The sequence below is a fragment of the Sorangium sp. So ce185 genome (assembly GCF_051526825.1).
Taxonomy (GTDB): Bacteria; Myxococcota_A; Polyangia; order Polyangiales; family Polyangiaceae; genus Sorangium; species Sorangium cellulosum_D.
The window spans coordinates 4438358-4495587 of the sequence record NZ_CP150316.1 but is presented as its reverse complement, the minus strand read 5'-3'; the positions used below and the strand labels follow the sequence as shown (position 1 = coordinate 4495587).

The 57230-nt window shown below is 72.7% G+C and carries 46 protein-coding genes (2 of these 46 running past the window's edge); 13 read left to right on the top strand and 33 right to left on the bottom strand.

Going from position 1 to position 57230, the window contains the following annotated elements:
* The 4 genes from WMF26_RS16645 to WMF26_RS16630 form a co-directional block, all read right to left on the bottom strand.
* On the bottom strand, positions 1-622 hold the 5' portion of the coding sequence (locus WMF26_RS16645; RefSeq protein WP_438001131.1) for a DTW domain-containing protein. The gene continues 551 nt to the left of window position 1, outside the view; the window shows 622 of its 1173 coding nt (coding positions 1-622); its start codon is at positions 620-622; its stop codon lies off the left edge, out of view.
* A gap of 209 nt (positions 623-831) precedes the next feature.
* The gene (locus WMF26_RS16640) at positions 832-1014 is read right to left on the bottom strand and encodes a hypothetical protein (RefSeq protein WP_061628774.1); all 183 of its coding nucleotides are present in this window, start codon (positions 1012-1014) and stop codon (positions 832-834) included.
* A gap of 304 nt (positions 1015-1318) precedes the next feature.
* Entirely contained in the window at positions 1319-1624 is a 306-nt protein-coding gene (locus WMF26_RS16635) for an RNA recognition motif domain-containing protein (RefSeq protein WP_438001130.1), read from the bottom strand.
* Positions 1625-2367: 743 nt separating this feature from the next.
* On the bottom strand, positions 2368-3303 hold the full coding sequence (locus WMF26_RS16630) for a hypothetical protein (RefSeq protein ID WP_438001129.1): 936 nt from the start codon (positions 3301-3303) through the stop codon (positions 2368-2370).
* Between the two features lie 839 nt (positions 3304-4142).
* On the opposite strand from WMF26_RS16630, the gene WMF26_RS16625 reads away from it, so the two are divergent.
* Entirely contained in the window at positions 4143-5027 is an 885-nt protein-coding gene (locus tag WMF26_RS16625; RefSeq protein WP_438001128.1) for an SDR family NAD(P)-dependent oxidoreductase, read from the top strand.
* A 317-nt stretch (positions 5028-5344) separates the two neighbouring features.
* Here WMF26_RS16625 and WMF26_RS16620 read toward each other — a convergent pair whose 3' ends face one another.
* Positions 5345-5965, bottom strand: a complete 621-nt coding sequence (locus tag WMF26_RS16620) for a glycoside hydrolase family 11 protein (protein WP_438001127.1) — start codon at positions 5963-5965, stop codon at positions 5345-5347.
* A 67-nt stretch (positions 5966-6032) separates the two neighbouring features.
* On the opposite strand from WMF26_RS16620, the gene WMF26_RS16615 reads away from it, so the two are divergent.
* Positions 6033-6407, top strand: a complete 375-nt coding sequence (locus WMF26_RS16615) for a hypothetical protein (RefSeq protein WP_438001126.1) — start codon at positions 6033-6035, stop codon at positions 6405-6407.
* An 889-nt stretch (positions 6408-7296) separates the two neighbouring features.
* Here WMF26_RS16615 and meaB read toward each other — a convergent pair.
* The 4 genes from meaB to WMF26_RS16595 all read right to left on the bottom strand — a co-directional run bounded on the left by meaB (position 7297) and on the right by WMF26_RS16595 (position 12937).
* A complete protein-coding gene (gene meaB / locus WMF26_RS16610) occupies positions 7297-8301 on the bottom strand; it encodes a methylmalonyl Co-A mutase-associated GTPase MeaB (RefSeq protein ID WP_438001125.1) in 1005 nt (334 codons plus the stop codon).
* 1 nt (position 8302) lies between these two features.
* On the bottom strand, positions 8303-10951 hold the full coding sequence (gene scpA, locus WMF26_RS16605) for a methylmalonyl-CoA mutase (protein WP_438001124.1): 2649 nt from the start codon (positions 10949-10951) through the stop codon (positions 8303-8305).
* Entirely contained in the window at positions 10944-11396 is a 453-nt protein-coding gene (locus WMF26_RS16600) for a VOC family protein (protein WP_438001123.1), read from the bottom strand. Before WMF26_RS16600 ends, scpA begins: the two co-directional genes overlap by 8 nt.
* Before the next feature lie 101 nt (positions 11397-11497).
* Positions 11498-12937 (bottom strand): M14 family metallopeptidase, encoded by a 1440-nt coding sequence (locus WMF26_RS16595; protein ID WP_438001122.1) that lies wholly within the window; start codon positions 12935-12937, stop codon positions 11498-11500.
* A 246-nt stretch (positions 12938-13183) separates the two neighbouring features.
* On the opposite strand from WMF26_RS16595, the gene WMF26_RS16590 reads away from it, so the two are divergent.
* The 4 genes from WMF26_RS16590 to WMF26_RS16575 all read left to right on the top strand — a co-directional run bounded on the left by WMF26_RS16590 (position 13184) and on the right by WMF26_RS16575 (position 16226).
* Positions 13184-13807 carry a rhomboid family intramembrane serine protease gene (locus WMF26_RS16590; protein WP_437337990.1) on the top strand — a complete coding sequence of 208 codons (624 nt, stop codon included), beginning with the start codon at positions 13184-13186 and terminating at the stop codon, positions 13805-13807.
* Positions 13804-14490, top strand: a complete 687-nt coding sequence (locus WMF26_RS16585; protein WP_437947112.1) for a uracil-DNA glycosylase family protein — start codon at positions 13804-13806, stop codon at positions 14488-14490. Before WMF26_RS16590 ends, WMF26_RS16585 begins: the two co-directional genes overlap by 4 nt.
* 435 nt (positions 14491-14925) lie before the next feature.
* Positions 14926-15249 (top strand): hypothetical protein, encoded by a 324-nt coding sequence (locus WMF26_RS16580; RefSeq protein ID WP_437947111.1) that lies wholly within the window; start codon positions 14926-14928, stop codon positions 15247-15249.
* A gap of 167 nt (positions 15250-15416) precedes the next feature.
* Complete coding sequence (locus tag WMF26_RS16575; RefSeq protein ID WP_438001121.1) at positions 15417-16226, top strand: class I SAM-dependent methyltransferase; 810 nt, start codon at positions 15417-15419, stop codon at positions 16224-16226.
* Positions 16227-16309: 83 nt separating this feature from the next.
* On the opposite strand, the gene WMF26_RS16570 is transcribed toward WMF26_RS16575, so the two are convergent.
* Together WMF26_RS16570 and WMF26_RS16565 are read right to left on the bottom strand one after the other, a co-directional pair.
* A complete protein-coding gene (locus WMF26_RS16570) occupies positions 16310-16687 on the bottom strand; it encodes a response regulator (protein WP_438001120.1) in 378 nt (125 codons plus the stop codon).
* A complete protein-coding gene (locus WMF26_RS16565) occupies positions 16671-18464 on the bottom strand; it encodes a PAS domain-containing sensor histidine kinase (protein WP_438001119.1) in 1794 nt (597 codons plus the stop codon). The genes WMF26_RS16570 and WMF26_RS16565 overlap by 17 nt, the downstream gene beginning before the upstream one ends.
* 737 nt (positions 18465-19201) lie before the next feature.
* Here WMF26_RS16565 and WMF26_RS16560 point away from each other — a divergent pair.
* Complete coding sequence (locus WMF26_RS16560; RefSeq protein WP_438001118.1) at positions 19202-23863, top strand: AAA family ATPase; 4662 nt, start codon at positions 19202-19204, stop codon at positions 23861-23863.
* 191 nt (positions 23864-24054) lie between these two features.
* Here the strand turns inward: WMF26_RS16560 and WMF26_RS16555 are convergent, their stop codons facing one another.
* From WMF26_RS16555 to WMF26_RS16545, 3 genes are all read right to left on the bottom strand, one after another.
* The gene (locus tag WMF26_RS16555) at positions 24055-25365 is read right to left on the bottom strand and encodes a cytochrome P450 (RefSeq protein ID WP_438001117.1); all 1311 of its coding nucleotides are present in this window, start codon (positions 25363-25365) and stop codon (positions 24055-24057) included.
* Positions 25366-25751: 386 nt separating this feature from the next.
* Positions 25752-26324 carry an RNA polymerase sigma factor gene (locus WMF26_RS16550; RefSeq protein WP_438001116.1) on the bottom strand — a complete coding sequence of 191 codons (573 nt, stop codon included), beginning with the start codon at positions 26322-26324 and terminating at the stop codon, positions 25752-25754.
* Between the two features lie 548 nt (positions 26325-26872).
* Positions 26873-28393, bottom strand: a complete 1521-nt coding sequence (locus tag WMF26_RS16545; RefSeq protein WP_438001115.1) for an RNA polymerase sigma factor — start codon at positions 28391-28393, stop codon at positions 26873-26875.
* Between the two features lie 468 nt (positions 28394-28861).
* On the opposite strand from WMF26_RS16545, the gene WMF26_RS16540 reads away from it, so the two are divergent.
* Entirely contained in the window at positions 28862-30142 is a 1281-nt protein-coding gene (locus WMF26_RS16540; RefSeq protein ID WP_438001114.1) for a hypothetical protein, read from the top strand.
* 114 nt (positions 30143-30256) lie between these two features.
* On the opposite strand, the gene WMF26_RS16535 is transcribed toward WMF26_RS16540, so the two are convergent.
* Positions 30257-31291: a hypothetical protein gene (locus tag WMF26_RS16535; protein ID WP_438001113.1), complete on the bottom strand. Its 1035-nt coding sequence runs from the start codon at positions 31289-31291 to the stop codon at positions 30257-30259.
* Positions 31292-32074: 783 nt separating this feature from the next.
* Here WMF26_RS16535 and WMF26_RS16530 point away from each other — a divergent pair.
* Both WMF26_RS16530 and WMF26_RS16525 read left to right on the top strand, forming a co-directional pair.
* Positions 32075-32917, top strand: coding sequence for a hypothetical protein (locus WMF26_RS16530; protein WP_438001112.1), 843 nt, complete (start codon positions 32075-32077; stop codon positions 32915-32917).
* Positions 32918-33260: 343 nt separating this feature from the next.
* The gene (locus WMF26_RS16525; protein WP_438001111.1) at positions 33261-33824 is read left to right on the top strand and encodes a hypothetical protein; all 564 of its coding nucleotides are present in this window, start codon (positions 33261-33263) and stop codon (positions 33822-33824) included.
* Positions 33825-33944: 120 nt separating this feature from the next.
* Here the strand turns inward: WMF26_RS16525 and WMF26_RS16520 are convergent, their stop codons facing one another.
* Both WMF26_RS16520 and WMF26_RS16515 read right to left on the bottom strand, forming a co-directional pair.
* The gene (locus WMF26_RS16520; protein WP_438001110.1) at positions 33945-34190 is read right to left on the bottom strand and encodes a hypothetical protein; all 246 of its coding nucleotides are present in this window, start codon (positions 34188-34190) and stop codon (positions 33945-33947) included.
* On the bottom strand, positions 34178-35374 hold the full coding sequence (locus tag WMF26_RS16515) for a serine hydrolase domain-containing protein (protein ID WP_438001109.1): 1197 nt from the start codon (positions 35372-35374) through the stop codon (positions 34178-34180). Before WMF26_RS16515 ends, WMF26_RS16520 begins: the two co-directional genes overlap by 13 nt.
* A gap of 272 nt (positions 35375-35646) precedes the next feature.
* Here WMF26_RS16515 and WMF26_RS16510 point away from each other — a divergent pair, with 272 nt between their 5' ends.
* Positions 35647-37320 (top strand): alpha/beta hydrolase, encoded by a 1674-nt coding sequence (locus WMF26_RS16510; protein ID WP_438001108.1) that lies wholly within the window; start codon positions 35647-35649, stop codon positions 37318-37320.
* Positions 37321-37488: 168 nt separating this feature from the next.
* Here WMF26_RS16510 and WMF26_RS16505 read toward each other — a convergent pair whose 3' ends face one another.
* The 4 genes from WMF26_RS16505 to WMF26_RS16490 all read right to left on the bottom strand — a co-directional run bounded on the left by WMF26_RS16505 (position 37489) and on the right by WMF26_RS16490 (position 40477).
* Positions 37489-38046, bottom strand: coding sequence for a dihydrofolate reductase family protein (locus WMF26_RS16505; protein ID WP_438001107.1), 558 nt, complete (start codon positions 38044-38046; stop codon positions 37489-37491).
* A gap of 93 nt (positions 38047-38139) precedes the next feature.
* Entirely contained in the window at positions 38140-38805 is a 666-nt protein-coding gene (locus WMF26_RS16500; RefSeq protein WP_438001106.1) for a glycine-rich domain-containing protein, read from the bottom strand.
* A 2-nt stretch (positions 38806-38807) separates the two neighbouring features.
* Positions 38808-39824, bottom strand: a complete 1017-nt coding sequence (locus WMF26_RS16495; protein ID WP_438001105.1) for a hypothetical protein — start codon at positions 39822-39824, stop codon at positions 38808-38810.
* Positions 39821-40477 (bottom strand): hypothetical protein, encoded by a 657-nt coding sequence (locus WMF26_RS16490; protein ID WP_437337964.1) that lies wholly within the window; start codon positions 40475-40477, stop codon positions 39821-39823. The genes WMF26_RS16495 and WMF26_RS16490 overlap by 4 nt, the downstream gene beginning before the upstream one ends.
* A 276-nt stretch (positions 40478-40753) precedes the next feature.
* On the opposite strand from WMF26_RS16490, the gene WMF26_RS16485 reads away from it, so the two are divergent.
* Positions 40754-40906 carry a hypothetical protein gene (locus tag WMF26_RS16485; RefSeq protein WP_165374012.1) on the top strand — a complete coding sequence of 51 codons (153 nt, stop codon included), beginning with the start codon at positions 40754-40756 and terminating at the stop codon, positions 40904-40906.
* A gap of 184 nt (positions 40907-41090) precedes the next feature.
* Here the strand turns inward: WMF26_RS16485 and WMF26_RS16480 are convergent, their stop codons facing one another.
* From WMF26_RS16480 to WMF26_RS16430, 11 genes are all read right to left on the bottom strand, one after another.
* Positions 41091-43223 carry an ATP-binding cassette domain-containing protein gene (locus WMF26_RS16480; RefSeq protein WP_438001104.1) on the bottom strand — a complete coding sequence of 711 codons (2133 nt, stop codon included), beginning with the start codon at positions 43221-43223 and terminating at the stop codon, positions 41091-41093.
* Positions 43220-45958, bottom strand: coding sequence for an ATP-binding cassette domain-containing protein (locus tag WMF26_RS16475; RefSeq protein ID WP_438001103.1), 2739 nt, complete (start codon positions 45956-45958; stop codon positions 43220-43222). Before WMF26_RS16475 ends, WMF26_RS16480 begins: the two co-directional genes overlap by 4 nt.
* Entirely contained in the window at positions 45955-47106 is a 1152-nt protein-coding gene (locus WMF26_RS16470) for an HlyD family secretion protein (protein ID WP_061627079.1), read from the bottom strand. Before WMF26_RS16470 ends, WMF26_RS16475 begins: the two co-directional genes overlap by 4 nt.
* A gap of 1 nt (position 47107) precedes the next feature.
* Complete coding sequence (locus tag WMF26_RS16465) at positions 47108-48070, bottom strand: sigma-54 interaction domain-containing protein (protein ID WP_437337959.1); 963 nt, start codon at positions 48068-48070, stop codon at positions 47108-47110.
* 684 nt (positions 48071-48754) lie between these two features.
* Entirely contained in the window at positions 48755-49192 is a 438-nt protein-coding gene (locus tag WMF26_RS16460) for a hypothetical protein (RefSeq protein ID WP_061627076.1), read from the bottom strand.
* A 95-nt stretch (positions 49193-49287) separates the two neighbouring features.
* The gene (locus tag WMF26_RS16455) at positions 49288-49725 is read right to left on the bottom strand and encodes a hypothetical protein (protein WP_438001102.1); all 438 of its coding nucleotides are present in this window, start codon (positions 49723-49725) and stop codon (positions 49288-49290) included.
* A gap of 214 nt (positions 49726-49939) precedes the next feature.
* Positions 49940-52819, bottom strand: coding sequence for a CHAT domain-containing protein (locus WMF26_RS16450; RefSeq protein WP_438001101.1), 2880 nt, complete (start codon positions 52817-52819; stop codon positions 49940-49942).
* A complete protein-coding gene (locus tag WMF26_RS16445) occupies positions 52816-53925 on the bottom strand; it encodes a hypothetical protein (RefSeq protein WP_438001100.1) in 1110 nt (369 codons plus the stop codon). Before WMF26_RS16445 ends, WMF26_RS16450 begins: the two co-directional genes overlap by 4 nt.
* Complete coding sequence (locus WMF26_RS16440; RefSeq protein ID WP_438001099.1) at positions 53922-54662, bottom strand: RNA polymerase sigma factor; 741 nt, start codon at positions 54660-54662, stop codon at positions 53922-53924. The genes WMF26_RS16445 and WMF26_RS16440 overlap by 4 nt, the downstream gene beginning before the upstream one ends.
* A gap of 312 nt (positions 54663-54974) precedes the next feature.
* On the bottom strand, positions 54975-55190 hold the full coding sequence (locus tag WMF26_RS16435) for a hypothetical protein (RefSeq protein ID WP_061623509.1): 216 nt from the start codon (positions 55188-55190) through the stop codon (positions 54975-54977).
* Positions 55191-55273: 83 nt separating this feature from the next.
* A complete protein-coding gene (locus WMF26_RS16430; RefSeq protein WP_437947085.1) occupies positions 55274-55807 on the bottom strand; it encodes a hypothetical protein in 534 nt (177 codons plus the stop codon).
* A 203-nt stretch (positions 55808-56010) separates the two neighbouring features.
* On the opposite strand from WMF26_RS16430, the gene WMF26_RS16425 reads away from it, so the two are divergent.
* On the top strand, positions 56011-57039 hold the full coding sequence (locus WMF26_RS16425; protein WP_438001098.1) for a phosphotransferase family protein: 1029 nt from the start codon (positions 56011-56013) through the stop codon (positions 57037-57039).
* A 102-nt stretch (positions 57040-57141) separates the two neighbouring features.
* On the opposite strand, the gene WMF26_RS16420 is transcribed toward WMF26_RS16425, so the two are convergent.
* Positions 57142-57230: the final stretch of a hypothetical protein gene (locus WMF26_RS16420; RefSeq protein ID WP_438001097.1), read on the bottom strand. 808 nt of this gene lie beyond the right edge of the window; the window shows 89 of its 897 coding nt (coding positions 809-897); its start codon lies off the right edge, out of view — the gene reads right to left on this strand; its stop codon occupies positions 57142-57144.

Genomic DNA, 57230 nt, shown 5'->3' with positions numbered 1-57230 from the left:
CGAGGTAGGGGCGCAGCGGCGCGAGCGGCGGGGGCGCCTCGGCGCGCCGCTTCCGCGGGGCCGTGCTCCGCGCCTGGTGCTCGATCTGCCGGTCGACCATGAACGCGAAGGCCCGCAGCATCGCGTCGAACCGCGCGGGCTCGCCCTCGAGGGCGCCGAGCGCGCTGGCCACCGCCTCGACCGTGGCGAGGCACTCGGGCCGCGGCTCCCTGCGGATGCGGTAGTTGCCCGGCGCCCGGGGCGTGACGCCGATGCGGCGCACCGCGGCCAGGCGGGGGTTCAGCGCGAGCATCTTCCTCGCCTGCCACCACGTGCCGTCGACGACGATGAGCGAGCGCACCGGCGCATCGTCCGCCGGGCGCGCGTCGCCCCCGGGATAGAGCACGGCCGTCGTCGGATCGGCGGCGAGGGCGGCGATCCTGGGGTCGTCCTCGAAGACGACGCCTTCGTGCAGCTCGGAGTTGGGCAGCGAGAGGTGGGTCATGCGCGCCGTGCCGATGCCCACGCGCCGCTCGCGCGGGTGCTGGAGGAGCACGACCCGGGTCCTCGTCGGCAAGGAGGGCAGGAGCGAGCAGTAGCAGACCGGACGGGGGCGCCGGCAGCGCCAGCAGACGTCGCGCATGGAGGCACCCTAGAACACCGGCCGGGTCGATCGACCGAGAAGTGAACCGCCAAGGGCGCCACGACGAGAACGAGATGTCGGCGTCTGCGCGCCTTGGCGAGGCCGAGCCCCCTCGAGGAGCCGGGCGTGAGCGGTCAGGAAGGTCTATCCCGGCAGGGCATCGGCTCGCGACCTGCGCCGCGCGGAGCGGCGCGGCGCGGTGACCGGGCTCAATCGACGGCGGGCGGCTGCGGCCCTGGGACGATGCCGGCGATATCCGGATCTTCACCCGGCGCCAGACCGCCGCTCGATCCCTTGTCATTGCGGCGCTCGAGGCGGTTCGCCGTCTTCTCGCGCTGCTTCTCGATACGGGCGCGCTCTTTCTGGCGCTTCAACGCGGTCTGTCGTTGCATGATGACTCCAGCCTCAGGACGCCTCATCGGGCGTCCCGAAATAGGCTTCTCGGTGAGATCTATCGGCGCACGCCCGGACACACCGACATGTGGTTGCGGTCGTGCCGGAGCGTGTGTCCACACGTTACACGAGCAGCCTGGTTCTCTGGCAAGTTCGACGAGACGAGCACGCGGAGAGGCCCTCTCCCGCGCGCTCGGTAGCCCGCTCGAGCTCGGCTGGCTCGTGCGCAGGCTCACGGGCGGCAAAAAAGGCGGCGGACCTTCGAGGGTCCGCCGCCCTGTTTCGACGGTACGAGCAGCGCGATCAGTAACGACCGCGCCCGCCGCCACCGCCGAAGCCGCCGCGCCCGCCGCCGCCGGCCGGGCGCTCCTGCGCCTCGTTGACCTTGAGCGCGCGCCCGTCGAGCATCAAGCCGTTGAGCTGCGAGATCGCGCTGTTCGCATCCTGGGCCGAGCCCATCGTGACGAACGCGAACCCGCGCAGCTGGCCGGTCTCGCGATCGGTCGGCATCGAGATCTCGCGGACCTCGCCGCTGCCGGAGAAGGCGCTCTCGAGGGACTCGCGCGTGGTGTTGTACGAGAGATTGCCGACGTAAAGACGATTACCCATGACACGTTGCTTTCACGGCCTGCAGCTGCGCTCGTGAGCGCTCATTCGCCTGCCATTCGATGAAGCCGTTGCGGATCGAACGGTGACGTGCCGCGCGGCGAATCCCGCGCAGGCACACGGTGCGTCGTCCAGTCATCCGCGCGAGCAACGCCTCCCTCGTGCAGAGGGAGAAAAAGCATCGTGTCGAGGGCCAGTGACGTCGTGAGGAAGGCAGGGTACTCCGGCACGGCGTGGTGCGCAAGGGGTACCGTGCAGGATTCTTCTGTGCGCGGCGCGTCCCGGATGATCTGCGAGAAATGAGGGCAAAGGCGCGGACGGCCCTCGCAGAAGGCGGCGCCGATCCGCCGGTGATGAGCCCGCCGCCGTGGCCGGGCTCCAGAAGTATTCCCTCGTACCCGACGTCACGGTGACGCCGCTGGCGAACGGGAGCAGCGGCGAGAGCGGTGGCCCATGCCGACCGCGCGGGCACGACCGCCCAGCTCCTCGGGCTCTCCGATGGAGAGGTGTCGTTGTTACAGTCGATGCCATTGGTCGCGGTCCGATAAAACCACTGATCGCCCGCGCCGTATGCCACGGTTGCGTCCCGACGAACTGGCATCGTTGACGCTCGTCCGCGCACTTCCTCCACGCCGCGAATACATAGGGCGTCAATTTCATGCTCTCGCTATGACGCTGAGCCCGTCTGCTCTGGCTGTCGGAGGTCGCCGCGGCCCGTGGCTCTCGTGGCCTGCGCCACGGCCGACTCAGAATTTGCCGCCCAGCGCGACGCGGACCGTCGCGAGCTTGCCTTGCTCCAGGCCGAACCCGAGCGGCTCGTCCAGCGCCACGAGCAGCCCGGCCCGGAAGTACAGGCCCGACGTGGGCGGCTCCACCCCGACGAAGGGCTCGGCCGCGAGCACCACCTTGTCGGTCCGCGTGAGCGGGAACGCGGCCTGGAGCCGCGCGCCGACCCCGAACCCGCCCACGCTGCGCAGCTCCGCCTCGGTGGCGTGCTCGATGAAGACCTCCGTCTCCCCGTCATCGGTGGGGATGGCGAACATCGCCACGAGATCGCTCCGCACGTAGAACGCCTCGATCGGGCGCAGCTCGACGCCGCCGCGGGCGCGCAGCGGGACGTGCTCCAGGAGCGTCCGCTGCGCGTCGAAGTACCCGCGCACGGCCAGCGCCGCCGCCGCGGCCGCCGCCGTGTCGTCGGACGGGTCCTGCGTGACCGGGATGGAGGCCGAGAGCCCGCCGATGACCATCAGCGTGGGGAAGACGCTCGCGACGTAGTGGAGCCCTATCGACGGGTTGCCGAAGAAGAACCCCTCGAGCTCCGGCGCGACGGTCGCCGCGTCGCCCACCGCCGCGTCGGGCGGCCTCGCCTGGCTGCTCCCGTACGCGAAGGGCAGCTCGGCGTCGAGGTGGAGCCCCGCGAAGAGCGGGATCTGGGCGACCGCCGCGAAGGACGCCGCGAAGGAGCTCGCCTCCCCGCCGGCGCTCGTCCCGCCGCCGCTCGCCGCTTCCCGGCGCGGGAGGTTCGCCTCGATGGTGCTGACGAGCACGTCCGCCTCCACGCCGAGGCGGAAGCCACGGGACTTCGCCCAATCCTCTTCCTTGACGGTCTCCTCGGCGAGCGCCGGCGCGGCGGCCGGGAGCAGGAGAGCGAGGGCGGCGAGGGACAAGACAAGCGGACGCATGCCGATATCTTAGCGAGTTCTCCGGCCCGGGGCCCTCCGCGGGACCATGGACCAGGAGGAGCGCCCGTCGTCCCGCGCTGGTCGAGGCCGGCCGGCGGAGGGGATTTTTCTCGCGGGAGCGCGCGCCTCCGGCCGCGGGGGCGTCCCCGCGAGGACCAGCGCGTCGAGCGGCTCCAGCCCCACCTGGAGGCCGAGGTGGGCGCCGCGTCGCGCCAGAGCGCGCGGTCGAAGCCGGGAGGTTCACGCCACAGCCTGCGGGGCTCGCAGGCATACTCCGCGACCTGGCGGACGCGCGGATCCACGGAGGCATCGTGAACGCTCGGGTCATCCGGATCAGGGCACTTGCTCCGCGCCCGGCCGAGGTATCCCCTCGACGCAGGTTCCACCTCGTTCGCCCGCAGGGGACGCCGCAAGAGGAGATCGACCATGTCACGTGCGCGAGCAGCCCTGGTCCGGCGAGCGACCGGGGGACGGGACTGTCGGCCACGTCCGCAATGACCACGCCCGCCCCCGGTACGAACATGCGGCCGCGCCGCGGCACCGCTCTCACCGCTCACCGGCGTCGCTTCCCAACCGCGAAAGCGCCCCCGAGGAGACCAGAACGGCCAGACCGCGCGCAACCGCATGATATCGCTCATGTTGTGGCACTCGCTTCTCCGGAGGATCAGCGCCCGACGCAGTGGGATAGGAACCGTGTAATTCCGAATACTTGCGCGCTGTCTGGCTGGTTTGCACGCCTTCGCGGTCGCTGGGCCAAGTCGTCGCGGCGCTGCTGTCAACACATCGATCTCGAAGGGCATATCGTGCGCGGCGCGTGAACGTGATAGCGTCCGCGCCCGATGAGCACCAACCAGAAAACGCTTGAAAACAAGGTCGCAATCGTCACCGGAGGCGCCTCCGGCATCGGCCGCGCGCTCGGTGAAGAGCTCGCCCATCGAGGGTGCGAGGTCGTGCTGGCGGATCGCCAGCACAGCGTCGCCGCGGAGGTCGCCAAAGGCATCACCGACCGCGGAGGTCGCGCGACCGCCGCCGAGCTCGACGTGCGCAGCCTGCCGGCCTTCAAGGCCATCGCAAAAGAAACGCTGCAGCGCTCAGGCCGCATCGACTACCTGTTCAACAACGCCGGCATCGTCGTCGGGGGCGAGATGGCCAGTCACGTGCAAGAGGACTGGGACGACGTCATCGACGTCAACCTGCGCGGCGTCGTTTACGGCATCCAGGCAGTCTACCCGATCATGGTGAAGCAGGGTTCAGGACACATTCTGAATACAGCCTCCGTCGCAGGCCTCGTCGCGGGCTTCAACGAGGGCGCCTACACCGCCACCAAGCACGCCGTCGTCGCCGTCACCAAGGCCCTCCGCGTGGAGGCAGAGCGCTACGGCGTCCGCGCCTCCGTCCTGTGCCCCGGCACCATCCGCACACCCATCCTCACCGGCGGTGTGTACGGCCGTATCAACGTGGAGAACGTCTCCAAGGAGGCCATCATGCGCATGTCGGAGCGCCTGCGCCCAATCTCCCCCGAAGAGCTCGCGCGCCGCACGCTCGACGCCGTCGCCCGCAACGAGGCGATCATCGTCCTGCCCAAATGGTGGAAGGCGTTCTGGTACCTCGATCGCCTGTCTCCGGCGCTCAGCCTCAAGCTAGCCAGCTACAGGCACAAGCGCATGCGCGAGGAGATGCTGGCCGCCGGCGCCAAGCCCAAGAGCATTGACGCCGACGCGTGAGCGGGATCCGTGAGCACATTGAATAGACTCCGGCCGGGCCCCAGGCGGCAGCCTCCCGAGCCGGGCCTGCACCATCGCCAGCACCTCGTGCGCCTGCGGGCGACCTTCACGCGGGCGGCGACGTCGGCGTCGACCGCGCCCTTCTCCCGGCTGCTGTTGCGCCCAGCCACCCGTCGTCGCAGGCCGCTCTTGCTCTTGCATCGTGTCGCGAATCTACGGCGACGGCGCGCACCTCGCGAGGATCCGGTCTACAGAACGGATATCGGTGTTCGCGCCGTACACCTACGAAACGCTCAGGAGCGCCACATTTCTTTCGATTAGGGCGTCTCGTCCCAAACGCGACCAGATGCAGTTCCATTGCTGCCGGGGTTGAACACCTCGACGGCGATGACCTGATAGGTGGGATCGTCGCTCGCATCCAGATTGTTCATGTTCGGAACAATCCAGCCGGTGTCGGCCCATGCCTTCAAGTGATCGGCGAATATGATTTTGTGGTCCTGTCCGAGGGCCTGCGGCCGAGCAGGCTTACTCCAGTATTGGTAGAAAGTGGAGCGACCATTGATAGAGGGCTGCTGCTGCCGCGTTGAGCGGTACGTGGAATACTCAACCCCATCGCTCACGAAGGTCTTGCCAGCGGTAGCACCTTGGCTGGGGTCATAACTCCATCGTTGCAGAATGTAATACTCCACCAGGTGTGCCGGGTTCGAAGTAGGCATGGTCTTGTCGTACCCCCAGCCGTACAAAGCGATATAGCTCGCGCCGCTGTCGTTATTCAAGCGGTAGCCGATCACCCTGTTCTCATCTCCGTAATGCCATCCCGGACCACCGACATAGTTATAGCCGCCGCCCTGCCAGGTCACGCTGAATTCGCCATTCGGGTCCACAGTCAAAGATGTCGAGCCGCCATCTTTCCAGTGGGTGAAGAAGAAATCACCCACATGGCCCGTTGCGTGATTTGACGTGATCACAGTTTTTTCAGTGTATTGCTCAGTGTAGGCTGAATACTTGGAGAAATCAGGGAGAGGCGTACCCGTTGGATCCCCGCCTCCAGCAGAACCAGAAGAACTAGAGCTGCTCGAAGACGAGCTAGAGCTGCTCGCAGACGAGCTGGAGCTGCTCGCAGACGAGCTAGAGCTGCTCGAAGATGAGCTAGAGCTGCTCGAAGATGAGCTAGAGCTGGAGCTGGAGCTGGAGCTGGAGGATGAAGAGCTGCTAGAAGACGATGAGCCGCCCGAGGGCTCCATGGTATCGGCACCACCGTCACAGCCTGCTAGCGCGACTGACGCGAACGCCAGTATGAACCAACGAGAGGACCGATTCTGCTGCAAATTTTTCATGGACGCTTTCCAGAATTGCTTGCTGACGATTGTTGTCATGTGATGTTTCACGGCTTATATCTTCGCCCATTCTCGGGCAATTGTGCCCTGGGCCACGCTCTCTCTGGAAGATTGATCGGCCCACGCTGCGCGCGCCGCTCCCCGCTCTCGCCGGAGGCGGCGAGCAGCCGGTACATCGTGCGGATTGTGGCCGAGCTTACGCTCCGCGAGAGCCTCGCTGCCGTGGAGGGCGAGCAGCTTGCGCCACGCCGCCAGGAGGGGGCTGTCGATGCCCTCGCGGCGCAGCAACGCGTCGATCTCCCCCTCCCCGCGCTGGGTGCACGCAGCCGCCTCGCGAACGATGCGCAGCTTCTCCGCCGCCGAGAACTTCCGCCTCTGGCCCGGCTTCGCCACGCTCTCGACGGCGGCGCCACTCGGGCGGGGCGCAGCGCCCTGCGCCGCTGGGGCGGGGGTAGGATCGACGGATCGGAGATGGGAAAGCTTCGGCACGGGTCAGGTCCATTCTCCGCCCTTTCACCACAGATTTCCAGAGGCAGTTTGTCTCACCCGACGTTGGCACAGAGGGGAGCGCACTGGAACGTCGGTGGGCTCGCCAAGCGCGGTGAGGAAGCGGGCGATGCTCCTTGGCTCGGTGAGCATGGCGACGAGCTTCATCCTGCCTTTGCAAGCTGGACACGCGAGGACATCGATCGCAAGCGTGCGGCGCAGAAGCTCGGCCCACGGCCGGTAGGCGCCCCGCTTGCGTTTGGGAGCGGGCTCGTCGTCCGCCCTCCGGGTTGAATTTCAATTCTACCGGGAGGCTCTCGGCAGCCTTTGCGTTGAATTTCAATTCTACCGGGAGCCTCTCGACACCCTCCGGGCGGCGCGCGCCTCCTCTGGCCACGACGCGCGCCGACCTCCCCCTCCCGGCGCCCGGCCCGGTGGCCCCGCCGTCACCCCTTCCCCGCCGCCTCCCAGGCCTCCAGCAGCTGCCGCGCGGCCCGCAGCGGGCTCAGCGCCCCGGCCTCCACCAGCCCCTCCAGGCCCGGCATCCGCTCGCGCACGGCGTCGCTCCGCAGGAACGCCTCCCGCAGGTGCCCCTCGATCAGCTCGACGAGCCACCGGCGCGCCTGCGCGGCCCGGCGGCGCTGCAGCCACCCGCTCTCCTGCATGTGCGCGCGGTGGCGCAGCACCAGCCCCCACGCCTCGCGGACGCCGCGGTTCTCCTGGGCCGAGCAGACGCCCACCACGGGCGCCCAGCCGTGGGGCGGCGGCGGGAACAGGTGCAGCGCGGCCTCGTACTCGCTCCGAGCGCGCGCGGCCCGGCCCTCGCTCCCGCCGTCGGCCTTGTTGATGATCACGAGGTCGACGAGCTCCATGATCCCCCGCTTCATCCCCTGAAGCTCGTCCCCGGCCCCGGGCAGCATGAGCAGCAGAAAGCAATCCGTCATGTCGGCGACCGCGACCTCGGACTGCCCGACACCGACGGTCTCCACCAGGATGTTGCGGTATCCGGCCGCCTCGCAGAGCACGATCGCCTGGCGCGTCGCCCGCGTCACGCCGCCGAGCGAGCCGCCCGACGGCGACGGGCGGATGAACGCCCGCGGATCGCTCGCCAGCCGCGGCATCCGGGTCTTGTCGCCGAGGATGCTCCCGCCGTGAACGGGGCTCGTCGGGTCGACCGCGAGCACGGCGACCGTCTCCTCCCGCTCGCGCACGAGGTGCACGCCGAGCGCGTCGACGAACGTGCTCTTGCCGACGCCCGGCACACCGCTGACGCCGAGGCGCACGGCGCCGCCCGCGCGCGGCGGCGCGTGCGACAGACACAGCTCCAGGACCTCCTCGGCGAGCTCCTGATGGCGGGGGAGCGCGCTCTCGGCCAGCGTGATGGCGCGCGCGAGCGCCGCGCGGTCGCCCGCCACGAGGCCGTCGACGAGCTGCCTCGGATCCGGCTTCAACCTAGCGAGCCTCCTGCGCCGAGAGCCTGTCGATCAGCGTGCGCACGATCCGCGCCGCGGCGTCGGGGATCACCGTCCCCGGCCCGAAGACGCCCGCCACGCCGCGCTCCTCGAGATAGCGGTAGTCCTGCGGCGGGATCACCCCGCCGGCCACGACGAGGATGTCCCCGCGGCCCGCCGCCCCGAGCGCGTCCATCAGCTGGGGCACCAGCGTCTTGTGGCCCCCCGCGAGCGACGAGACGCCGACCACGTGGACGTCGTTCTCGACGGCGTGCCGGGCCACCTCGTCCGGGGTCTGGAAGAGCGGGCCGATGTCGACGTCGAACCCGAGATCCGCGAAGGCGGTCGCGATCACCTTCATGCCCCGGTCGTGCCCGTCCTGCCCCATCTTGGCGACCAGGATGCGCGGGCGGCGCCCCTCGAGGGCGGCGAACTCGCGCACGAGCGCCTCCACCTCGCGGCCCGCGCCCGCGTCGCGGATCTCCGCGCCGTACACGCCGCTGACCGCGCGCACCGGGGCCTCGTAGCGGCCGAAGACGCGCTCCAGCGCCTCGGAGATCTCGCCGAGCGTCGCGCGGCGGCGCGCGGCGTCCACGGCCAGCGCGAGCAGGTTCCCCTCGCCCGTCGCGGCGGCGCGCGTGAGCGCGGCGAGCGCCTCGCCCACCGCGGCCTCCGCGCGGGCCGCCTTCACGGCGCCGAGCCGCGCGACCTGGCGCTCGCGCACCGCCGTGTTGTCGACCTCGCGCAGCTCCAGCGGCGCCTCCCGCTCCAGCCGGTACGCGTTGACGCCGACGATGATGTCGCGCCCCGCGTCGATGCGCGCCTGCTTGCGGGCCGCCGCCTCCTCGATGCGCATCTTGGGCAGGCCGTTCTCGATCGCCTTGACCATGCCGCCCAGCGACTCCACCTCCTGGATGAACTGCCACGCGCGCCGCGCCAGCCGGTCCGTGAGGCGCTCGACGTGGTGGGAGCCGCCCCACGGGTCGATGACGCGGCAGACGTCGGTCTCCTTCTGCAAGAAGAGCTGGGTGTCGCGCGCCACCTTGGCCGAGAAGTCCGAGGGGAGCGCCAGCGCCTCGTCCAGCGCGTTCGTGTGCAGCGACTGGGTGCCGCCGAGCACGGCCGCGAGCGCCTCGATGGCCGTGCGGGTGATGTTGTTGAACGGGTCCTGCTCGGTCAGGCTCCATCCCGACGTCTGGCAGTGCGTCCTGAGCGCCATCGACTTCGGGCTCTTCGGCTGGAAGCCCTTCACGATCTTCGCCCAGAGCAGCCGCGCCGCGCGCAGCTTGGCGATCTCGGTGAAATGGTCCATGCCGATCCCGAAGAAGAAGGAGAATCGACCGGCGAAATCGTCGATATCCATGCCCGACGCGATGCCGGTGCGCAGGTACTCGAGGCCGTCCGCGAGCGTGTACGCGAGCTCCAGCTCCGCGGTCGCCCCCGCCTCCTGCATGTGATAGCCGCTGATGCTGATCGAGTTGAACTTCGGCATCTTCTCGGCGGCGAACCGGAAGATGTCGGCGACGATCCGCATCGACGGCGCCGGCGGGTAGATATACGTGTTCCGGACCATGAACTCCTTGAGGATGTCGTTCTGGATGGTCCCGGAGAGGAGCTCTGCCCGCACGCCCTGCTCCTCGGCGGCGACGATGTAAAACGCCATGACGGGGAGCACGGCGCCGTTCATGGTCATCGACACGCTCATCTTGTCGAGCGGTATCTGGTCGAAGAGGACCTTCATGTCCTCCACGGTGTCGATGGCCACGCCGGCCTTGCCCACGTCGCCGACCACGCGCGGGTGGTCCGAGTCGTAGCCGCGGTGGGTCGCGAGGTCGAAGGCGACCGAGAGCCCGGTCTGCCCGCCGGCCAGGTTGCGCCGGTAAAACGCGTTCGACTCCTCGGCCGTCGAATACCCGGCGTACTGGCGGATGGTCCACGGGCGGACCACGTACATGCTCGTATACGGCCCGCGCAGGAACGGCGGAATCCCGGCGGTGAAGCCGAGGTGCTCGAGCGGCGCGCCGCCCTCCGGGGCCGCGGCCGGCGCGGGGAGCTCCGCGGCGCCGTCGATCTGCCGCAGCGCCGCCCGGGCGAGGCTCCGGGTGAGCTGCTCGACGTACCAGCAGCCCGCGGCCGGGCTCCCCCCGGCCTCGAAGCGGGCCTCCTCGCGGAGGATGACCCGGGCGTTGCCGAGCAGGCGCTCGGGCGGCGTGATCACCACGTCGTCCGCGCCGCCGGCCACGGCCGCCATCATCGCCACGATGCCGCGGAGGAGGTTCTTGTGCGGCTCGTCGCCGGGCACGGCGGCCGACGGGATCACGGCGGTGACGGTGGCGCCCGGCCGCAGGCGCTCGGCGAGGAGGCGCGCGGCGCGGAGGCGGGCGATCTCGAGGAAATAGCTGCTGCCGAGCGTGAAGCGCAGCTCCGACGCGCCGCCCCGGAGCTCGGCGACGAGCGACTCGACGAGCGGCCCGCCCTCCGCCGCGGGGAGCGGGGGGCTGTCCGGCGCGAAGATCGGCGGCACGAGCAGCCCCTCGGCGCTCGCCCAGGAGAGATCGTCCGCGGTCTTGCCCTTGAGGTCCCGCGCGAGCGCCTGTCGCCACGTCTCCAGCGCGGCCGGCGCGAACTCGGAGAAGAGCCTGTCATCCATGGGACTCCACGACCTCGATGAGGTGGCCGAACGGCGCGTCGTCGCGCGACTTCGGGTGCATGAAGAAGATCGTGGTGCCCCGGGAGCCGGGCCGGGGCGCCGCGTCGATGATGCGGAAGCCCCGCGCCTTGAGCGCGTCGAAGGCCGCCTGGACGTCGCTGACGCGGTAGGCGACGTGCGCGAAGCCGCCGCGGCCGCCGTTCTTGTCGATGAGCTTCTGGACGGGCGACTCGGCGGAGAGCGGCTCGAGGAGCTGGATGTGATTGTCGCTGTCGCCGACGCGGAGCATCACCTCGCGGACCTGATCCGTGCCCCGCACCTCCTCCCGGTGCACCTCGCGGAAGCCGAGCAGCTCGTAGGCCGCCACCTGCGCGTCGAGCTGCCCGGCGGGCACCGCCATGGCGACGTGGTCGATGAACAGAAAGCCGGGAATCTGGTCCTTCATGCGCCCTCCTCCAGGTCAGCGAGCGGCATCGAGCGGCGAGGATGTGGAGCGATCGCCCCCCGTGAAAAGCAGAACGCGGGAGAAATGTGAAGCCTCCGGGCTCACCGGACCCGCCACGCCGGGTGCTCGTCCCCGACGGCGGGCGCCGCGATCAGGCCGTTCTCGGCCGCCCCGTCGTCGCTCTCGGGCTCGCACAGGTACACGGCGATCGCGCCGAGCGGCTGCTCGGTGTCGACCCGGGACCACCCCTCCGGGGCGCGCCGCGCCTCCGCGCGCCACTCGACGGCCGCCTCGCCGACCTGGGCCGCCTCGAGGATCGCGCGGCCGTGCTCGGCGCCGAGCGACGCCACCCGGGCGACCTCGACGTCGTGCCCCCCCTCGGCCGGCGCGACGCGGAGCCCGTGCCGCCGCAGCGCCTCGGCGATCGCCGGCGGCACCAGGTAGGCCCGCGGCCGATCCACCACGGTCGTCCCGACGAACCGCGCGAGGTGCGGGATCCGCACGGTGACCGGCTCGCCGTCGAACGCCCGCGGGCTGCGCGTGAGGACGTCGATCGGGGTCGCGGTCGGCTCGAGGCGGTAGCGGACCGCGACGCGATCCGGCGGCCGGGCGCTCGAGGCCACGACCTCGCGGATGGCGTCGGCGTGGGCGGCGGCCCAGGAGAGGGTCTCGATCTGCCACGCCGACGCGGTCTGGACCCGCTCCTCGAACGAGAGGTAGCTGTAGCACTCGAGCAGCAGGTCGAGCCGGCCCGTGAGCCCGCGGTAGTTCGAGCCGAACCGCGGGTGGTGCGGGTACGTCATCCAGCCGAGCCCGACGGTCGCCGTCGGATCCGCGTCGCCGCCCGCGTCGAGCGCGCGCTCGTCCTCGACGAAGTTGCCGTACCAGCCGCTCTCGAAGCCGCGCTTGCGCACCGCGGCCATCACCTCGGGGACCAGGCGGTCGCGCACCATCGCGATCGGCTCGGCGCGCCCCGACTCGGCGGTGTGCGGCACGTCGACCGTCATGTGGAACCGGTGCACCGAGCCGTTGGTCGCGTGGTTGTCGATGGTGAGATCGGGCGCCCACGGGATGCACACGCGCTCCTGGAGCAGGCGCATCTCGGGCGCGGCCTGGCGGAGGTAGTCGCGGTTCAGGTTGATGCCCTGGCTCTGCGTCCGGGTACCGACGACGGGGCCTGGCTGGCCGGTGAGCTTCTTCAGGTCGAGGCGGCGGTTCTGCGGGTCGAGCGCGTCGTTGCCGTCGGGGTTGAACAGCGGCACGACGAGGAGCACGAGCGTGTCGAGCCAGTCGGGGTGCCGGCCGTCGAGCAGGTCGCGGACGAGCGCGAGGCTGGCCTCCTTGCCCTCCACCTCGCCCGGATGGATCCCGTCGAGCATCAGCACCACCGGGCGCCCGGCGCGGCGCGCCTCGGCCGGGGAGCGCACGCCGTCCTTCGACAGCACGAGCAGCGGCAGCGCCCGTCCGCCCGGGCTGGTCCCGAAGGTCGTCACGGCGAGGCGCGGGTCGTCGCGGGCGTCCAGCGCGCGGACGAACCGCATTACGTCGGCGTGGAGGGATGTCTCGCGAAATCCGGTGGCTTCAGCGCGGGTGAGGAGCATGAGCCCGATCTCTACCGCGCCGCGCGCCGGACGGGACAGCTATCGGCACCGGGGGCGCCTTGTGGGAAGCCTCGCGGAAAGAGACGCGAGGAGCCGGGAAGAGCGCGCGCGCGTGGCTGTTGCACGCGCTAGGCTCGAAGCGTGGGTCCCCTCTCGGCGGGCCGGCGAGGACAGCGCGAGGACAGGATGAGCACCAGCGAAACCAGGGCGATCACCCGTGAGCTCAAGCTGCATGCGGCGCTGCTCGGAGGCGTCGTCGCGCTCCTCTGGGCGATCGAGATCCTCGACATGGCGGTGTTCCACGGATCGCTCGATGCCCTGGGAATCCGTCCTCGGACGATCCCGGGCCTCGTCGGGATCGCGCTCGCGCCGTGGCTGCACGGCGGGTTCGCGCACCTCATCGCGAACACGGTGCCGTTCGTCGCGCTCGGCTGGCTGATCCTGCTCCGCAAGAAGAGCGACCTCGCCCTCGTGACGCTCCTCTCGGCGCTCGTGGGCGGCCTCGGGGTCTGGCTCATCGGGTCGAGCAGCTCGGTGCACATCGGCGCGAGCGGCGTCATCTTCGGGTATTTCGGCTTCTTGCTGCTCCGCGGCTGGTTCGAGCGGAGCCTCCTCTCGATCGCGCTCTCGCTGGTGGTCGGCTTCGTCTACGGCGGGATGATCTGGGGCGTGCTCCCGACGCGGGTGGGCATCTCCTGGGAGGGCCATCTCTTCGGCTTCCTCGGCGGCGTCCTCGCCGCGCGCCTCCTCGGCGGCCGCCTGCGCGCGCAGGCCGCCGGCGCCGCGAGGCGCCCGATGTCGACGCGATGAGGCGCCCCGCGCTCCGTCTTCCCGTCCTGAGCGCGGAGGAGCGGCTCGCCGCGCTGCACCGCGAGCTCGAGGCGTGCCGCGCCTGCCCGAAGATGATCGGCCCGGTGGTCCACGGTCCGCCCGTCCCGAGCCGGATCCTGCTCATCGGCCAGGCGCCCGGCCCGCGCGAGGGCAGCCTGGGGCGCCCGTTCGCGTGGACCGCGGGTCGCACCCTGTTCCGCTGGTTCGAGGCGGCGCTCGGCGTGCGCGAGGACGAGCTCCGGCGGCGCGTCTACATGTCGGCCGTCGCGCGCTGCTTCCCCGGCAAGGCGAAGGGCGGCGGCGACCGGAAGCCCGATCCCGAGGAGATCCTGCGCTGCCGGACGCACCTCGCGCGCGAGGTGGGGATCCTGGAGCCGAGGCTGATCCTGCCGGTGGGCAGCCTCGCGGTGGAGCAGGTGCTCGGCCACCGAGGGCCGCTCGCGGGCGTGATCGGCGAGGCGCGCCGGGCGCGCTTCCACGGCGTCGAGGCCGACGTCATCTGCCTGCCGCACCCGAGCGGCGCGTCGACCTGGCACAGGACCGAGCCGGGGATCTCGCTCCTCGGCCGCGCGCTCCGCCTCATCGCGGAGCACCCCGAGGCCGCGCGCGCGTTCGCGGGCGCCGCGCCCGCTGCCGCGGCGGCGTCCGACGAGCCGCGGTAGGCGCGCGGAGACGCGCGGAAGACGCGCGGACCCCCCGCCGAACATGCGCGGAAACCGCGCGGAGAGGCCTCTCCCGACGAAGCGCGGACATCCTGTCGAGGACGGCCAGGCCGACAGCTCAGGAGACGCGTCGACAGCACGAAACGCGCGACAACTCCGTCGGGCGTGCGCCGTATTTCGTACGTGACGACGCGCAACGACGCGCAACGACGACCGCGCACACCGCGGTCGCGGCGTCTCCGCAAAACGGATTGTCATTTTGGCAGGATGCGCCAATGTACAGGTCGCCGACGTGTCCACTTTGGCAGAGCAGCACCAGAAGCCCTGTGATCCATGCGGTGGATCCGCCGGAGGGCGGGTGGCACGAGGCTCGCATTGACAGGCAGCAAAGGCGCTGGCGGCGGGCGGGCGCTCGCGAACGAGGCAGGTAGCACCATGTTGAAGATCCTCCGGAAGTTGAATGAAGGCAGCCTCCTCCAGCGCACCATGATGCATATCGCGGTGTTCGTCGCCGGATCGGCGAGCGTCGTGGGGCTGACCAGCGTGCTGCTCGTGTCGACCGCGAAGGCCGTGCTGCCGCCGCACGACGCGACCGAGGCCGGCGCAGACTCGGCGGATGCGGAAGCGGAGAAGGGCGAGAAGGGCGCGGACGCGGAGCCGGGCTCGCCGGAGGCGGCGGCGCGCCCCGCCGGCGCGAGGGCCGGGTCGAAGGCGCTGGCGCGTGTGGCGAATCGCCGCGAGGGCGCGGTCGCACAGTGACGGCCGCGCCGGCGCGGCCGCTCGGAGGGGCGCCGCCGGGGAGGACCGCGCCGCGATCCGTACAGCTTCTCCTGGTGTAGGTCGTTCGCCTCTTCTGGGCGTCGTGGGGCGCCGCCGGGCAGCGCCGGCTGGATCGGCGCGGCGCGCGCGTGATAGCACCGTCGCCGATGACCCAGCCCCCGAGCCCCCTCGCCACCCCGGTCGCCTGGGAGATGGTCGCCGGCGACTACGCCGTCGACGTCGTCCCCCACTTCGAGAGATACGCCGCCGACGCCCTCCGGCTCGCCGCCATCGGCCCGGGCGCGCGCGTGCTCGACGTGGCCGCCGGGCCAGGCACCCTGTCCCTCCTCGCCGCCCGGGAGGCGCAGGTGACCGCCCTCGACTTCTCCCCGGCGATGGTCGAGCGGCTGCGCGAGCGCGCCGCGCGCGCGGGGCTCGCGGTGGACGCCCGCGTCGGCGACGGCATGGCGCTGCCCTTCGAGGACGGCGCCTTCGACGCCGCCTTCTCGATGTTCGGCCTGATGTTCTTCCCCGACCGCGACCGCGGCTTCCGCGAGCTCTTCCGGGTGCTGCGCCCGGGTGGCCGGGCCGTCGTCGGGAGCTGGGCGCCGATGGACCGGTCGCCGATCATGGACGAGCTCTTCTCGGCGCTCCGCGCCGAGCTGCCCGGTCTGCCCTTCGGCGAGGGCAAGGCGCCGCTCGGAGATCCGGCGGAGTTCCGCGCCGAGATGGAGGCCGCGGGCTTTCGCGACGTCTCGGTGCGCGAGGTCGAGCACGCCTGGGAGGCGGCCTCGACCGAGGAGCTCTGGGGCTCGATGCGCCGGAGCAACGCGCCGCTGGTGCTCCTGCGGGACAAGCTCGGCGAGGCGCGCTGGGACGAGCTCGGCGAGGCGATCCTCGCCCGGCTGCAGGCGCGGTTCGGCGAGGGTCCTCAGCGCCTCGGGATGGTCGCCAACCTGGGCGCCGGAACGCGCTAGCTCCACCCACCAGGAGTCCGGTCAGGGATCCGGAGAGCGCGAGCTCGACGCAGAGGCGCAAAGGCGCGCTCCCCGACACGGGCTCACTGTGTCCGCGCGACCACGGCGAGAAGGGTGTCGAGCTCGAGCGGCTTCTTGAGCAGCGCGCACGCGTCCAGGGTGGCCGCTTTGGCTTCCAGCGCGTCGACGCCCGACAGGATCGCCACCGGGATGTTCGCCAGCGCGGGCTCCTGTCGCTTGAGCGCGAGAAACTCCCAGCCATTGATCTCCGGCATCATGAGGTCGAGCAGGATGATGCTCGGGCGGAGGCCGCGGCGGAGCAGATCCAGCGCCACCGAGCCATTCTCCGCGCAGACGACCTCGTAGCCGAACGCCTGCAAGAGCTCCTCCACGACAGAGCGAAACCCGCTGTCGTCGTCGACGAGCAAGACACCGTCGCGAGGATCATCCTGCGGGCTCATCGGGACCTCCGGCCGGCGGGGACACCTCGGTCGGCAGCGCGTGGCGGCGCGGGCGCAGGGGGAGGTCCACGATGAAGGCCGCCCCCGCGCCGAGCTCGCTCTCTACGCGAATCGAGCCGCCATGGGCGTCCACGATCCGGCGGCTGATGTACAGCCCCAGGCCGAGACCGCCGTAGTGCTGCGCCGAGACGCCCCGCTCGAAGCGTTCGAAGATGTAGGGCACGCAGCTCGCGGCGATCCCGATGCCGCGATCGGCGACGACCAGCTTGGCCATCTCGCCGTCGGCCGCGACGCTGATCTCGATCGGCTTGCCCCTCCCATACTTGATGGCGTTCAGCACCAGGTTCGTCACCACCTGCTCCAGACGGGCCCTGTCCCACGAGCCGACCACGGGCGCGTCGGCCCGCCATGTCACCGTACTTCCGGATTGCTTCAGCTCCACCTCGAAGTCCTCCACGACCTCTCGCGAAAGCGCCCGGAGATCGACGTCTTCCAGCTTCAGCTCGAGCTTGCCTGCCTGGATCCGGGCCACGTCGAGCAGATCTTCGATGAGCCTGACGAGCCGCCGGCACTGCCGCTCGGCCATCCCGGCCAGCCTCTGCGCGCCGGCGGGGAGCGCCGTCGCCTCGCGCATCAAGCCTTGCACGGCGAGCTTCAGGCCCGCGATGGGGGTATAGAGCTCATGAGAGGCGATCGACACGAAGTCGTCGCGCATCCGCACCGCTGCCTCGGCGGCGGCCCGGGCCCTCTGCTCTTCCTCCAGGAGCAGGGCGCGCTCCGCCTCGATCTTCTTTCGCTCCGTGATGTCCGTGGAGATGCCGCCCACCGCGTACGGGACGCCGGCAGCGTCGCGCAGAGGGAACTTGATGGCGAGATAGGTGTGCACGCCATCGTCCTGAGGCATCACCTCCTCGTCTTCCAGCGCCGTCCCAGCGAGGATCGCCCGCTGGTCGAAAGCGCGAAGCGCCTCGGCGTGCTCCCGGGAGAACACGTCACGATCGCTCTTGCCCACGATGGCCTCGCGCGTGATGCCGAACAGCTCCTCGAAGCGGCGGTTGACGAGGATGTAGCGCCCCTCGATGTCCTTGACGGAGACGATGGCCGTCGAGCTGTCGATGATGGCGCGCAGGAGCTCCTGGCTCGCGCGCAACGCCTCCTCCGCGCGCCTGCGCTCCTCCGCGACCTTCCGCAGCGCCGCCTCCGTCCGCTCGTGCTCCGCGATCTTGCGCCTGAGCTGGGCGTTGGCGTGGCTGAGCTCCGCGGTGCGCTCGGCGACCTGCTGTTCCAGCCGCTCTTTCGCCCGGGCTTCTTCTGTCAGGCGAGCCTCGAAGGCGAAGATGGATTTCAGGTCCACCTCGATCACGTCGCGACACTGCGCCACGAGCGTCTGGTAGGTCTTGCTGTACTGGTTCGCGCGGTCATCCAGCACGCAGATGGTTCCGAAGATGTCCCCCGTGGGCCAGGCGATCGGGAAACCGAGATAGGATATCATCCCGAGCTTGGCATCCGGATTCGACTCCCACTGCTCGTCCTTCAAGGCGTCAGGGACCAGCAGCGGCGTTCGGGTCTTCATCACGGTCTCGCAGTAGAGCCCGGTGTCGAGGCGCGCGCGTTCGTTGGGCTCATAAGGGTTCCCCTTCGACTCGCTGGAGACGCAGACGACGATCTCGGGCGGCTCGACCCTCATGATCAGGGCGGCCGGGACGCGCAGGATCTCCGCGAGGAGATCGGTCATCTCCTGCCACTTGCGAGCGATGTCCGTCGGAATGTCGATCACGACCGTGCTCGATCGGCTCCTTCGGCCGCTCGCAGGCGAAGAGGTGTTCGTCCCGAGGTCGTCCGCGCGCCGCTCCGGCGGGCAGCCGGAGGCGGCCTCATGCGGCCCGAGGCCCGCGCGCTCAGCGCGCTCCGAGGGCGCGGGCTCGCCCAGGCCCGGGCGGTGGGCATGGTCGACAGCGAGCGCGCCTCGCTCTGTGTGATCGTCGGTCCCTGTACGCATGAGCCCCCACGATGACGAATCGTGCGAAGGGCCATCAGGTTGTCAAGGTGGGCGCGACGGCGCCGCTCCTGAGGACGCAGCGCGACGAGCCGGCCGGCGATCGAGCCCTACCCTGGTCGCCGCGTCGCCGCCCAGGCGCCCTTCGGAGAGGAGCGAGGACGCCCTCGCGATGATGCGCTGGGCAACTTCGCAGCGCTCCGGCAGGCTCATCAAGCGCGCCCTCGACCGCGAGGCGCTGCTCGCGATCGGGCGCGGAACCGGTTGAAATTGTTCCTCGACCAAGGCATCTTCGGGAAGGGATCTCTGACGGCTCTTCCTCGCTTTCCGCGGGGCAGCGCTTCGGAAGGGGGCGGCGGCGAGGTGTTCGTTGTCTGCGGGGCGGCCCATGGCGCCTGTCGCAGCGCGGTCGTCCGTCTCGATCTGCCTTTGCACCATCGCGATGAGGGTTGCGCCGCGACCGTACCTGGAGCCTGCCGGGTGACGGCCAGCCCAGACGCCTGTTCGAGGAGTCCACCATGGTACCGCTCAAGCAACTCATCGGCTCGCCCATGGATCCTGCGCGGTTCGTCAGGATCGCGATCGCCGCGTCGGCCGCGCTCTCGTCGGCTCATCGCGCCGAGCCCCACGGGGATGTCCGGCCAGGCACCCTGCTCGTGGACGAGGGCAGCGGCACAGTACAGCTCGTCGGCCCGGCCGCGGAGGAGGGCGTCGCGGGGCAGCAGAGCGGCAGGCACGCGGTCGCGCCGGAGGCGCTGCCTTACATGGCGCCCGAGCGGACGGGCCGCACCAGCCGGGCGGCAGACCATCGGACCGATCTCTACTCGCTGGGCGTCGTGTTCTACGAGCTGCTCACCGGAGCTCTGCCGTTCCAGGCCGAGGGTGTCATCGAGTGGGTGCACTGCCACATCGCTCGACGTCCGCGCCCGATATCGGAGCACGCGCCGCGCCTGCCCGCGCCCATCCGCGACATCGTGATGAAGCTGCTGGCCAAGATGCCCGAGGACCGGTACCAGACGGCGGCCGCGCTGGGGCGGGACCTCGCGCGCTGCCTGCGAGCGCTCGAGTCCGGACAGGAGCTCTCCTCGTTCCCCCTCGGCGCGGGCGACGTCCCCGAGCAGCTCCGCATTCCCCACAAGCTCTATGGCCGCCACGCCGAGATCGCCTCGCTCTCCGCGGCGTTCGATCGCGTCTGCTGCGCGGCGGGCGCGCCGGAGCTCGTGCTCGTCGTCGGGAACCCCGGCATCGGCAAGTCCGCCCTGGTGGACGAGCTCCATCGCCCGGTGGTCCGCCGGCACGGCCTCCTCGTCTCGGGCAAGGCCGATCAGTACGAGCGCGGGGTCCCCTACGCGGGGATCGTCCAGGCGCTCGATCGGTTCGTGCAGCGGATGCTCATGGAGAGCAAGCCGCGGCTCGCCGAGTGGCGGCGGCAGCTCCTCCACGCCGTGGGCGACGACGGGCAGATCATCCTCGACATCGTCCCTCGCCTGGAGCGGGTCATCGGCCCACAACCGCCGGTGGAGCCGCTGCCGGGCAGCGAGGCGAAGGGCCGGTTCGAGCGGGTCTTCCGGGCGCTCTTCGGGGCGATCGCGAGCGCGGAGCACCCGGTCGTGCTCTTCCTCGACGACCTCCAGTGGGCGGACGCCGCCAGCCTCTCGTTCCTCGTCAGCCTCCTGTCGCGCGGCGAGATCCGCCACCTCCTGTTCATCGGCGCCTACCGCGACAACGAGGTCGGGGCCGGCCACCCCCTGAGCGCGGCCATCGACGAGATCCAGAAGGCCGGCGTCCGCACCGAGCGCGTCACGCTCGAGCCGCTGTCCCGGGAAGACGTCGCGGAGCTCGTCGCCGACGCGCTCCGGTGCGGCGCCGAGGAGGCCCGGCCGCTCGCCGGGTTGATCCACGACAAGACCCACGGCAACCCGTTCTTCGCGACCCAGTTCCTCAAGATGCTCGATCAGGACGGGCTGGTCGTCTTCGACCCGGAGCAGCTCGTCTGGCGCTGGGATCTCGCGAAGATCGAGGCCGCGCGCCTGACCGACGATGTCGTCGAGATGGTGCTCCACAAGCTCCGGCGGCTGCCGGAGACAGCGATGCTCCCGCTGCGTCTGGCCGCCTGTATCGGCGGGGAGTTCGAGATGGACACCCTCGCCGCCGTCTGCGAGGCGCCGCAGGCCGAGCTCCACGAGCGCCTCGCGCCCGCGGTCCAGAGCGGGCTCCTCCTGCGCTCCGGCGGCGGGTACGCGTTCCTCCACGATCGCGTCCAGCAGGCCGCCTATCTCCTCACGCCGGAGGCCGAGCGGGCCGACGTGCACCTGCGGATCGCGCGCGCGCTCAGGGCGCGATCCGCGGAGCTCGGCGACGAGCTCTTCGCGATCGCCAACCAGTACAACCTCGGCGCCGCCCACATCTCCGACCCGGAGGAGCGCAGCGCCGTGGCCGAGCTCAACCTCGCGGCCGGCAGGAGGGCCAAGGCATCCTCGGCGTACGGCGTCGCGGCCGGGTACCTCACGGCCGGCGCGGCGCTGCTCGACGAGGCGAGCTGGCGCAGCGATCACGAGCTCATGCTGGCGCTCCACGGCGAGCTCGCCGAGTGCGAGCACCTCTCCGGCAACGGCGCGGAGACGCGCCGCCTCTGCGCGCTCCTCCTGGAGCACGGCCGGACCCGGCTCGACAAGCAGCTCGCCTACAGGCTCCTCATCGAGCGGAGCACGGCCGAGCTCGCGATCGGCGAGGCGATCCACGCGTGCGTCGACTGCATGCGCATGCTCGGCATGGACATGCCGACGAGCGCCTCGGACGCGGACGTCGAGGCGGAGTTCGAGCGGATCTGGGCGGCGATCGGCGACCGGCCCATCGCGTCGCTCGCGGATCTGCCGCCGATGACCGATCCCGAGATCCTGGGCGCGGTGACGGTGCTCAGCGTCACCTACGTACCGGCCTGGTACTACGACCAGACGCTGGCGCACTGGATGATGGCGAGGACGATCTACCTCAGCGTCCTCCACGGCAACGCCGGCCCTTCGGCGATGAGCTACGCGACGGCCGCCATGGTCCTCATGCCGAGGTTCGGCGACTACCGCCGTGGCTACGAGTTCGCGAAGATGGGCCACGAGCTCGCCCACCGTACGGGGACGCCTTATTGGCAGAGCATGATCAGCGCCGCGCTCGGCTCCTACGCGGCCGTGTGGTTCGAGCCCTTCGGCCGCTGCGTGCAGGTCCTGGAAGAGGGGCTCTCGGCGGGGCGCCGCTCGGGGAACGTCACGTTCATCACGGTGAACAGCGTGCAAGGGCTGTCGCTGATGATCTCCTCGGGGCGCCGGCTCGACGAGGTGTACCGGGAGAGCGAGCGGCTGCTCGACATCACCGGCGGCGTGGAGCGCAGCATGACCGCGCCCATCATCGTCGGCATGCAGCGGGCGATCCAGTGCCTGCGCGGCCTCACGGCGAGCCTCTCGACGATGAACGGCGGCGGGTTCGAGGAGGAGGCGTTCGAGCAGGCCAATCCCCCGAGCTCGCTCATGGCCTTCTACTTCTATCACGGCCGCAAGATCCAGGTGCGGCTCCTCGCCGGGGAGGTGGAGGAGGCCGTGCGGCTTTCGGAGCGGTTCAAGCCGTTCCTCTGGAGCATGGGCTGCCAGGCCCTCCTGGCCGAGTGCACGCTCTACATCACGCTCGCCCTGCTCGGCCATTTCGACGACGTGGACGAGCGGAAGCAGCGCGAGTACAGGGCCGAGATCGCGGCGAACGAGGGGCTGCTCGCGGTCTGGGCGGAGAACTGCCCCGCGAACTACCGCGCCATGAAGCTCCTCGCCGGGGCCGAGATCGCGCGGGTGGAGCGGAGGGCCGACGACGCCCTCCGGCTGTACGACGAAGCGGCCGAGTCCGCGCGCGAGCACGGGCTCGCGCAGATCGAGGCGCTCTCCAAGGAGCTCGCGGGCCGCTTCTGCCTCGCCCGGGGCCTCGGCTCCATGGCCGGGGCGCTGCTCCGCGACGCGCGGGCCTGCTACGCGCGCTGGGGCGCCGACGGGAAGGTCCGCCAGCTGGAGCAGCGCTATTCGCGGCTCCTCGCGGCCGATCCCGCCCGCGCCGGCGCGGCGTCCGGCGCGCAGCTCGACCAGATGGACGTGCTCACGGCCGTCAAGACGTGTCAGGCCATCTCGTCCGAGATTGACCAGGACAGCCTGCTGTCGACGCTGCTCCGGATCGTGGTCGAGCACGCGGGCGCCGAACGCTGCCATTTCCTGGCGGCGAGCGGGGATGCGCTGGTGGTCGCGGCGTCGGCCGAGGTCGGCGAGGACGGCGTTGACGTCGCGGTGCGCTCGCCGCGCGTCGCGCTCGACGCCGGGCGCCTGCCGGAGTCGATGATCCAGTATGTCCAGCGGACGCACGAGCAGATCATCCTCGACGATCCGGCCGCGCAGTCGCTGTTCTCCGGAGATCCGTACGTCGAGCGGGTGCGGCCGCGGAGCGTGCTGTGCGCGCCCGTCCTCCGGCAGTCGGCGCTCGTGGGGGTCCTTTACCTGGAGAACAACCTCACGCTGGGCGCGTTCAGCGCGCGGCGGCTCGGGCTCCTCCAGCTCATCACGGCGCAGGCGGCGATCTCGATGGAGAACGCGGCGCTCTACCACGCGCTCCGGCTGGAGAACGCCGAGCGCCGCCAGACGGAGGGCACGCTGCGCGAGAGCCAGGAGCGGCTGCGCCGGTTGCTGGAGGAGCGCGAGGCCTCCGCGGCGACGCTGAGCGAGAAGCTCGCGATCATCGAGCGGCAGCAGCAGGCCATCAGCAGCCTGTCGACCCCGATCATCGAGGTGTGGGACGGCGTGCTGACGATGCCAGTCCTGGGCGACATCGACGCTCGCACCGCCGCTCACATGATGGAGGCCTTGCTCGACGCGATCGTCCGCAAGCAATCCCGGCACGTGATCGTGGACGTGACGGCGCTCCAGTCGGTGGACAGCGCCACGGCCGATCACCTGATCCGCGTGGTGCGCGCGGCGAAGCTGCTCGGCTCGGAGGGGATCATCGTCGGGATCCGGCCCGAGGTGGCGCAGACCATCGTGTCGATCGGGCTGGACCTCGCCTCGGTGGCGACGCACGCGAACCTGCGGCAGGCCCTCCTCCGGTGCATGCTCCGCGACAAGATGACCGGCTCGCCCGCGCCGGGGCCGGCCGTCGCCTAGTACCTCGGGTCAGAGCTCCCGCCAGGGATCTGCCTCGCGAGCGAAGAGAAATAAACGCAAAGGCGCAAAGACGCAAAGACGCAAAACTACAAATCTTTTTTGCGTCTTTGCGCCTTTGCGCCTTTGCGTTAAACTCTCTCTTCGGATCCCTGGCCGGACTTCTGGCAGGCGGAACTAGGACACCGAGCGGGTCAACGGACGATCACGCGCACCGGAGAGCCGGGCAGCCCCTGCAGCCCCACCCGCACCGGCTTCTTGGACACGAGCTCGAAGCTGTAGCGCCGCAGCAGCGTGCCCAGGATCAGCTTCATCTCGTACAGCGCAAAGGCAGCCCCGATGCAGCGCCGATTGCCGCCGCCGAACGGCAGGAATTCGAAGGGGGAATAGGTCCGCTCCAGGAATCGCTCGGGACGAAACACCTCCGGCTCCGGAAATACCGCGGGATTGTGGTGGGCCCAGATGATCTGCGCGAACACGCCTGCTCCGGCCGGCAGCTCGTAGCCCGCGATCTGCATCGGCGCGTTCAGCTTGCGTCCCACCCCCGGGCTCGGCGGGCGCAGGCGCAGCGTCTCGTTGCACACCGCCTCCAGATACGGCGCCTTGGCCAGCGCCTCGGGCTCCGGATCCGCGCCCAGCGCCGTCAGCTCGTCCTGCAGCCGGCGCAGCGCGGCGGGCGCGTGTCCGAGAAAATAGAGCACCCAGGAGAGCGCGGCCGCGGTCGTGCTGTGCCCCGCGAAGAGCAGCGTGTGCAGCTGCTCGAAGATCTGCTGGTCGTCGAGCGCCGTCCCGTCTTCCTGGCGGGCTTCCAGGAGCAGGCTCAGGATATCGGTGCGCTCGGCGGGCTCGGCGCGGCGGCGGGCGATCTCCGGATCGAGGAAGCTGCGCAGGTCGCGGGTCGCGCGCTGCCTGCGCGCCCACGGGCCGAAGCCCCGGAATTCCCGGCGCAGCCAGGGAATGATGAGGGTGATGGTCAGGCCGAAGGAGAAGCTCTTGCGCAGCTCCTCGAGCAGCTCCTCGAGGCGCGCCGCTTCCGCCGGTGCGGTGACCCCGAACACGAGGTGGATGATCGTCTGCAGCGAGATCTTGTGCATCAGGTCCTGCGCCACAAGCTGCAGGCCCGGCTTGAAGTCCCGGGAGCACTGCAGGGTCAGGTCGCATATCTGCTTCCCATACAGGCGCATGCGCTGTCCGTGGAACGGCGGCATGAGCAGCTTGCGCATGGCCGCGTGCCGCGCGCCCGAGAGCGAGAACAGCGACGACTCTCCCACCGCCGCGGTGAAGCTCTCGCCCAGCATCTGGTCGAGGTTTTCCGGCGGCACCGCGAACACGGAGCGCAGCCCCTCCACGCTGCCGGTGGCCAGCACCGGTTTGCCGTTCATCTTCGGGCACGACATCGGATCGCCGTAGCGCTCCCGCATGCGCAGCGTGTAGCCGATCGGGTCGAGCATCCCCTGAATGTTCACCAGGATGTTGTTGCTGGGGCCTCTGGGCAAAGTGGTCATGGGGCGCGTCCCTTCGGTTGTACGGCTTCCGCGGCTCGATGCGGGTGACGTGGGCGCTGAATCGCTGGCGATCGCCGATCGTCCCCCGTCGATGTGGATCGTTCCGGGCTCGATCGCGGGGCGGGATCCTCCGCGAGATCGCCCGCCCCGTCAATCCGACCGCCGGAGCTCGCCGGCCGCGCGGGTAGTGCTCAAATTTTCCCGGAGAGAGTTCACATGAAGGCGGGAAGGCAGGAAGATTGTTATTTTTTTCTTCCCGCCTTCCCGCCTTCATGTTCAATTTTGAGCACTGCCACCGCGCGAACTCGCCGCCAGCTGTCGTCAGAGCGGAGCTGCCTCGCTCGTCACGGCCGACGAAGCGCTCCGGAGCGGCGGCGGCGCCTGGATTACCAGCTACGCCGCGCGATCCGATCGGCGAGCGCCTTTCGGGCGGCGTGCAGCCTGCGGCCGGTGGTGGCCGGGTTCAGGCGGTGCGCCCTGGCGCAGGCGGTGATGGTCTGGGGACCTGCCGCGGCGAGGAGGAGCTCGCCGTCCTGCGCAGGCAGCTCGACGAGCGCGCGGAGCGCGGCGCGGGCCAGGAGCCTCCCCTCCAGGTCGACGCAGCCTTCGCCGACCAGCGCGCGCGGGTCGTCGACCGGGACCTCCCGGCGGACGCGGGCGCGCCCCAGGTGATGGCCCGCCTGCCGCCATGTGATGCCGCGCAGCCAGCCCTGGAGCGCGCGGCGCGGATCGGCCCGTGGATCAGGGCGGTATCTGCCCTCCTGGACGGCTCTCCAGGCGGCCAGGAGCACGTCCTGGAGCACATCCTCGCGATCGCGCGCGTGGACGCCGCAAGCGGCGAGCACGGCCGCGATCAGGCGCCGCTCCGCGACGAGGGCGCCGATGGGCGGCGAGACCGCGGGACGGCGCGGCGTCGAGCGCGCCGGAGCAGGCGGCGCACCGCGCTCGCGACGGCTCATCGGGAGATCCGGCGCGCCGCGCCTCGGCCGGCCGCCGGCAGGCAGCGGGGTGAGCGTTCGCGATGGAGCGTGGGTATTCCGGCGGCACGCCGCAGTACGCCGCTGCTGCGTTCCAGGGTGATCCATCGCTGCTCGTCGAAGGACGCGTCCATGCGCGCGAGTTCCCCGACGATCTCGCGCTTCGCTGCAAAATCGATCAGGCACGCTCGTTTTCACGCGCGTGGCGCCGGCGCGGCGCTCGCGCCGGCGCGGTGAAAGATCGAGCGCGATCTCGGCGGAAAGGGCCAGAGGGAGACCGCGAGAGGGTTGAAAGGCCTCAGGGCGCCATGGACGGGTCGTGGTCAACTTTGCCCAGGGAGAGTCCACATGAAGGCGGGAAGGCGGGAAGATCATGAATGTTTTCTTCCCGCCTTCCCGCCTTCATGTTCAAATTTGACCACTACCCACGGACGCCCACCGGAGAAGCAGATCTCCTGGTGCTCACGGTGCCTTGACGGCTCTCTGTTCCGATCGAGGACGCGAGCGGGCGTAGGGGCGTGGGCTCGTCTTCACGGTGCGCCGTTCAACGCGTCCTCGATGGCGGGCAGATAGGCGCTGCCGGGGAACGCCTCGCGGAACCGGGCGGCGCGCGCCGCGGCCTCGGCGCGCCGGCCGGTCTGGTCCAGCGCCTGGATCGCCAGGGTCTCGCGTTGCTGGGCTCGCGGGCTGCGCGGGTAGCTCCGCGCGTGGCGGTCGAGCGCCTCGAGCGCCTCGGTCGCCCTTCCCGCTCCGAGCGCGGCGATCGCGCGCTGGATCAGGGTCAAGTCGGTGTCCATCGGCGGGACGGCCGCCTTCGCGCCGGGCGCGGCGGGCGGCGCCTGCGCGGGCGCCGCCGAGGAAAACGCCGCAGGGACGTCGGCGCGCGCGGCCGTCGCGCCCGCGCTGGCCGGGACCGCCGCGAGCACGTCGCCGCGGACGAGGGCGCTCTCCGGCGGGGCGGGGCGCGGCAGGGCCGCGTAGAGCGCGCCGGCGCCGGTCCCGGCCCCGCCCAGGAACAGCGCCGCGCCTGCTGCGGCGAGCTTCGCCCGCGTGACCCGGATGCCCGCCCGCGCGAGGCTCGCCGGGGGGCGGCGCGCTTCCCACCCCAGGACGGCCTCCGCCGCGGCGTCGCCGGGCGGGAAGGCGCGCGCAGCCTGGCCGGCCGGCGCGCCCCCGTCGCCCTCCGGGCGGGCGAGCCGCGCCTGAAGCCGCGCCCAGAGCAGCTCGCCGAGGCCTTCCGGCAGGTCGAGCCGGGCGTCCCCCAGCTCGAGCAGCAGCGGCCCGTGGGCCAGGGCGAGCGGCGCCAGGGCGGAGCGCGCGTGCACGCCGAGCGCGTCGCGCTCCCTCGCGCCGAGCCGCATGACCGCGGCCGCGAACTCCTTGCGGGCCCGCCGCAGCCGGTCCCACGCGGTGTTCTCCGGGATCTCGAGCGCCGCGGCGATCTCCCGCATCTCGATCCCCTCGAGCTCGTACAGGAGGAACACGACGCGCCGGTCGCCCTCGATGCGCTGGACGAGCGCCCGGACGATCCGCTGCGTCTCGGCCTGCGCGAACCGCTGCTCCGCGTCGTCGCTCGGGTCCGCGACGTCGACGCGCTCGGCGTCCGAGCGCGCGAGCAGCTCCCGCCGGTTCCGGGAGAGCCGCTGGTGCCGCAGGGCGAGGTGCGACGCGATGCTCGCCACCCACGCCTTCATGGAGAAGCGAGGGTCGTAGTCCCCGAAGCGGCGGTGGACGACGAGAAACACCTCCTGGGCCACATCGCGCAGGTGCCTCGCCGGGACCCCCATCCGCCAGAGCACCCGGAGGACGTACCGGAGCAGGCCCGTATAGACCTCCTCGAAGGACGGCCGCGGGGGCGGCTCGGGCGCCGGTCCGGCGCCGGCGTCGGCTGCCGCTCCGGGGTCGGCGTCGGCTGCCGGTCCGGGGTCGGCGTCGGCTGCCGGTCCGGGGTCGGCGTCGGCTGCCGGTCCGGGGTCGGCGTCGGCTGCCGGTCCGGGGTCGGCGTCATGGGCGGGGGCCAGCGGAGGCCGCGGGGGTTGAGGCTCCGTCATCGCCGCTTCTTCCCGCGAGGCGGGCCGGGTTGTGGCGAAATCGTACGCGGGTCAGAAAAAAATAGGACCGGGGGGCCGTGCGGTCCGCCGGCTGCGCTTGCAGCCGCCTCGCTCGCCGACGCCCGCCTGCCGCTTACGTGGCGTCTCCGTGTTCCGTTGCGAAATCAACCAGGCGCGTCGGGGACCGGGCGTCCATGCGGCTGCCACGGGCTCTCGGTGCGATGGGGCCTCTGGTGACCCGGGGGTCGCTCGGCTGAAGCGGGCGGCACACGATTTTCTTGCGCAGGAGATCGTGAGAAAGAATTGATGAGTTTCGGAACGTAACCCTGCGAGCCACCATCACCCCGCAGGCCTCCATGAGCCTGAGGGGGCTTCTCGCGTCCTTTTTTATGTGGTTCCCTGCCGGGGCGCTCGCGCCATAGTGCTGCGCACGCGGTGGTTGCGCCGCGGAATGACTGAGGTGAGACGATGAGGCGATGGGCTCGACGGGTGACGGGCGGGATGGTGATGGGGTCGGTCGCCACGGCCGTCGTGCTGGGGATCTGGGCTGGCGGGTGCGTAAGCGCCGAGGCCTGGGATTGCCCCTGGGATCCCGAGCCTGGGATCAAGGAACACCCATGTCTTGTGACGGAGGAGCCCGTGGATGGCGGCGACGGCGCCGACGCGTGCGGCGATGCCGGTGCCGACGCAGGCGACGCCTGCGCGGACGGGGGTGCCGGCGCCGATTTCGACAGCGCGACGGTCCCCGGGCTCGACACCGGCACGCCGGCGGCCTGTCCCGGGCAATGCGTGCCGAGGGAGCCGTTCGGCTGGTCCGAGCCGGCGCTGCTCTGGATCGGCCCGGAGGACCGAGCACCGGACTGCCCCGCCGCGGCGCCCATCGTCGCCTACGAAGGCCGCGCGGACTTCACGGCGGGGGCATCTCGCCCATGCCCGGCGTGCCTGTGCGACCCGCCGGATGCGTCGTGCGAGCTGCCGGCGGCGTGGAGCACCTACGCCAGCTTTCCCTGCGACGTCCCCGGCGCCGCCGAGACGCCGTTCGCTGCTCCCGGAGATTGGGATGGGTCCTGCACCACGGCCGGCGCGATCGCCGCCGGACAGATGTGCGACGGCGCCCTGTGCGCGCAGTCGCTCGCGATCCCGGCCCCCCGCGTGCTCCCGGGGAGCTGCGCGCCGAGGATCGCGGAGGAACCCGAGGAGCCGGAGGAGCCGGAGGAGCCGGAGGAGCCGGAAGGCGCCGGGAGCTTCGCGGTCTTCGCCCGGGCGTGTACCGGCACCGCGTTCGCGCCGTGCGCCGATCCCGGGATGACCTGCACCCCGGCGCCGCCGGCCGGCGAGGCCGCGCCGCCCGAGGGATTCCTGACGTGCATCCACCGCGAAGGAGAGCGGGACTGCCCGGCGACCTACCCGGACCGGCACGTCTTCTACGCGGGCGCCGAGGACACGCGCGGCTGCGCCCCCTGCGGCTGCGCCGAGCCCACCGGGGGCACCTGCAGCGTCCTGGCGTCGGCGTTCAGCGATGATGCGTGCTCTCAGTTCGTCGTCGGCGTGGTGGTGAGCTCCGAGGCGCCGATCTGCACCGGCATCGTTCCCGGGACGGCGCTCGGGAGCAGATCGGCGAGCGTCGTCCGCCTAGAGCCGGGCACTTGCGCGCCGACGGGCGGCGAGCCGACCGGCGGCGTCGCGTTGCTCGGCGCGGCAACGCTCTGCTGCCGCCCTGCGCCGATCCCTGATCCGGTACCTGCCTGAGACAGGTGGACCTGGGCTCTCACGGCGGCGTCCACGCGGAGCCTCATCCACATCCTTCAGCACGCCCGATGCTCTCGGCCCGCGCCCTCCGATCGGCGAACAACCGAGCCCGGATCAGAACGACGCGACGAGATGAAAGGCTCCGGTCTTGGAGGTGACGGCCGCGGACAAATGTTCACCGCCAACGAGATGAAGCGTGGGAGGCGCGAGGTTGGCCACGAGCTCGCCCGTGAGCCGCGCGGCAAGGTCGTACGAGAACGGCACCTCAACGCCGCCTCGTAGCCCGAGCCCCGCGTAGGACCCCAGTGCCTCCCCCGCAACGTTCACCATGCCGAAGTGCCGCACGCGGCCCGCCGTAACGAGGCCGCAGCCGAAGAACCAGGCCACGTGTCCGCACGGGACGACCGAACCGCCGAGCGAGGACACGCCGTAGATCCTCCCCCGATACGGGTCGGTGGCGACCGGCAGGTCCACACGTCCCTCCAGCGACAACGAGAACGCCTTCCATCGGGCCCCCACGACCCCCGAGAACCCGACCGCCGGGGCCGGCGCAAATCCCTCGGTGATCAGCGCCCCCACGCCGAGCTGAAGCCGCAGCCCGGCCAGCGCGGGGCCACGGCGCTCCACCGGCCGCGCCGGCGCGACGGGCCGGCACGGCGGGGCCGGCGCCGCAGCCGGCGCGCGCGGCGGACCCGCGGGCGCCGCTCGCGGGGAGGCCGTCTCCGGCGGCTCCAGCGCGGAGGCTGTCTCCGGCGGCCCCGGCGCTGACGGCGCCGCCTGCGACTGCGCCGGCTCCCGCGCCGGTCGCACCGGCCGCAGCACGATGGCGAGGGCGGTGCCGACGTCCTCCACCAGCGCCCCGCAGGCCGCGCTCGTGAGCTCCTGGCCGCCGAGCCGCCGGCCATCGCCGTCGTACAGCGCGATCTCCCCCAGGAAATGCCGCCCCTTGCGCGCGAGGACCACCTCGACCCGCCGGCCGCCGCCGCCGTCCACGAACGGGTCGGTCCCGCCGAGCTGCGCGGCGACGACGTCCCGGAGCGCCTGCTCCTCGGGGCACCCCTCCGCGCCCGGGCCGCGCGTGTAGGACAGCCGCGCGCCGCCCGGCGGGACCTGACCGAGGGCCGGCGGCGCGGCCAGCACCAGGGACACGGCAAGACTCCACCCGATGGCGTTTAGACGTGGATGGCGCAAGGGACTCCGGTCGAGCGTCAGGCAAGGGCCGCAGGTCGACGGCGAGGGGCCACGGCCGGCTGCGACCTGCCCCGACTGGAATTACGGACCACGCCCCGCATCCGGCAACGGATTTTTCCGGGCCGCGGCGACCCGCCACGCCCGCGCCGGCGGGCGCCGGAGGCCTCGAGGTCTGCCGGACGGGTCGATCACCCGTTCCGGGAGGCCTCCCGGCCTCCCCAGCAGGTCGACAACCTCCGGAAAGAGCCCGATCGGCCCGCGCCACCACGACGGCGACCCGCTCCGGGAAGCCCGGGGGTATCTCCGAGCGCGCTGGCAACCTGCCGACGAACCCCTTCGGTATCTCCGAGCATGCTGGCGACCTGCCGACGAACCCCATCGGTATCTCCGAGCGGGCCGGCAACCCGTCGAGGACCCCTCGAGGCGGGTGGTCCACCCTCGCCCCTCCCCCGCCCCCGCCCTGCTCCGGGATGCAGCCGGCCCATCCGCCCGCGTCAGGCCGGCAGTGCTCACGATTGAACATGAAGGCGGGAAGGCGGAAGGCGGGAAGAAAAGCTCAATACTCTTCCTGCCTTCCCGCCTTCATGGGAGCTCTCTCCGGCCAGATTCGAGCACGACCGTCAGGCCCGCGCTCCAGCACCTCCGTAGATATCCGCTGAGCTGCGCACCGGCGCAGTCGATAGCACGTTAACGACGACAGGCGCGCTGGACGTGGGAGAGGGCGATGCTCATCGTGCCACGATGGACTCAACGTTCGATGCTTCGATCTACGTTCGCGCTCCCATCATCAACATCGCCAATGGCGTGACCCTCGCCAACGCGCTGGTCGCAGCCTGTCCGGAGGCGGCGCCGGAGAACGTCGCCAAGGCGTGTACGAAGCTGAAGGCCGCCGGGGAGGCAGGCCAGAAGGCGCTCACCGCGCGCCGCCGGGTGAACGGCGCCCTGTCCGAGGACGACGTGCGGGGGCTCGACCGGGAGGCCGACGCGAGCTTCGGGGCGCTGCGCATGCGCCTCATCGCGACCTCGATGCTGCCCGAAGCGCGCTTCCCGCAGGCGCGGCGCGCCGGAGAGCTGGTCAACGAGCTCTTCGGCGATGACGGCCTCTCGTTCCTCACGGCCGAGTACTCCGTGCAGAACACGGTCATGGCCTCCATCCTCGCGCACATCGAGGAGGCGGGCCTGAAGCCGGAGCTCGACGCGCTCGCCGGGCCCGAGTTCCTCGAGCAGATCGGCAACGTCCTGCCGCGCTATGACGCGATGGTGCGGGACAAGCTCCAGAAGGAGGCCGCCGCGACATCGAACCTCGCCACGCACGTGCGCGCCATCCAGACGGCCATCGTCAATTACGCGACAAAGGTCGCCGCCATGGTCGACGAGGACGAGCCCGCGACCGTCGAGGCCGTCCGGAAGGCCCTCCGCCCGCTCGACGTGCACCGCGAGGCCGGCGCGCGGCGGTCCCAGGGCGGCGCCAAGGGCGAGGCCGCGAGCGGCGCCAAGGGCGAGGCCGCGAGCGGCGCCCCGCCCACGCCGGCCGCCCCGCCGGCGACCGGCGCGGCCGCCGACGGCGCCGGCGAGCCGGCCTGAAGGGCTGCGCGCGCCGGCAACCAGCAGGCCTGTCCCGGGGAGGAAAGCAGCCGAGGCCCAGATTCCGGGGGTCCAGCGCAGCCAGACCAGCAGGCACTGCGCCGACGCGAGCGGGAAGGTTCGCTGGGCATGCGTACGCGCGACCCCACGACCCGAGCGAACCGGTCGTAGCCCGACGAGAGCACCCTTCGGAGTAGGCGCGCCCGTCAAGAGCTGTTAGGGTCGAGATAACTACTGCCGGGAGGGCCCCTCCGTGTTCGCCCGCATCCCCATCATGCCGCCGCTGATCCAGCGTAAGGCGACCGTCAGCTCCCCGAAGGGGCAGTAAATGGCGAGGAAAAACATGCTGGACGTTCCGCGAGAGGCACCTTCCTTCCCCCTGGTCGCCGCCGAGATGCTCGGGAGCGCGCCGCCGGCCATCGTCACGCAACGCTTCCTCCTGCACGTGGAAACGTGGCGCGCGGAAACGCTCGCCTGGCTCAGCGGTCCCGAGCGAGCCGCGCACCTGTCGGACGGTCTAGCGGAGTTGCTCCGCGCCGTCCTCGGCGATCCGTCCGCGCGCCGGTCGAGGGAAGTGCCTCTCACCGTGACGAGCTATCCCGCGCCGAACGGGAGCGCGGTAGGCCTCGCGGAGCACCGGAGCGCGCTCGACATCCTCGTGTGGCGATCGACGCTCGTCGACTATCTGCAAGACGTCTGGGACGTCATCGGTCCTGCGCTGTTCGAGGTGCAGGAATGCGGGTTCGCCGTCGACATCCTCCTGATGCCGCAGCCGCCTTCCGGAGTGAGGCTGTGCATCGACTGCCTCCAGCCTCTTCCGGCCGACAGCGCCGGGCAAGCCGCGCACTACTTCCACTGCCGCGTCCGAGCCCTGGTCGGCTTCCCGGCGGTGCCCGCCGGAATGTGAAGCACGAGAACGGCTTCGCGAAAGCAGGCGGCGGCGCCGGTCGGCCTTCTCGGCCGCGCGCACGAGCGACGGCGACGTATGGATCGCGGTCGTGATCAGCCATATCGACTGGACGATCGACTACGAGGTGCAGAACATCAACGGATCGCTCATCGCTCCTTGCCCCTGTCGCGCCAGGCGACTGAGGCGGTCGTCCACGATGTTGCCGGGCGTGAAATGGCCGGCGAAGCCGCAGCGCGCCCGGGCAGGGACCCTCTTGGCGCGCAGCAGGGCGACCAGGAGCACCGTGAGCTGGCGGCGGACGCCGACGAGGCGCGTCTCGATCGGCCGCGGCGCCCGCGCCGGGCCCGCGCTCAATCGGCGCACATGAGCTGATCGATGATCTTGAAGGTATCGATGGTCGTGGCGTACGAGGCCTCGGGGTCGTCGGTCGACGTCGACAGCGACATCACGACGACGCGAGAGCCGTCGTCGCTCGCGGCGTTCCGGGTCGAGTACCCGAGCGTGCCTCCGGCGTGGCTCCAGTACCCTCCACCGCAGCTGGTCGGGATCCACATGATGCCGAGGCCATAATCGGTGCCGGGCGCGATCGGGTCGAAGGCAGGCGCCGGGACCGTCTCGTGGAGCTCCGCCATCTGCTCCGGATCGAGCAGCGATCCTTCGGTCAGCGCCCGCCAGAACTTCGCGAGATCCGCGGTGGTCGTGACGAGGGAGCCGGCGGCGCCGGCCATGGTATGGTTCGCGATCGTGACGTCGACGAGCGGCCCGTCGACCTCGTACTGCTGGTACGCCACGGCGTGCGGGGCAGGCAGATCAGGCGCATCGCCGGGATCGAACGTGTGGTCGAGGCCGAGCGGATCGAGGATGCGCGCCTCGACCTCCTCGCTCCAGCGGTTTCCGGTGGCACGCTCGATGATCATGCCGGCGAGCACGTAGTTCGTGTTGGAGTAGTCCCACTCCGTCCCCGGATCGAAGCTCGGCTTGTGTTGCAGGGCGAGCGCCACGAGCTCTTCCGCGTCCATGTGGTCGAGCCGATGCTGCATGTACTCGTCGGCCGAGCGCAGCACGGCCAGGGACGGCTGCGGATCCGGGCCGTCCGGATCGGCCGGACCGATGTAGTCATAGAGGCCGCTCGTGTGCTGAAGTAGCTGGCGGATCGTGATCAGCGAGCCGTCATTGCCGTTGCCCGACACGACGCCGGGCAGCCACTGCTCGACCGTGTCGTCCAGCGACAGCGCGCCCTCGCCGGCGAGCTGCAGCACGACGACGGCGACGAACGTCTTGGTGTTGCTGCCCATCCGGAAGTAGCTGTCGAAGTCGACCGGCGTCTCGCCGTCGCGCTGCGCCACGCCGCTGCGAGCACGGATCCGTCGGTCGCCATCGAGCATCTCCGCATGCACGGCGACGATGCCGCTCGCTTGAATCCTGTCCACCCCGTCCTGGAGCAGCTTGCCGTAGGCCGCGTCGCCCTCCTGGGGAGAGTCGCGCGGGCAACCCGCGACGAGAGATGCCATGCAGAAGAGCGGAATCGAGAGCTTGTTGAGTGCCATGTCCGTGCGTTCCCTCTCGGCTTGGCTCCGTTCAACGGTTTCTACGATTTCGTCGACGTCGCACCATCGCGCAGGCGTATGGCGCGCTGCGGACCGCTGCAGGTGCACGGAAAGTGATTCTGGCGTTGAACGGAGCCAGGTCGAGCGGGAACACACGGCACGGCGCTCGACGTCCGCACGCTCGTCGACGCCCCCGGCGCCGTGGTCATCGCCACCGCAGACCTCGCGCCGTTCAGCCTTTGGCCGTTCCGGTGATTGCGAGGGTAACGAAGATGATCACACAGACTGTCCTTCGGGTGGGGCTCCTCCCCGTGGTGCTCGGGTTCACGGCGTTCGCTGCGGGCTGCCCCGGCGGCGATGACCCGGCCAGCCCTGGCACGAACGGCGATGGAGCCTCGGGCGGCAGCTCGGCGGTCGCATGGGGAAGCTGCCCGGGCGACTTCATCTCCGAGTGCGCCACGGTCGCCCTGCCGCTCGATCCATCGAAGCCTGACGGCGCGACGCTGCCCGTCTTCGTGTCGCGCCACCTCGCGCCGGGCGGCGCGGCGAAGGCGCAGGTCTGGCTCCTGCAAGGCGGCCCCGGCGACTCCGGCAACATGTTCACGGGCTTCATCCAGCAGCTATGGGAGCGCGTGATGCCCGACGTGGACTGGTACGTGCTCGAGCACCGCGGCGTCGGGCTCTCGAGCCGCCTCGAGTGCCCGGTCCAGGAGGACCCGAGCTCGGAGGACGGGGCGGACATCAGCGCGAGCGAGTGGCCCGCCTGCATCCAGGCGTTGAAGGCGCAGTGGGGCGACGATCTCGCGCACTTCACGACGTCGGCCGACGCCGACGACCTGGCGCGCCTCCTCGATCTGACGCGCGAGCACGGCAAGAAGGTGATCCTTTTCGGCGCCTCGTACGGGACGGCGCGCGCGCTGCGCTTCTTGCAGAAATACCCCGAGGCGGTCGACGGCGTGATCCTCGACTCGCTCGCATCGCCGGGCGCGCAGTACCTGTCCTTGTACGATACGCAGTTCGACCCCGTGGTGAAGGAGCTGTCCGCGATCTGCGCCGTCGATCCGGTCTGCGGGGCGAAGCTCGGGCCCGATCCCTGGGCGAAGCTCGACGCGCTCTTCGGCAAGCTCACGGAGGGGCACTGCTCGCAGCTCGGCGTCGACGCCGCGCTGTTCGCGTCGATCGTCCCGGCATTCGCGCAGCTGCGCAGCGTGCGGACGCACCTCTTCCCGCTCGCTTACCGCATCGACCGCTGCGACGCGGGCGACGTGCAGGTGGTCGGCCACTACATGCAGGCGCTGAGCGGTTCCTCCTCGCAGGCCGACGGCGGCGAGCCGCGGCGCTCGGTCGTCCTTGGGACGCACGTGGCCCTCTCCGAGATGTGGGAGGACCCGGCCCCGACCTCGGCCGAGCTCCAGGCGCGCTGCGATGCGCAGCGCTTCTGCCCGGGGGCGGCGCTGGAGATCGGCCAGCTCTACGATGCCTGGCCGCGGTATCCGCACGACCCGTTCTGGAGCGAATGGCCGCGCTCCTCCGTGCCCATCCTGGCGATGAACGGCCTGCTCGACCCGCAGACGCCCATCGGCCTGGCGGAGCTTGCGGCCGACAGGCTGACCGCGCCCCACCAGACGTTCGTGGCGGTGCCCTGGAGCCCGCACGTGGTCACGTTCGAGTCCCCCGTGAAGACCGCCGGTGCGGCGCCCTGCGGCACGCAGATGATGGCGAAGTTCATCGCGGATCCCGAGGCCCCCGTCGATACGACGTGCCTCGACGACCTCGTGCCCGTCACGTGGGACGAGGATCCGGCGGTCGTCGAGGTGCTCTTCGGCACGAAGGACATGTGGGAGAACACGGCTTCGCCCGCCCCCGCGCCGAGGATGGTGGCGCCGGTCGACTGGGCGGCCGTCGCGCGCCTCGTGCGTGAAAGGAGCCTCCGCGTCGAGCGCTGACCCGTAGGAGCTCCTTGCTCTCCCGTGCCGCCATCGCCCGCTCGACGCCAGGTCGCGGATCGGCGCGACGGCGCGGGCTTACGGGGCGACCCGGAGCGTCCTTCGCGCTGCGATCCGGCTTCTTTTACCTACGCGCCCGCGAGCTGGGCGCGATGGGGCTGCTCCGAGTCAGCGCGCGCGCCGGTAGTGCATGGCGACCGCGCCGCAGCGGAACGGCTTCGCCGAGACCAGCTCGAGCCGTCGCGTGCTGGGCAGCCCGCTCTGGTACAGGGTCGGGCCGTGCCCGACGATCCTGGGGTGGACGAGGAACTTGTACTCGTCGATCAAATCCAGCCGGTCCAGCTCGGTCGCGAGCTTGCCGCTACCGAGGAGCACGCCGGCCGGGGTCGCGTCCTTGAGCTTCTGCACGCCCGTGCGCAGGTCGCCGGCGATGTGGTGGCTGTTGGTCCACGGGAAGTCCTTTCGCGTCGACGACACCACGTACTTCGGCTTGGCCTCCAGCTTGACCGCCCACTCGCGGAGCGCCGGGGGCGCCTCTTCGTCGCCGCGGGCGACCGCCGGCCAGGCGCTCTCCATCATCTCGTAGGTGACGCGGCCCCACAGCATCGCCCCGCCCTCGTCCATGAGGCGGGTGAAGAAGGCGTGTGTCTCGTCGTCGGCGATTCCCTCCTGGTGGTCGACGCAGCCGTCCAGGGTGACGTTGATGCTGAAGGTCAAGAGTCCCATGCGGCGAGCCTAACACTCCGCCGCGCCGGCGTCGCGGTGCTTGGCGCGGGCACGGACCGTCACGCTGGCATTGGTCGGGCGCTCGCGCACGGGCTACGGAGCGACGCGGAGCGTCCGCGTCGCCACGAGCGCCCGGCAGAGGGCGATCCGGTCGTCCAGGTCGAGCCCGGGGAGCTCGCGCACGTAGAAGATGCCGTGTCGCGCGATGAACCGCAGCGCGGGCTCGCCCCAGGCGTCGACGCGCACGAGCACCGCGTCGCCGTCGACGAGCTCCGCCTTGCCGCCGCTCAGCCGGACCGACACCTCGCGATCGCGGATCACGCGCCGCGGGCCGCACACCGACGCCGCGTCGTTCCACACCTCGGGCGGCGGCTCGCCGTAAAGGGCGCTGTACGCGGCCGCGAACTCGTCCCACGTCGCCTCCGGGACCGCGTGCGCGACAGGCGCGTTGGCGGGCGCGTGGTGCAGGAAGCGACCGAAGAAGCGCTGGCAGAAATCGGCGTACTCGATGGTGAAGAGGACGAACTGGTGCCAGGCCTCGTCGACGCGCAGCGAGAACATCGGGTAAGCGCGGGTGCGATCGGACTCGACGAGCCAGAGATAGCGCGCGAGCTCGCGGAACAGCGCCTCCGCCTCGCGCTCGGTGGCCACGGTCTTGTTCATGAGCAGCTTGTCGATGACGAACTGCGCCCGGTAGGCAAAGAGATCGGGCCGCCTGCGCGCGCTCGCCGTCACCACATCGGTTTGCATGGGTTGCATGGTCAGTTCTCCTGGGCTGCGAAGGGCTGAAACGTCCCCCAGTCGACGAGCGCGCGGGCCAGCGCGAGCTGCTCCGCCTCGGCGAGGCCGGGGATGTCGCGGGGCCTGAGCTCGCGCGCCGCCGCGAGCGCGCGGAGCGCGGGCTCGCCCCACGCCTCGACCCGCACGAGGAGCTGCGCGCGCTCGCCGCAGCGCGCGCGGAGCTCGGCGCGGCCCGCGATCCGGACGACGTCGAGGTCCACGCCCGGCCAGCGGCGCACGAGCGCGGCGCGGGCGTCGAGCTCCTCGGGCCGGCCGAGCGCGCGGGCGGCGCGCGCGCGGGTGCCGGCGTCGCCGCGGGCGTGGAGGCGCGCGAGGAGCGCGGCGGCCCGCGGGCCGCGCTGCGCGAGGGCGTCGACCTGCGCCCGGCGGACGCACTCCCGCTCGTGCGCGAGGAGCGCCGCCGAGAGCGCGTCGCCCGCGGCGGCGGGCCGCGGCGCCGCCGGGGTCAGCCCCTCGACGGGGCCCACCTGCGCCTCGAGCACCGGGCCGTCGCTCGGGCCGAACAGGTGCAGCGAGATCGACCAGCGCGCGGTCGGGTTGCGCGGGTCGTGGATGCACGGCCCGTAGATGTGGCCGACCCGGCCCGCCTCCGCGGAGAACAGGCGCTTCGGCACGAGCCGCCGCGCGCGGGCCGTCGCGTCCCAGTCGAAGGTCGCGACGTCGAGCGCGTTGTGGAGCACCGCCGTGACCGTCCAGTCCGAATGCTCGTGCGCGCCGGCCGCGCGCCCGGGCCGCCAGTACGCGAACGCGACGCGGACGCCGACCTCGGGGACCACGTGGAACGGCGCGAGCTCCGGCGCGCCGTCCCGGCGCTCGATCTCGAGCGCGAGGAGCTCCAGCGGGAGCTCGTCGTCCGAGAGCCCGGCCCGGACCGCGCCCTCGATCGCGCGCACGTGGTCGCGCGGCGGGCGGGCGTGGCCGTCGGACCGCGGGAAATCGAGCTGCCCGAAGAGGGCGGTGAGCTCGGCGAGCCTCATGGCGCGATCCGGAGGAAGTCGCCCTTCACGAGCGGACGGCAGAGCGCGACGCGCTCCGGGTCGTCGAGGCCGGGGAGCTCGCGGACGTAGAAGTGATCGCAGTCGACGATGAACTGCAGGGCGTCCTTCGCCCACGCATCGATGCGCAGGAGGACGCGCGGCGGCTCCAGCGACCACACGAGATCCGCCCTCCCCTCCTCGACCCGCACGAAGATGGGCCGGCCGAACTTGACGCGGATGAGGCGCGTGTCGGGCGTCACGGCGAGCTCGTCCCGCCACGCCGGGGAGATGGGCCCGAAGAGCGCCTCGTACTCGGCGCGGTACGCGTCGAAGGTCATCTCGGGGCGCGCGCCGAGCTCGCCGCGAGGGGCGGTGTTGGCGGTGTGGTGCACGAACTCGCCGAAGAAGCGGTGGCCGAACGCCGCGTACTCCTCGGTGAAGAGCACGAACTGGTGCCAGACCTCGTCGATCCTCCGGGAGAACATGGGGACTTGCCGGGTCCGGTCCGCCCTGCAGACGAAGATGTACTTCTTCACCTCGTCGAAGAGCCGCGCCGCCTCCTCGCAGGAAGAAGCCATCCGGTCCTTGACCAGCTTCTCTTCGAGCCACGGCGCACGGAACGAGAGCAGCTCGGGGATCATGGATGTGTCCATCGCCTGTGGCTCATTGCCAGTTTCATGCCCGCCTCCGCGCGCCGCGCGCGGGGGACCCTGCGCACCGCGAGGGAACATCGATTCCCGACGCGCTTCCCCAATTGGGAAACGGGTTGCTCAACGAAGGCCGCCGCCCTGCGAAAACAGGCCCCCGCCGCGCGGGAACAGCGGCCTTTGCTGCGCAGAGACGGCGGTGGCACGGCCGCTGCAATAGCCCATGTCGCGGGACGACGAGTCCGCAACCGAAATAACCAACCGAGCTACGGAGCAATCACCATGAACGAGCAGATCAAGGTCGAGGTCGAGGTCGAGACGAAGCAGGAGACCGTCGAGGAGCGCCCTGCGCGCCTGACGGTGGAGGTCCCCACGGAGCTCCAGGCTGGCGTGGGACCGGCCGTCTGTACCTGCCCGCCCGGCTGCTGCTGCTGAACCGCCCGCGAGGGGCCGGGGGCCGCACCCCGCGGCGACCGGCCCCTCGATCCTGACGATACGACCGCGGAGGCCCGCGCTGCGAGGAGCAGCGGCGGGCCTTTCGCGTTTGGCACGCGAGAGAGGCGGCGAAGCGAAGGCCCGCGCGGGCCGCTCCTCGGGCCGTCGCGCGGGCCGGAGCTGGTCAGGGGTGCGCGATGACGACCAGCGCCGGGGCCCGCTCGAGCACGGCGCCCACGCAGTCGCGGGCGGTGAGCGGATCCAGGGCGCCGAAGCTCTCGTCGAGGATGACCGCGTCCGCGCGCTGGAGCAGCGCGCGCGCCAAAAACAGCCGGCTCCGCTCGCCGTGCGACAGCTGCCACCCCGTCTCGCCGACGACCTGATCGAGCCCCGACGGCATGCGATCGAGCAGCGGGCCCAGGCCGAGCTTGCGGCACACGAGCTCCGCCTCCCGCCGGTCCTCCGGCGACGCAGGCCACGCGCGGCCCATCAGCAGGTTGAACGCGAGCGTCCCGGAGAGCACGTGGTTGTCGTGGAACTGCGGCGCGCTCGCGACGCGGCTGCGCCACGCGGCCCCGCCCAGCGTCCGCCGATCGAGGCCGCGGAGGAGCACGAGGCCCGACGACGGGGCGTGGAGGCCGCTGAGCACCGCCGCGAGCGTCGACTTGCCGCCCCCGGAGCGCCCCTCGAGCAGCAGCCGGTCGCCCTTCGCGAGGACCAGACCGCAGTCGCGCAGCACGGGCTCGGCGCGCTCGCCGCCGTAGCGGAACGAGACGCCCCGCGCCTCGAGCACGACGTCCGACGCCGCGGGGCGCCCGAGCACGGCCTGCGGGATCCCGGGCGGCTCGCGGGCCTCGGCCGCCGCGAAGAGCCGCGCGATCGAGCGCCACGAGACGGCGGCGGAGAGGAGCGCGCCGAGGCTCGTCGCCAGCGTCGCGAACGCCGCCTGCGCCTGCAGGATGCCGCCCGTGGCGACCACGAGCGGGCCGACGCTCACCCCCGCGAGGACCGCAGGGACGAGGCCGAGCAGCCCGAGCGCGAGCCACCCGCGCGCCGGGAGCGACGCGAGGAGATCGCCCACGCGGTCCATCGCGCGCGAGGCGGCGTGGTAGCGCTCGAGCACCGCGTCCTCCTCCGCGTGATGGAGGTGCGGGGCCTGCTGGGCGACGCGCGTGCGGTGGCCGACGACGTTCTCGACGAAGCCGCTCGTGATCGCGAACCGCTCGCGCGTCCACGCCGCCCGCCGCCCGGCGAACCGGCGGGCGAGCAGCGCCACGGAGGCCGTCCACCCGGCGAGCAGCGCGACGTGGAGGCCGCCGCCGGCGCCGGCGGAGAGGACCAGCGCGGCGCTCGCGAGCTGCACGAGCGCGACGACCGCGCCGAGCGCGCCGCCGAGGCCCGCGGTCTCGACGGCCTCGGACTCGGAGACCATGGCGAGGAGCTCGCCCGAGCCGCGCGCGCGGATCGCGGCCGGATCGAGGCGGAGCGCGCCGCAGAGCAGGCGCTGCTTGAGGAGCGCGGCGACGTCGATCGTGAGCAGCCCCCCGGTCCAGGAGGCGAACAGCTGCACGAGGATGGCCGAGAGCGACAGGAGCACCCACGCGAGCAGCCAGCCGGGCTGCACGGCACCGTCGAGCGCGCCCGCGCCGATCAGCCACCAGGCGAGCACCCCGAGGGCGATCTGCGCGGCGGCGGCGGCGAGGAAGAGCGCGCCGCGGCGGAGCGCGCCGCGCATCGAGAGCAGGCGCCGGAAGCTCGATCCGGGATCGGGGCGGAGCAGCCACATGCCCTCGATGGGGCGGTCCGCGACGAGCTGGGCGAGGAGCTCGGCGCGCGCCCGCGCGGCGCGCCGCGGCGGGATCTGCGCGGCGGCGAGCCACTTGTCGACGTGCGACGCGGGGCGGTCCTCGAGGTGGGCGGAGAGCGCCCGGCGCACGGCCTCCAGCGGGATCCGCGCCTGCGTGAGCGCCGGCGTCAGCACCGTGAGGCCCCGGGGGCCCGCGGAGACCACCGCGAGGTAGCCGCGTTCGAGGCGGACGATCGAGGGGCCGAGCGACGCGATCGCGCGCGGCAGGTCGGCGAAGCTCGACTGGACCGCCTCCGCCTCGATGCCCATGCAGCCCGCGTACGCCTCGATCCACGCGGTGGGGTCGCCGTCGGGCGGCGCGCCCGGCGACGGCGCCGCGCCGCTCGCGAGCCCGCACGCGGCCGTGAGCGCGCTCATCGCGTGCCCGAGCGCGGAGGGCTGCCACGCCACCTCGGCCAGCGCCGCCGCCGCCCGCGCGGCCTCGTTCGAGCTCGTGTCCGTCGCCTTCATGCTGCCCCCTCGGTGAGCCGGCCGCTCTCCATGGTCGCGCTCCGGAAGCGCCCCTTCGACCAGACCTCGTCGCGCGCCCGCGCGTCCGCCTCGGCGAGCGCGCGGTAGCGGCTCCGCGGGTCGTCCATGAGGGCGCGCGGCGCGCCGTCCTCCACCACCCTGCCCCCCTCGACCACGAGCACGCGATCGAAGCCGAGCGTGTCCATCACGTCGTGGCTGACGAACACCAGCGTCGCGCGCGCCCAGCGCTCGCGCGCGCGGGCGAGGAGCGCCCGGCGCCGCTCGCGCTCGAGCCCGCGGAACGGCTCGTCGAGGAGCACGAGGCGCGCGTCGGCCTTCATCAGCGCCCGGGCGAGGCGGACGCGCTGCCCCTGCCCGCCCGACAGCCGCGCGCCCCCCTCGCCGATGGCCGAGAGGAGGCCGTCGGGCAGGGTCTCGAGCACGCCGGTGAGATCGGCCTGGCCCATCGCGAGGGGCACGCGCGCGAGGGCGTCGCCGGCGTGGCCGAAGGTGATGTTCTCGAGGAGCGTGCGGTTCCAGAGCTGGACGGCCGGGTCGACCCACGCCGTCGCGCGGCGCAGGCGCGCGACCGCCGCGTCGTCGAACGGCTGCCCGTCGACGAGCACCTCCCCCCGGGACGCCCGGAGCCACCCGAGCAAGAGCGAGAGCAGCGACGACTTCCCCGCGCCGGACGTGCCCACGATGGCGACGTGCGACCCCGCCGCGAGGCTCAGCGAGACGTCGGACAGGAGCGTGTGCCCCCCGGCCTGCACGCTGACGCCGCGGAGATCGATCGACGCGGCGCCCGGCGCGGCGGCGCCTCCGTCCTCGGGGGCGGGCGCGCGGGGGAGGTCCATCTCCGGGGCCGCGAGCGGCGCGAAGAGGCGCACGGAGGCGTTGCGCACGTTCTTCCAGCCGACGAGCGCGGCGACGAGCTCCTGCGCCACGACGGGGAGCCGCAGCGACCAGAACACGAGCAGGAGCAGCGCCGCGGGCGGGCCGCCGGAGGCGACGTAGCCGCCGACGATCGCGACCGCCACGGCGGTGCTCGCGAGCCCCTGGACGGCCTGCATGGCGGTGGCCTGGGCGTGCGCGAGGCGGCCGGTCCGCGCCCACTCGACGAGCAGCGCCTCGTGCTCGCGCCGCACGGCGCGCTCGGCGCCGTGGACGCGGATGGGCACCGCGCCGAGCAGCGCGTCGAGGTAGAACCGCTCGAGCGACGCGGCGTGCGTGCGCAGGCGCATGAGGCTCTCGACGAGCGGCCTGCGCGCGAGGTACGGGGCCGCGAGCGCGACCGCCGCCGCGACGAGCGAGAGCCACGCGCCGCCCGGGTACAGCCAGAGGACGCCGACGAGCGTCGCGACGAACGAGAGCGCCGCGCGCGCGATGCGCGAGAAGAGCGCCGGCGCCTCGCGCATCAGGTGCATCGCGTGGCCGCGCGCGGTCATGTCCGAGGTGGGCCGGCTGCGCAGGTAGCGGTCCTCGAGCCGCGGCAGCTTCTCGAGGAAGGCGGCCCGGAAGCGCACCTCGAGGGCGCGCCCGAGGCGCGAGACGGCGTGGGCCGCGAACAGCTCGAGCAGGAGGGCCCCGGCGGCGAACGCGACGAGGGCGAGGAGCCCGAGCGCGCGCTGGTACTCGACGGTGACGTGCTTCACGGCGTCGAACAGCCCGCGCAGGACGACCACGTCGATCGCCGCGATCGCCGCGCTCGCCGCGAGGGCCACCCCGACCAGGGCGAGGGCCCGGCCCGCGTCGGCGCGGAGCATCGACAGGAAGAGGCGCGCGGGCGACGGCGTGGGCCGCTCGAGCTCGCGGCGGACGGGCGCCGGGAGCACCGCGGCCGCGACCGCGCGCGGCGCCTGCTCGACCGGCGGGGCCGCCGGGGCGGCGCTGCCGCGGTAGCTCGGCGGGGCCGGCGGCGCGGCCGGGCGCGCGGCGCCGGCGGGGGCGCGGGCGGGCGCGGGGGCGCGGGCGGCGACGTGGACGATGACGGCGCCGTGCACGAGGAGCTTGCCCGGCGCCTTGCCCTCCGTGGCCCAGAAGAACCCCTTCGGGATGGCGCCCGCCTCCCCGGCGAGCGCGCGGTCGAAGACGCCCTCGAGCACGCGCTGCGCCTCGCCCCCGCGCGCGATCGCGCCGCCCCGGACGAGGCGCGCGGCCATCCGCACGGCGGCGTCGAGCGCCGCGAACGAGCGCCACCCCGGGTCGGCGTCGGCGCGCGCGATGAGCGCCTCCCCGCGCGCGCCCAGCGCCCGGAGCTTCGCGCGGAGCGGGGCGAGCGCGTCCTCGGACGACGCCCACCGCCGGAACCGCTCGATCGAGATCGGGATCGGGAAGTGCGGCATGTCCTCCAGGAAGCGCTCCGCGCGCACCCAGCGGCGCCCGCTGCTCGGGTCGAGGATCTGCACGAACGGCCCGAGCCGGCGCCAGACGACGAGGAAGTGGAGCGCGTCGCCCGCGCCGCGCTTGACCACGATCGCGGGCAGGCAGTCGGCCTCGGGCAGGAGGAAGCTGTCGTGCGGGACCACCATTTCGGCGGTCGCGAGCCCGAGCTCCTGCCCGAGCGCGGCGAGCGCGTCGATCGACGTCCCGTCGACGTCGGTCTGGCAGCGGTCGCGGAGCCACTCGTAGTGCACCTCCACGCCGAACCCCTGGAGCACCGCCTTGAGCGCGGCGGGGCCGCAGTCCATGAGCGACGTCTGCAGCACCTCGGGGACGAGGAAGGCGCGCTTCATCGCGGGCCTCCCGGCGCCACGGCGCGCAGGAGGAGCGTCCACGGGGAGACGCGCTCCACCTCGACCTCGGTGGTCCCCGGCATCCCGTGCTGCACCGGGATCGACGCGGCGCTGTCCGGCCGCACGAGGAGCTCGACGCGGATGGCGCCGTCGAACGGCTCGCTGGCGACGTGAGAGACCTCGCCCTCGAGCATGCCGAACTGCGTCCACGCGAACCCGTCGAGGCGCATCCGCGCCTTCTGCCCGGGGACGATGCGCCCGACCGCGTCGGACGGCGCGAAGAGCGCGACCGCGTGCACGTCCTCGCCCGGGACGACCGTCGCCACGAGGTCGCCGGGCTTGAGCACGTCGCCCGCCTGGAGCGCGGCGATGTTGCCGAGCTTGCCCGCGATGGGCGCGCGGATCTTGCGCCGCTCGATCTGCGCGAGCGCCGTGTGGACCGCGGCCTCGGCCGCCCGCTGCTCGGCCACGAGGTCGCCGAGCGCGCGCTCGAGCTCGGCGAGGTGGGCCGCCGCCTGCCGCTCGTCGTGGCGCCGCGCGACCGACAGCCGGTGGAGATCGGCGCGCGCCCCCTCGGCCTTGAGGAGCTCGTCGGCGGCGCGGGTCTTCGCGTCCAGGTGATCGGCGGTCGACGCGAGCCGCTCGTCGTGCAGCCGCTCGGAGATGGCGCGGAGCTCCTCGCCGTGCGCGGCGGAGAGGTCGCGCTGGCGCAGGTCGATCCGGGCGCGCGCGATCGACGCGTCGGAGAGCTTCTCCTGCAACGCGCGCACCTCCTCCTCGACGGCGATCTGGCGCCGCAGCGCCTCGAGCTTCGGCGCGAGCACGGCCACCCGCGTGCGCTCCTCCTCCAGGCGCTTCTCCTCGACGGACGCGTCGAGCTCGACGAGCACCTCGCCCGGCGCCACGTCGCGCCCGAGCTCCACCCGGACGACCGCCACGCGCCCGGCCTCGGCGGCGGCCACGCGGTGCGCCATCCGGCTGACCTCCAGGCGCGCCTTCGCGGTCGTGGCGTAGACCGACACGCGCGCCGCGTGCATCCAGGCCGCCCAGGCGCCGAGGACGGCGAGGGTCGCGGCGAGGCGGAGCCAGGTCCGCGCGCCGCGCTCGAGCTCGAGCGACCGCATCGTGCGGTGGAACGGGGAGGCCACGTCAACAGCCCTCCAGCGCGACCTTCTTCCGGGGCCGCGCGATGCCGTAGGCGTTGAGCTTGTTGGTGAGCGTGCGCCGCGACACGCCGAGCAGCTCGGCGGCGCGCGTCTGGTTCTGCCGAGTGCGGTCGAGCGCGGCAACGATGCGGTCCCGCTCGAACGTGCGCAGGTCGCCTCGGATCCCGGCCTCGGCCTGCGCGCGCGGCGCCTCGAGCATCAGGTGGTCCGCGACGATCGGCCCCCCCTTGGACATGACCACCGCGCGCTCGATCACGTGGCGCAGCTCCCGGATGTTGCCCGGCCAGGTGTGCGCGAGGAGCGCCGCCGTCGCCTCGGGCGCGAGCCGCGGCGCCGGGCGGCCGAGCCGCCGCGCGAGGCGCGCCGCGAAGAGCTCCGCGAGCGGGAGGATCTCGGTGATGCGGGCCCGGAGCGGCGGGATGCGCAGCGTGACCGCGTTGAGGCGGAAATAGAGGTCCTGGCGGAAGTCCCCGTCCCTCACCATCTGCTCGAGATCGCGGTGCGTCGCCGCGATCACCCGGACGTCGACGCGCCGCGGCCGCGTGCTGCCGACGCGGACGATCTCGCCGTACTCCAGCGTGCGGAGGAGCTTCGCCTGCGTGCGCGGGGACAGCTCCCCGACCTCGTCGAGGAAGAGCGTGCCCTCGTGGGCGGCCTCGAACAGGCCTTCGCGCGGGGCCACCGCCCCGGTGAACGCGCCGCGCTCGTGGCCGAAGAGCTCGCTCTCGACGAGCGACTCCGACAGGCTCGCGCAGTTCACCTTCACGAACCGCTCGCGCGGGTGCCGCGACATGCCGGCGATCCACTCCGCCACGACCTCTTTGCCCGTCCCTGTCTCGCCGAGGATCAGGACCGGCAGCGGCGTGGGGGCCACGGTCTCCAGGGCCTCCCGAAGGCGCCGCATCTCCGGATCGATCGCGAGAAAACCGGGTTGACAGTCATCCACGATGAACGCTCCTCATCACGACGAAAGGGCGTGATTCATGTCTCTCACGTGCCGTGGCCGCCGGGGTCCGACGCTGACTCCGGTACCGGGTCCGATGACGATTCCGATGCTGCGAAGGGCCTTGTGCGGCGGTGTGGACGGCGCCTCCGCGAGGGCCGCACCGGCGCGCGGGGCGCCGCGGCGGCGACGGGACGGGTGCGACTCGAAGCAAGTCGGTGGCCAACGCCTCAGCCCGCCGGCGGGCGCGCGGCGCGCCGCGGAGCCAGCGGAGCCCTCCGGTCGAGCCTGCGCGACGAGTTGCGCAAGGATGCGCGACGAGTTGCGCAAGGACGGCGCAATCTGACGCAAGGCCGCACATTCCGTGCTGCCCTCGCGGAACGCCGCGACGCGACCCCTGGACCGAAAGGAATCGCGGCGGCGCTCCGGGGCTGCCTGTGGCGCGGAGCACCGCCGCTCCGGTGAGGGCGTGTCCGGCGAGATGTCCCGAGCGGCCCCGCGCGCCGAGGCTCGTCGCGCCGCGTGGAGGCTGGAGCCTCCACCTGAGGGCTGACGCCACCACCAGCGTGGATGTCTGGAGAACGTGAGAGGAAGGGAGACGAGCGCGGCGCGGGCGCGCCGCTGTTACGGAGTCGAGCTCAGCGTCGGTGTGGCTGGCCGGCCGGCCGGCCGGCCAGCCAGCGCGCGCTACTCATCGCATTGCGGCTCGGGATCATCGACGGTGACGTCCTCGGTCCGGACGTAGCCGTAGGGGTGCTTCCAGCGCACCACGCCCGAGCCGACGTCCTTGGTCGGCCCTTGCGGCACGTAGTACACGGCATAGAGCGTGTTGACCTGGACCGGCTTCAGCGCTCCATAGGTGCCCGCGCCGCCGCCGTCCGGCTCGTAGAGATCGAGGACGACCGCCGGTATCTTGTCGACCTTGGCGAGGGACACGTAGAGCAGCCGACTCCGCATGTTGTAACAGGCGCCGCACGGGGTCGTGGGAGGCTGGATGTCCGGCGGGATCTCCAGGTCCGAAGGCCCCGTCTCCGACGCCGCGGCCTCGGGGCCCGCGAAGGCGAGGGCCGCCACGGCGGCCCCGGCGAGAAACAGACCAGCTGATTTGATGCGGTGCAGAATCATCCCTGGTTCCTCCTGGCGCTCGCTCGACGGTCGTCCTCGTCGTCCCCAGCTCGCCGGCGCGAGAGCCCGCGCCCGGCCTCGCGCGATCGCTTGTTCTACTCCGCCTCGCCGCCGGCAGCCACGATGACCGTCATCGTCCGGAACCTCCCCTGCGAGGTCACCCAGTGTATCCTGCCCCCTCCGACGTCCTCGGTCGGCGCTTGCGGCACCAGGTACTCCACGTAACCGTTCGCCACGCGGTACGGCGCCAGCTGCTCTCCATAGGCCGACTTGCCGTCGCGCAGCAAATCGAGCTCGAGCGATATCGCCTTCGCGCTCCCGATGGCATCGAGGGACACATAGAGCCGGCGGTCCCGCATGCTGTAACAAGCGCCGCACGGGGTGACCACGGGGTTGGGATCGTTGGTCGCCGGTCCGTGGCGCACCGTCGACGCTCGCTCCGCCGCCATCGCGTCGGTGGAGGCGATGGCGAGCGCCGACACGACGCCCGCGGCGAGAAGGAGACCAGCTGCGCTGAGACTGTTCCGAATCATGGCGAGATCCTCCGTGGCGCCCGGCCTGGGACCGTCGTGTCCCCCGCCGGTCGCCGGCGCTCCTCGATCCGCGCAGCGGGTCGATCCCGCTGCGCGGCCCCGAGGCTCGCGGGGTTGATGGTTGAGACCCGCGATCGATACGCGCCGCCGCGCCGGATCCTTCCGCGGCTCCCCTCCGCGCCGGAGCCGCCGCGATGCGCCTGCCGCGGCCCGCTCACGGCACCAGCGCCCGGAAGCTCGCCCAGTCGGACGAGGGGGTCGCGCGCAGCGCCGCGAGCGTCGCCTCGCGCAGCTGCGCGCCGGGGTCCTCCTGCCCGGCGGCGACCAGCGCCACCATCATCCGCTCCGCCAGCGCGTCGTCGACCGGGCGCGTCGCCGCGATCACCGACCCGGCGCCGGCGACGAGGAACGCCTGCGCCAGGCCGAGCCCGAGCCCCCGGGCCCCGGGCGCGGCCCCGGTGCGCGCCGTGTCGCAGCCGGACAGGACGACCTGCGCCGGCGCTCGCCGCAGCGCCAGGATGTCGCTCACCGCGAGCTGGCCCCCGCCGGCGAGCGGGAGGCCGCTGTCCCAGCCGTCGATCCCGCCGAAGAAGCCGTGGCCCGCGTAGTGGAACAGCGCGATCCCGGGCTGCTCCAGCGCGGAGGCGACCGCGGCGTGCGTGGCCACGCCGCCCGAGAGCCGCTCCACCGCGCGCCCCTGCCCTTCGAGCGCCGCGGCCACCGCGTCGGCCTCGCGCCGCGCGGCCGGCAGATCGCGCTGCGGATCCGCGACCACGAGCGCGCCGCGCGCCGCGCCGGCGCCGCCGGCCCCCGGGGCGGCGCCGCCCGGCAGATCCAGGGCGTACACGACGGGCATCCGCGCGACGAGCGGCGCGCCGTCCCAGGGCAGCGCGTGGACGTCGATCCGCTCGAGCTCGCCGTAGGCCGAGACGCGCAGGCGCCCGGCCGCGCGGAGCGGCGCCTCGAACGGCCCGAGCAGCCGCGCGGCGAGCGTCGCGGCGGGGGCCGCGAGGTCGATCGCCGGCAGCCGGCGCGCCGCGACGCCGTCCCGGGTGACGGCGAACCCGGCCCACCCGTCGCGGATCGGGTGGAAGGCCAGCATCAGCTCGCGTTCCTCCAGGCGCGGGGCCTCCGCGGGCGCCGCCGCCGCCGGATCACCGCGTCGCACGAGCAGCAGCGCCTCGTCGAACCGCGCCCGGATCGACCGGCCGCGCGCCGCCCGGGCCGCCCGGGCCGCCTCGAGCTCGCCCGAGGACAGCCGCCAGTCGTCGCGGCCCTCGTCGTCGAGGGCGGCGCGCTCGCGGCGGTACGCCGAGAGCGCGGCCTCCCAGCGCGCCCGCGCCTCGCCGTCCAGCGACGCGATGCGGTCGACCCAGCGGAGCGCCGCGAGCGCCAGGGCGCGCGACCGCCGGGCGGCCGCGAGGGCGCGGGCCGGATCGCGCTGGAGCAGGATGTCGACCGCGCGGCGGGCGCCCTCCTCCAGGCGGCCGAGGAAGGCGCCCCGGCCCTCGCCGAGGGGCGCGAGCAGGCTGAGCTCGCCGCGCAGCGCCTCCGCGGCCTCGTAGGCCGCGAGGGCGCGATCGGGCTGGCCCAGGGCCTCGAGCGCCTGCCCGCGGCCGAGCGCCGCCCGGTAGCGCCCCTCCGCGAGCGCGCTCGCCTCCGCGAGCCGGGCGAGCCGGTCGTACCGCCGCAGCGCCCCCGCGGCGTCGCCGCCGTCCAGCGCGAGGCGCCCCTCGATGTCGAGCCAGTACATCGCGACCCCGGGGTCGGGGCTCGCGTCGGTCCGGCGCGCCTCGTCGAGGAGCGCGCGCGCCCGCGCCGCCTGCCCCGCCGCGAGCTTCGCCAGCGCGAGGTTCGTGAGCGCGTTCGCCCGCTCGGCCGGCCTCGGGCACGGTCCGCCGTACAGCGCGAGCGCCGCCTCGAGCGCGGCCTCGGCGGCCGCGAGGGGCTCCCCGGGCGAGGCGCTCGCCCAGGGCGAGGCGCTCGCCCACGCCACCTGCAGGGCGCCCCAGCCGAGGTTGTTCTGCAGGGCGGCCTGCTCGCACGGCGGGCTGCCGGCGGGGAGGGACGCCTCGACCTCGCGCAGGAGCGCCTGCGCCGCGAGCGGCCGACCCAGGAGCTGGAGGCCCTCGGCGCGCTTCTGCAGGACGTGGCGCCGGTGGTCGCGGAGGCCCAGGCGCTCGGCGGCCGCGGCCGACGCGTCGAGCTGCCGGAGCGCCGCGCGCAGGTCGCCGGACTCGAACGAGAGCAGCGCGGCGTAGTACGGCTTGAGCGCGCGCCCCTCCGGGTGGCTCGCCTCGAGCGGCGCGAGCGGGTCGAGCGCGGCGCGCGCCTCCGCGAACCTGCGGCCGTTGTAGAGGAGGGTGTAGGCCAGGGCGAAGCGATCGAGGAACTCGTCGGACAGCCGCCCGGCGGCGCGGTGCGCCTGGATGGAAGCCTCGAAGCGCGCGATCGCCTCCGGGATCCGCCCGCGGGCGAGATCCACGCGCGCGAGCTTGCCGATCGCCAGGGCCTTCAGGGTGGGGTCCTGGCCCGACGCGAGGCCGCCCAGGGCCGACGCCGCCTCGTCGAGCCGGCCCTGCCGGCGCAGCGCCTCGGCCTGCGCCAGCGCGGGCGCGACGAGGGGCGGGAGCAGCGGCAGGCGAACGACCGCGCGCGCGCCGTTCTGCTCGGCGGTCACCGAGACGGCCTCGGCGCCGTCGGGCACGGGGACCCGGACGAGCAGGCCGCCCTGGATCGGCGCGCCGTCGAGCGGGATCGGGGTCGCGCCGGCGTCGACGGCGACGCGCGCGCCCTCGGGCGCCTTGATCCAGAGGCGGATCGCGCGATCGTCGGGCAGGGCGCAGGCGGGGCCGGTGAGCACGGCGCCGCAGCCGGCGAACTCGACCTCCAGGGGCGGCGGTGGCGCCGCGGGGGCCGCCGGGTCGCGCGCGTCGCCGGCGGAGGGCGCTGGCGGGTCGCCTGCGCCGCCGGCGGAAGGGGTCGCGCCGCCGGGGGCGCCGCTCCGCGAGACGAGCGCCGCCGCGCCGAGCAGCGCCGGGACGAGCAGCGCCGCGCCGAGCCCGGCGGCCCGGATCGCCCGGCGGCGGCTCATGGAGATTGCGGCGGCGGGGCGGGCGGCGGCGGCGGCGCCGCGCCGGGGAGCAGGCGCACCTTGAGGCGCAACACGCGGAATGCGTTGGGGGTTTCGCCTTCGCCCGGCGGCCCGTCCGCGAGCTCGGCGGGCCTGTCCGGCAGCGCCTCGGGCCGCCCGATCGCGATCGCGATCTCCCATTCGCCCTCGGGCACCCCGCGGAAGAGCGCCTCCGTGTCGCCGGCGATGCGCGCCGCGCCCTGCGCCGACACCTCGGGGCGCACGTCCCAGGGGAGCGCCTTGCCCCCCGCGATCAGGAAGGCGCGCACCGCGACGGGGCCCTCGACCCGGGTTGCGGGCCGGAGGGCGATCTCGAGCCTCGACCCCGGGCCGAGGCGCGCGATTCCGGGCGCGGCGGGGTCGCCGTTCGCGGACCGTTGCCCGGCCTCGCCGCCCGCGATCGAGACGGCGTAGTCGGGCACCGGGGCGGGCGCATCGAGGAGGGCCAGCGCGCCCGGGTCTCCGGTGGCGCCGCCGTGGTGGCCGGGACCTAGGCGCGCGACGAGGACCCACGCCGCGGCCGCGGCCAGGACCGCCGCGGCGGCGAGCCAGCGCCGGCGACCCGGCGCAGCCGCCAGCGGGATCACCCGGCCCGCGGGGGTTGCCTGGGAGCTCGCGGCCGGCCGCGGCGCGGCGGTCGTCTCCGCGAGCGGCGCGGCGGTCGGCTCCGCAAGCGGCGCGCCGGTCGTCTCCGCAAGCGGCGCGCCGGTCGTCTCCGCAGGCGGCGCGCTCGCCGCCGGCGCACCTGCGCTCGCCGCCGCCCCGCCCTCGCTCACCGCCGCCCCGCCCTCGCTCGCCGCCGGCGCGCCGCGCGCCGCTCCGTTCGCCTGCAGCCCGGCCAGGATCGTGTCGGCGATCCGCGCCCGCGCCTCGCCGTCCAGCGGGCGCGACGCCTCCCAGGCCTCGCGGTCCTCGGCCGACCGCTGCGCGAGCGCCTCCAGCGCGTCGAGCTCATCCTGCGCGAGCGCGCCGTGCACCCTCGCCGACCAGCGCGGATCGCTCGCCCGATCCTCCGCGCGCGCGGCGCTCGCCAGCGCCTTGAGCAGCTCCTCGTCCCTGTCGGTCATCGTGCGCGCTCCGGGGTGGTTGAGTCTGCCGCGGGCGCCCGTCCCGGCGCCTCGGCCTCGGCGGCGAGCTCCGCGGCGATCTGCCGGACCAGCCGGCCGATGCGGCTCCGCCAGGCATACACGGCGTCCGCCGTCATGCCGGTGAGGGCGCACGCGTCCTCGGTGGATCGCTCGTCGACGAGCAGCAGATAGAACAGCTCGAGCCCGCGCTCGCTCAGCCGGTCGCGGAGCCGCACGGCGAGGGTCGCGAGCAGCTCGCGCGAGATCGCTGCCGGCTCGGGCGAGACGGACGCGGCGTCGACGCGCTCGAGCGCGTCGTCCTCGGTGGGCTGCTCGGTCCAGGGGTTCCGGCGGCGGCTGCGCAGGATCGAGCACGCCTCGCGCTCGGCGACGAGCCCGACGAAGCTCGTGAGCGAGAGCCCCCGGGCCGGATCCCACTGGCGGAGCGTGCGCCCGCCGTCCGCGAAGAGCGCGAGGAACACGCTCTGGGTCATGTCCTCGACCTCCTGCCGCACGTCGCGGTGCCCCGCTGCCCGGCGGCGGCGGAGCAGCGGCCGCATGACGCGCTCCTGGATGGTGGGCGTGAGCAGATCGACGAGCGCCCTGACCGCCGCCGGCTCCCCGCCCACGGCCCGCGCGATCAGCGCGAGCGCCGCCTCGGAGGTCGCCGCCGCCGCCCCGGGCTCCCGCCAGGGGCCGTCGGCGGGCTTCCACGGCTGCGCGGGCGAGGGGGACATCGATGGCATCAACGCACACGGATAGACGCGCGCAACACGGCCGTCAATCGAAGCAGGGTCTCGCCGGACGACTCCACCCCTGCGAGGCCGCGATTTTTTTCTCGAGACCCGTGTCAGAAACCGCGAGGGCGCGGCGAAGCGATCCAGGGACGGATGGACATTCAGGCAGGCAGAGGGCTCGGGGCGAGCCCTGAGGTCGGCCCCTGTCCATCGTTCGTCGTTCCGTCGTTCCGTCGTTGGATCGTTGCAGAGAGGCGCGCCGCCCGGGGCGCGAGCGGCTCGTGGCGAGGCTCGATGCGATGCTGACTCAGGTCATCCAGGATAGGTTGTCTTGCGCTTCTCGCCGCCTGGCACGCTCTCCCACGCCCAGAACCACATCACGATGCCGTCCGCCGCCGTGGCGCCGGTCATCGTCCACCTTCCATCGGCCCTCACGTGGTCGGGCTCCTGCGGATCGTCGCAATAGGCATTGCCGTTCGCGAGCCTGCCGTAGCGTCCCAGGGTCGTCGCTCGTATCACGCCGCTCATGCAGCCACCGTCTTTCGTTGCGTCGTGGGGGCGCGCCGGGCGGCCGCCCGCTCGCGGGCGTCCGGAGCTTTGCGCCGCGGAGCCTATCGCAGGATGCCGAGGGCGAGCTCGATCTGCTGGCGGGAGAAGACGCCGTGGTCGTCGACCGAGTAGTCGTCTGCCTCGAGCCGGAAGGTGCGCGTGGCCGTGACGTCCGCGCGGCCGCTGAAGCGGTACGGGATGACGGGCGTGGCGAACGACTCGCGGACCAGCTGGAGGCCGAGATCGACGGGGATGCTGATGGGGACCCGGACCTGGGTCGTGCGGTCGGAGGGGAGCCAGACGCCGTCGCCGTCGGCGCGGAAGTCGACCGGCAGCGGGTAGCGGCCGGCGAGCACGACCTGGCCGCGGACGGCGCGCACGGCGACGTCGTACGAGTTCGGGTTGTGGACGTTGACGACCACGGTCATGAGGACGCCGAGGCTCGGCGGGAAGCCGATGCGGATGCCGGTGATCTCGGCGTGGTCGAGCTGCATCGTCGGCTTGCTGACGCAGGCGGGACCGGCGATCGCCGTCAGCGCTGCGAGCGCGAGCGCGGGCAGGCTGCGCAGGAGGTGGTTCTTCCGGGGGCTCGGCACGGGCGGGAGCTTAGCCGCGGAGGGACGCGCCGTCACCTCGCACCGTGGCGGCGCGCGAGGCGACGGCGAGGGGGCGGCGTTGACGCGCGGCCCCGCGGCGGGGATGCTCCGGCGCGCGTCGAGGCTCGCGACGAGATCCCCCTGCCCTTCGACCGCTTGCCCTTTCCGGCGTGCCCGCGCTCCGCGACCTGCGAGGATATTTGATGGAGCTCACGACGATCGAACGTGCGCCCGCGGACGCGCATCGCGCGCTGACGGCCGAGCAGATCGCGGCGATGTGCCGGCGCGCGTTCGGGGAGAGCGCCGTTGTCGCGTCCGCCCGGGAGCTGGGGGGCGGCACCTTCAATACGACGTACCTGGTCTCGCTGGCGCCGCCGCTGGTCGAAGAGCGGCGGGTCATCCTGCGGGTCGCGCCGCCGGACTCGGCCACGCTGTCGTGGGACGAGGCGGCGCTCATGCGCCGCGAGCTGCACATCCAGCCGTACTTCGCCGCCCTCTCGACGCTGGCGCCGCGGACGCTCGCGGCGGACTTCACGCGCCAGCTCATCGATCGCGACTACGTGTTCCAGACCTTGCTCCCCGGCGAGCGCTGGGACGACGTGGCCGACGCGCTGTCGCCGGAGGAGTCGCTGGCGCTCTGGGAGCAGTTCGGCCGCATCGCGAGGACGATCCACGGGACCGCCGGCACCGCGTTCGGCGGGCCGTTCCCGGTGCCCGAGTTTCCCGCGTGGAGCGAGGCGGTGCTGTACCGCCTGGCCTGCTCGCTGCGAACCATGGCGGGGGCGTCGCTCGACGTGACCGAGATGGCGGCGGCGATCGAGATCATCCGCGGGGGCGCGGCCGTGCTCGACGAGATCCGGGAGCCGCGGCTCCTGCACGGCGATCTGTGGCTGTTCAACCTCCTGATCGAGCGCGGGGCGGAGGGGCCCAGGATCGTCGGGGTGATCGACGCCGATCGGGCGTTCTGGGGCGATCCGATGGCCGACTGGACGATGTTCGTGCTGTCCAAGTCCGCGTCGCCGGATAACAGGCCGCTCTACGATCGCTTCTGGGAGGCGTATGGCCGGCCGCCGCAGACGCGGGCGAGCGCGTTCCGGGCGGCCGCGTACGAGGCGATGAACGTCGGGATAGCGCTCCCCTGGGCCGCGCGGCACGGCCACGGCGACCTGGTGGAGCGGGGGAAGCGCGAGCTGCGCGAAGCGCTGGAGGCGCTGCGGCGGCTCCGGCCGTAGGCCGTCCGTACGCCGCGGAGGATGCGCTGTCCGGGGGACGTCGCCGGGGAGCGGGGCAGCGAAGGCAGGAACGCACGCGCTGGATGGAGCGTCGCGCGGGGGTCAGGACGAACGCCCGGGGGGAGCGGTGGAGAGGGCGTCGTGCACCTCCTCGCGCGTCCCGGTGCCGGCGAGGACGAGCCATGTCCGGA

Coding starts and splice junctions, on each gene's coding strand:
- WMF26_RS16455 (WP_438001102.1), bottom strand. CDS start 49,725: ATGATTCGGAACAGTCTCAGCGCAGCTGGTCTCCTTCTCGCCGCGGGC.
- WMF26_RS16585 (WP_437947112.1), top strand. CDS start 13,804: ATGAGGCGCCCCGCGCTCCGTCTTCCCGTCCTGAGCGCGGAGGAGCGG.
- WMF26_RS16590 (WP_437337990.1), top strand. CDS start 13,184: ATGAGCACCAGCGAAACCAGGGCGATCACCCGTGAGCTCAAGCTGCAT.
- WMF26_RS16595 (WP_438001122.1), bottom strand. CDS start 12,937: ATGCGGTTCGTCCGCGCGCTGGACGCCCGCGACGACCCGCGCCTCGCC.
- WMF26_RS16575 (WP_438001121.1), top strand. CDS start 15,417: ATGACCCAGCCCCCGAGCCCCCTCGCCACCCCGGTCGCCTGGGAGATG.
- WMF26_RS16480 (WP_438001104.1), bottom strand. CDS start 43,223: ATGAAGGCGACGGACACGAGCTCGAACGAGGCCGCGCGGGCGGCGGCG.
- WMF26_RS16560 (WP_438001118.1), top strand. CDS start 19,202: ATGGTACCGCTCAAGCAACTCATCGGCTCGCCCATGGATCCTGCGCGG.
- WMF26_RS16515 (WP_438001109.1), bottom strand. CDS start 35,374: ATGGCACTCAACAAGCTCTCGATTCCGCTCTTCTGCATGGCATCTCTC.
- WMF26_RS16435 (WP_061623509.1), bottom strand. CDS start 55,190: ATGAGCGGCGTGATACGAGCGACGACCCTGGGACGCTACGGCAGGCTC.
- WMF26_RS16445 (WP_438001100.1), bottom strand. CDS start 53,925: ATGACCGACAGGGACGAGGAGCTGCTCAAGGCGCTGGCGAGCGCCGCG.
- WMF26_RS16485 (WP_165374012.1), top strand. CDS start 40,754: ATGAACGAGCAGATCAAGGTCGAGGTCGAGGTCGAGACGAAGCAGGAG.
- WMF26_RS16570 (WP_438001120.1), bottom strand. CDS start 16,687: ATGAGCCCGCAGGATGATCCTCGCGACGGTGTCTTGCTCGTCGACGAC.
- WMF26_RS16625 (WP_438001128.1), top strand. CDS start 4,143: ATGAGCACCAACCAGAAAACGCTTGAAAACAAGGTCGCAATCGTCACC.
- WMF26_RS16640 (WP_061628774.1), bottom strand. CDS start 1,014: ATGCAACGACAGACCGCGTTGAAGCGCCAGAAAGAGCGCGCCCGTATC.
- WMF26_RS16540 (WP_438001114.1), top strand. CDS start 28,862: ATGAGGCGATGGGCTCGACGGGTGACGGGCGGGATGGTGATGGGGTCG.
- scpA (WP_438001124.1), bottom strand. CDS start 10,951: ATGGATGACAGGCTCTTCTCCGAGTTCGCGCCGGCCGCGCTGGAGACG.
- WMF26_RS16500 (WP_438001106.1), bottom strand. CDS start 38,805: ATGCAACCCATGCAAACCGATGTGGTGACGGCGAGCGCGCGCAGGCGG.
- WMF26_RS16545 (WP_438001115.1), bottom strand. CDS start 28,393: ATGACGGAGCCTCAACCCCCGCGGCCTCCGCTGGCCCCCGCCCATGAC.
- WMF26_RS16530 (WP_438001112.1), top strand. CDS start 32,075: ATGGACTCAACGTTCGATGCTTCGATCTACGTTCGCGCTCCCATCATC.
- WMF26_RS16580 (WP_437947111.1), top strand. CDS start 14,926: ATGTTGAAGATCCTCCGGAAGTTGAATGAAGGCAGCCTCCTCCAGCGC.
- WMF26_RS16450 (WP_438001101.1), bottom strand. CDS start 52,819: ATGAGCCGCCGCCGGGCGATCCGGGCCGCCGGGCTCGGCGCGGCGCTG.
- WMF26_RS16495 (WP_438001105.1), bottom strand. CDS start 39,824: ATGAGGCTCGCCGAGCTCACCGCCCTCTTCGGGCAGCTCGATTTCCCG.
- WMF26_RS16555 (WP_438001117.1), bottom strand. CDS start 25,365: ATGACCACTTTGCCCAGAGGCCCCAGCAACAACATCCTGGTGAACATT.
- WMF26_RS16505 (WP_438001107.1), bottom strand. CDS start 38,046: ATGGGACTCTTGACCTTCAGCATCAACGTCACCCTGGACGGCTGCGTC.
- WMF26_RS16460 (WP_061627076.1), bottom strand. CDS start 49,192: ATGATTCTGCACCGCATCAAATCAGCTGGTCTGTTTCTCGCCGGGGCC.
- WMF26_RS16550 (WP_438001116.1), bottom strand. CDS start 26,324: ATGAGCCGTCGCGAGCGCGGTGCGCCGCCTGCTCCGGCGCGCTCGACG.
- WMF26_RS16525 (WP_438001111.1), top strand. CDS start 33,261: ATGCTGGACGTTCCGCGAGAGGCACCTTCCTTCCCCCTGGTCGCCGCC.
- WMF26_RS16425 (WP_438001098.1), top strand. CDS start 56,011: ATGGAGCTCACGACGATCGAACGTGCGCCCGCGGACGCGCATCGCGCG.
- WMF26_RS16490 (WP_437337964.1), bottom strand. CDS start 40,477: ATGGACACATCCATGATCCCCGAGCTGCTCTCGTTCCGTGCGCCGTGG.
- WMF26_RS16635 (WP_438001130.1), bottom strand. CDS start 1,624: ATGGGTAATCGTCTTTACGTCGGCAATCTCTCGTACAACACCACGCGC.
- WMF26_RS16630 (WP_438001129.1), bottom strand. CDS start 3,303: ATGCGTCCGCTTGTCTTGTCCCTCGCCGCCCTCGCTCTCCTGCTCCCG.
- WMF26_RS16510 (WP_438001108.1), top strand. CDS start 35,647: ATGATCACACAGACTGTCCTTCGGGTGGGGCTCCTCCCCGTGGTGCTC.
- WMF26_RS16440 (WP_438001099.1), bottom strand. CDS start 54,662: ATGTCCCCCTCGCCCGCGCAGCCGTGGAAGCCCGCCGACGGCCCCTGG.
- WMF26_RS16600 (WP_438001123.1), bottom strand. CDS start 11,396: ATGAAGGACCAGATTCCCGGCTTTCTGTTCATCGACCACGTCGCCATG.
- WMF26_RS16475 (WP_438001103.1), bottom strand. CDS start 45,958: ATGAAGCGCGCCTTCCTCGTCCCCGAGGTGCTGCAGACGTCGCTCATG.